Source organism: Mesorhizobium sp. M0062 (assembly GCF_040323125.1).
Classification (GTDB): domain Bacteria; phylum Pseudomonadota; class Alphaproteobacteria; order Rhizobiales; family Rhizobiaceae; genus Mesorhizobium.
In genome coordinates this window covers 1-54,482 of the sequence record NZ_JAMYUO010000010.1, presented here as the reverse complement: position 1 = coordinate 54,482, position 54,482 = coordinate 1, and the positions used below count along the sequence as shown (strand labels likewise).

At 63.3% G+C, this 54,482-nt stretch carries 57 protein-coding genes, 1 tRNA gene and 2 pseudogenes (1 of these 60 running past the window's edge); 36 read left to right on the top strand and 24 right to left on the bottom strand.

Translation table 11 applies throughout. From position 1 onward, the window contains the following. From queG to NKJ64_RS14260, 8 genes are all read left to right on the top strand, one after another. Positions 1–670, top strand: the 3' portion of a protein-coding gene (queG, locus tag NKJ64_RS14295) for a tRNA epoxyqueuosine(34) reductase QueG (protein WP_352462807.1). 485 nt of this gene lie to the left of the window's left edge; only the last 670 of its 1,155 coding nucleotides appear in the window; the start codon falls outside the window, past its left edge; its stop codon occupies positions 668–670. Beyond that, positions 667–1,767, top strand: a complete 1,101-nt coding sequence (locus NKJ64_RS14290; protein WP_352462806.1) for an SDR family oxidoreductase — start codon at positions 667–669, stop codon at positions 1,765–1,767. Before queG ends, NKJ64_RS14290 begins: the two co-directional genes overlap by 4 nt. Positions 1,768–1,813: 46 nt before the next feature. Then, complete coding sequence (gene mepA / locus NKJ64_RS14285; RefSeq protein ID WP_373432844.1) at positions 1,814–2,896, top strand: penicillin-insensitive murein endopeptidase; 1,083 nt, start codon at positions 1,814–1,816, stop codon at positions 2,894–2,896. Positions 2,897–3,047: 151 nt separating this feature from the next. Continuing rightward, a complete protein-coding gene (locus tag NKJ64_RS14280) occupies positions 3,048–4,067 on the top strand; it encodes a glucokinase (protein ID WP_023726739.1) in 1,020 nt (339 codons plus the stop codon). A 278-nt stretch (positions 4,068–4,345) separates the two neighbouring features. Further along, entirely contained in the window at positions 4,346–6,205 is a 1,860-nt protein-coding gene (locus tag NKJ64_RS14275) for an ABC transporter ATP-binding protein (RefSeq protein WP_023681221.1), read from the top strand. Further along, on the top strand, positions 6,202–7,023 hold the full coding sequence (gene dapB / locus NKJ64_RS14270; protein ID WP_023726737.1) for a 4-hydroxy-tetrahydrodipicolinate reductase: 822 nt from the start codon (positions 6,202–6,204) through the stop codon (positions 7,021–7,023). The genes NKJ64_RS14275 and dapB overlap by 4 nt, the downstream gene beginning before the upstream one ends. Positions 7,024–7,050: 27 nt before the next feature. Continuing rightward, positions 7,051–7,671: a 2,3-bisphosphoglycerate-dependent phosphoglycerate mutase gene (locus tag NKJ64_RS14265; RefSeq protein WP_023755928.1), complete on the top strand. Its 621-nt coding sequence runs from the start codon at positions 7,051–7,053 to the stop codon at positions 7,669–7,671. Positions 7,672–7,970: 299 nt separating this feature from the next. Beyond that, positions 7,971–8,055, top strand: a tRNA-Leu gene (locus NKJ64_RS14260). Positions 8,056–8,156: 101 nt separating this feature from the next. On the opposite strand, the gene NKJ64_RS14255 is transcribed toward NKJ64_RS14260, so the two are convergent. The 3 genes from NKJ64_RS14255 to NKJ64_RS14245 form a co-directional block, all read right to left on the bottom strand. After that, positions 8,157–8,501, bottom strand: coding sequence for a low affinity iron permease family protein (locus NKJ64_RS14255; protein WP_023672069.1), 345 nt, complete (start codon positions 8,499–8,501; stop codon positions 8,157–8,159). Between the two features lie 198 nt (positions 8,502–8,699). Further along, on the bottom strand, positions 8,700–9,008 hold the full coding sequence (locus NKJ64_RS14250) for a DUF1236 domain-containing protein (RefSeq protein WP_023755927.1): 309 nt from the start codon (positions 9,006–9,008) through the stop codon (positions 8,700–8,702). A gap of 48 nt (positions 9,009–9,056) precedes the next feature. Further along, positions 9,057–9,287, bottom strand: a complete 231-nt coding sequence (locus NKJ64_RS14245; protein ID WP_032903368.1) for a hypothetical protein — start codon at positions 9,285–9,287, stop codon at positions 9,057–9,059. 206 nt (positions 9,288–9,493) lie between these two features. On the opposite strand from NKJ64_RS14245, the gene NKJ64_RS14240 reads away from it, so the two are divergent. After that, positions 9,494–9,793, top strand: coding sequence for a DUF1236 domain-containing protein (locus NKJ64_RS14240; protein WP_023681215.1), 300 nt, complete (start codon positions 9,494–9,496; stop codon positions 9,791–9,793). 74 nt (positions 9,794–9,867) lie between these two features. Beyond that, positions 9,868–10,074, top strand: a complete 207-nt coding sequence (locus NKJ64_RS14235) for a hypothetical protein (protein WP_352462805.1) — start codon at positions 9,868–9,870, stop codon at positions 10,072–10,074. Between the two features lie 170 nt (positions 10,075–10,244). Here NKJ64_RS14235 and NKJ64_RS14230 read toward each other — a convergent pair whose 3' ends face one another. Further along, a complete protein-coding gene (locus NKJ64_RS14230; protein WP_198022224.1) occupies positions 10,245–10,505 on the bottom strand; it encodes a hypothetical protein in 261 nt (86 codons plus the stop codon). A gap of 454 nt (positions 10,506–10,959) precedes the next feature. Here NKJ64_RS14230 and NKJ64_RS14225 point away from each other — a divergent pair, with 454 nt between their 5' ends. The 3 genes from NKJ64_RS14225 (at position 10,960) to NKJ64_RS14215 (ending at position 16,358) form a co-directional block, all read left to right on the top strand. After that, positions 10,960–14,151 carry an amino acid permease gene (locus NKJ64_RS14225; RefSeq protein WP_081731076.1) on the top strand — a complete coding sequence of 1,064 codons (3,192 nt, stop codon included), beginning with the start codon at positions 10,960–10,962 and terminating at the stop codon, positions 14,149–14,151. A gap of 234 nt (positions 14,152–14,385) precedes the next feature. Continuing rightward, positions 14,386–16,053: an FAD-dependent oxidoreductase gene (locus NKJ64_RS14220; RefSeq protein WP_023755924.1), complete on the top strand. Its 1,668-nt coding sequence runs from the start codon at positions 14,386–14,388 to the stop codon at positions 16,051–16,053. Then, on the top strand, positions 16,053–16,358 hold the full coding sequence (locus NKJ64_RS14215; RefSeq protein ID WP_023698083.1) for a UBP-type zinc finger domain-containing protein: 306 nt from the start codon (positions 16,053–16,055) through the stop codon (positions 16,356–16,358). Before NKJ64_RS14220 ends, NKJ64_RS14215 begins: the two co-directional genes overlap by 1 nt. Positions 16,359–16,397: 39 nt before the next feature. Here the strand turns inward: NKJ64_RS14215 and NKJ64_RS14210 are convergent, their stop codons facing one another. The 7 genes from NKJ64_RS14210 to NKJ64_RS14180 form a co-directional block, all read right to left on the bottom strand. Further along, entirely contained in the window at positions 16,398–16,589 is a 192-nt protein-coding gene (locus NKJ64_RS14210) for a hypothetical protein (protein WP_196814852.1), read from the bottom strand. 132 nt (positions 16,590–16,721) lie between these two features. Beyond that, a complete protein-coding gene (locus NKJ64_RS14205) occupies positions 16,722–17,903 on the bottom strand; it encodes a trans-sulfuration enzyme family protein (RefSeq protein ID WP_352462804.1) in 1,182 nt (393 codons plus the stop codon). Beyond that, positions 17,900–19,333, bottom strand: coding sequence for a pyridoxal-phosphate dependent enzyme (locus tag NKJ64_RS14200; protein WP_023755923.1), 1,434 nt, complete (start codon positions 19,331–19,333; stop codon positions 17,900–17,902). Before NKJ64_RS14200 ends, NKJ64_RS14205 begins: the two co-directional genes overlap by 4 nt. A gap of 227 nt (positions 19,334–19,560) precedes the next feature. Continuing rightward, the gene (locus NKJ64_RS14195) at positions 19,561–20,928 is read right to left on the bottom strand and encodes an FAD/NAD(P)-binding protein (protein WP_352462803.1); all 1,368 of its coding nucleotides are present in this window, start codon (positions 20,926–20,928) and stop codon (positions 19,561–19,563) included. A 16-nt stretch (positions 20,929–20,944) separates the two neighbouring features. After that, positions 20,945–21,421, bottom strand: a complete 477-nt coding sequence (locus NKJ64_RS14190) for an RrF2 family transcriptional regulator (protein WP_023692934.1) — start codon at positions 21,419–21,421, stop codon at positions 20,945–20,947. 415 nt (positions 21,422–21,836) lie between these two features. Continuing rightward, entirely contained in the window at positions 21,837–21,998 is a 162-nt protein-coding gene (locus NKJ64_RS14185; RefSeq protein ID WP_023702431.1) for a hypothetical protein, read from the bottom strand. A gap of 1 nt (position 21,999) precedes the next feature. Next, positions 22,000–22,239, bottom strand: a complete 240-nt coding sequence (locus NKJ64_RS14180; RefSeq protein WP_156951508.1) for a hypothetical protein — start codon at positions 22,237–22,239, stop codon at positions 22,000–22,002. Here NKJ64_RS14180 and tauA point away from each other — a divergent pair. From tauA to NKJ64_RS14160, 4 genes are all read left to right on the top strand, one after another. Continuing rightward, positions 22,229–23,242 (top strand): taurine ABC transporter substrate-binding protein, encoded by a 1,014-nt coding sequence (tauA, locus tag NKJ64_RS14175; RefSeq protein WP_352462802.1) that lies wholly within the window; start codon positions 22,229–22,231, stop codon positions 23,240–23,242. The genes NKJ64_RS14180 and tauA overlap by 11 nt on opposite strands. Positions 23,243–23,394: 152 nt before the next feature. Continuing rightward, positions 23,395–24,186 (top strand): taurine ABC transporter ATP-binding protein, encoded by a 792-nt coding sequence (locus NKJ64_RS14170; protein WP_352462801.1) that lies wholly within the window; start codon positions 23,395–23,397, stop codon positions 24,184–24,186. Beyond that, the gene (locus NKJ64_RS14165) at positions 24,183–25,043 is read left to right on the top strand and encodes an ABC transporter permease subunit (RefSeq protein ID WP_352462800.1); all 861 of its coding nucleotides are present in this window, start codon (positions 24,183–24,185) and stop codon (positions 25,041–25,043) included. Before NKJ64_RS14170 ends, NKJ64_RS14165 begins: the two co-directional genes overlap by 4 nt. Before the next feature lie 81 nt (positions 25,044–25,124). After that, the gene (locus NKJ64_RS14160; protein ID WP_023672089.1) at positions 25,125–25,307 is read left to right on the top strand and encodes a hypothetical protein; all 183 of its coding nucleotides are present in this window, start codon (positions 25,125–25,127) and stop codon (positions 25,305–25,307) included. 136 nt (positions 25,308–25,443) lie between these two features. Here the strand turns inward: NKJ64_RS14160 and NKJ64_RS14155 are convergent, their stop codons facing one another. Continuing rightward, entirely contained in the window at positions 25,444–25,731 is a 288-nt protein-coding gene (locus tag NKJ64_RS14155; RefSeq protein WP_023710330.1) for a GIY-YIG nuclease family protein, read from the bottom strand. 283 nt (positions 25,732–26,014) lie between these two features. Here NKJ64_RS14155 and NKJ64_RS14150 point away from each other — a divergent pair, with 283 nt between their 5' ends. From NKJ64_RS14150 to NKJ64_RS14135, 4 genes are all read left to right on the top strand, one after another. Further along, positions 26,015–26,968 carry a sulfonate ABC transporter substrate-binding protein gene (locus NKJ64_RS14150; protein ID WP_352462799.1) on the top strand — a complete coding sequence of 318 codons (954 nt, stop codon included), beginning with the start codon at positions 26,015–26,017 and terminating at the stop codon, positions 26,966–26,968. Between the two features lie 69 nt (positions 26,969–27,037). Then, positions 27,038–28,207 (top strand): FMNH2-dependent alkanesulfonate monooxygenase, encoded by a 1,170-nt coding sequence (gene ssuD, locus NKJ64_RS14145; RefSeq protein ID WP_352462798.1) that lies wholly within the window; start codon positions 27,038–27,040, stop codon positions 28,205–28,207. After that, a complete protein-coding gene (locus NKJ64_RS14140) occupies positions 28,204–28,980 on the top strand; it encodes an ABC transporter permease subunit (RefSeq protein ID WP_352462797.1) in 777 nt (258 codons plus the stop codon). The genes ssuD and NKJ64_RS14140 overlap by 4 nt, the downstream gene beginning before the upstream one ends. Before the next feature lie 7 nt (positions 28,981–28,987). Then, complete coding sequence (locus NKJ64_RS14135; protein WP_352462796.1) at positions 28,988–29,791, top strand: ATP-binding cassette domain-containing protein; 804 nt, start codon at positions 28,988–28,990, stop codon at positions 29,789–29,791. 321 nt (positions 29,792–30,112) lie between these two features. On the opposite strand, the gene NKJ64_RS14130 is transcribed toward NKJ64_RS14135, so the two are convergent. Further along, positions 30,113–30,298: a hypothetical protein gene (locus tag NKJ64_RS14130; RefSeq protein ID WP_023672095.1), complete on the bottom strand. Its 186-nt coding sequence runs from the start codon at positions 30,296–30,298 to the stop codon at positions 30,113–30,115. 310 nt (positions 30,299–30,608) lie between these two features. On the opposite strand from NKJ64_RS14130, the gene NKJ64_RS14125 reads away from it, so the two are divergent. The 4 genes from NKJ64_RS14125 to NKJ64_RS14110 all read left to right on the top strand — a co-directional run bounded on the left by NKJ64_RS14125 (position 30,609) and on the right by NKJ64_RS14110 (position 33,851). Beyond that, complete coding sequence (locus tag NKJ64_RS14125) at positions 30,609–30,968, top strand: septal ring lytic transglycosylase RlpA family protein (RefSeq protein WP_023672096.1); 360 nt, start codon at positions 30,609–30,611, stop codon at positions 30,966–30,968. 252 nt (positions 30,969–31,220) lie between these two features. Further along, the gene (locus NKJ64_RS14120; RefSeq protein WP_023672097.1) at positions 31,221–32,498 is read left to right on the top strand and encodes a polyhydroxyalkanoate depolymerase; all 1,278 of its coding nucleotides are present in this window, start codon (positions 31,221–31,223) and stop codon (positions 32,496–32,498) included. 192 nt (positions 32,499–32,690) lie between these two features. After that, the gene (locus NKJ64_RS14115; protein WP_023672098.1) at positions 32,691–33,308 is read left to right on the top strand and encodes a transglutaminase-like cysteine peptidase; all 618 of its coding nucleotides are present in this window, start codon (positions 32,691–32,693) and stop codon (positions 33,306–33,308) included. Between the two features lie 336 nt (positions 33,309–33,644). Continuing rightward, entirely contained in the window at positions 33,645–33,851 is a 207-nt protein-coding gene (locus NKJ64_RS14110; protein ID WP_023672099.1) for a hypothetical protein, read from the top strand. 95 nt (positions 33,852–33,946) lie between these two features. On the opposite strand, the gene NKJ64_RS14105 is transcribed toward NKJ64_RS14110, so the two are convergent. From NKJ64_RS14105 to NKJ64_RS14090, 4 genes and pseudogenes are all read right to left on the bottom strand, one after another. Beyond that, positions 33,947–34,315: a helix-turn-helix domain-containing protein gene (locus NKJ64_RS14105; RefSeq protein ID WP_023672100.1), complete on the bottom strand. Its 369-nt coding sequence runs from the start codon at positions 34,313–34,315 to the stop codon at positions 33,947–33,949. Further along, positions 34,315–34,833, bottom strand: coding sequence for a Smr/MutS family protein (locus NKJ64_RS14100; RefSeq protein ID WP_023672101.1), 519 nt, complete (start codon positions 34,831–34,833; stop codon positions 34,315–34,317). Before NKJ64_RS14100 ends, NKJ64_RS14105 begins: the two co-directional genes overlap by 1 nt. Next, positions 34,830–35,927 carry a murein transglycosylase A gene (mltA, locus tag NKJ64_RS14095; protein ID WP_023829878.1) on the bottom strand — a complete coding sequence of 366 codons (1,098 nt, stop codon included), beginning with the start codon at positions 35,925–35,927 and terminating at the stop codon, positions 34,830–34,832. Before mltA ends, NKJ64_RS14100 begins: the two co-directional genes overlap by 4 nt. 79 nt (positions 35,928–36,006) lie before the next feature. Next, a pseudogene (locus NKJ64_RS14090) lies at positions 36,007–36,711 on the bottom strand (Tim44/TimA family putative adaptor protein). Between the two features lie 196 nt (positions 36,712–36,907). On the opposite strand from NKJ64_RS14090, the gene NKJ64_RS14085 reads away from it, so the two are divergent. Both NKJ64_RS14085 and secB read left to right on the top strand, forming a co-directional pair. After that, a complete protein-coding gene (locus NKJ64_RS14085) occupies positions 36,908–37,408 on the top strand; it encodes an FxsA family protein (RefSeq protein ID WP_023687591.1) in 501 nt (166 codons plus the stop codon). A 139-nt stretch (positions 37,409–37,547) separates the two neighbouring features. Then, on the top strand, positions 37,548–38,048 hold the full coding sequence (secB, locus tag NKJ64_RS14080) for a protein-export chaperone SecB (RefSeq protein ID WP_023672105.1): 501 nt from the start codon (positions 37,548–37,550) through the stop codon (positions 38,046–38,048). Between the two features lie 242 nt (positions 38,049–38,290). Here the strand turns inward: secB and dnaQ are convergent, their stop codons facing one another. The 5 genes from dnaQ to NKJ64_RS14055 all read right to left on the bottom strand — a co-directional run bounded on the left by dnaQ (position 38,291) and on the right by NKJ64_RS14055 (position 42,149). Continuing rightward, positions 38,291–38,995, bottom strand: coding sequence for a DNA polymerase III subunit epsilon (gene dnaQ, locus NKJ64_RS14075; protein WP_023672106.1), 705 nt, complete (start codon positions 38,993–38,995; stop codon positions 38,291–38,293). Between the two features lie 125 nt (positions 38,996–39,120). Beyond that, positions 39,121–39,705 carry a dephospho-CoA kinase gene (coaE, locus tag NKJ64_RS14070; RefSeq protein WP_023687592.1) on the bottom strand — a complete coding sequence of 195 codons (585 nt, stop codon included), beginning with the start codon at positions 39,703–39,705 and terminating at the stop codon, positions 39,121–39,123. 27 nt (positions 39,706–39,732) lie between these two features. After that, positions 39,733–40,560, bottom strand: a complete 828-nt coding sequence (locus tag NKJ64_RS14065) for a shikimate dehydrogenase (RefSeq protein ID WP_023685038.1) — start codon at positions 40,558–40,560, stop codon at positions 39,733–39,735. Beyond that, a complete protein-coding gene (locus NKJ64_RS14060) occupies positions 40,553–41,152 on the bottom strand; it encodes a Maf-like protein (RefSeq protein WP_352462795.1) in 600 nt (199 codons plus the stop codon). The genes NKJ64_RS14065 and NKJ64_RS14060 overlap by 8 nt, the downstream gene beginning before the upstream one ends. Positions 41,153–41,210: 58 nt before the next feature. After that, positions 41,211–42,149, bottom strand: a complete 939-nt coding sequence (locus tag NKJ64_RS14055; protein ID WP_460222828.1) for a pyruvate, water dikinase regulatory protein — start codon at positions 42,147–42,149, stop codon at positions 41,211–41,213. Positions 42,150–42,432: 283 nt separating this feature from the next. Between NKJ64_RS14055 and hemE the strand changes: the two genes are divergently transcribed. The 4 genes from hemE (at position 42,433) to yddG (ending at position 46,529) form a co-directional block, all read left to right on the top strand. Further along, complete coding sequence (gene hemE / locus NKJ64_RS14050) at positions 42,433–43,464, top strand: uroporphyrinogen decarboxylase (RefSeq protein WP_023726726.1); 1,032 nt, start codon at positions 42,433–42,435, stop codon at positions 43,462–43,464. Next, positions 43,464–44,006: a protoporphyrinogen oxidase HemJ gene (gene hemJ, locus NKJ64_RS14045; RefSeq protein ID WP_023742021.1), complete on the top strand. Its 543-nt coding sequence runs from the start codon at positions 43,464–43,466 to the stop codon at positions 44,004–44,006. The genes hemE and hemJ overlap by 1 nt, the downstream gene beginning before the upstream one ends. A gap of 163 nt (positions 44,007–44,169) precedes the next feature. Beyond that, entirely contained in the window at positions 44,170–45,435 is a 1,266-nt protein-coding gene (gene rho / locus NKJ64_RS14040; RefSeq protein ID WP_023672113.1) for a transcription termination factor Rho, read from the top strand. A gap of 167 nt (positions 45,436–45,602) precedes the next feature. Then, a complete protein-coding gene (yddG, locus tag NKJ64_RS14035) occupies positions 45,603–46,529 on the top strand; it encodes an aromatic amino acid exporter YddG (protein WP_023829877.1) in 927 nt (308 codons plus the stop codon). 277 nt (positions 46,530–46,806) lie between these two features. Here the strand turns inward: yddG and NKJ64_RS30505 are convergent. Next, positions 46,807–46,949 (bottom strand): annotated as a pseudogene (locus tag NKJ64_RS30505) (DUF255 domain-containing protein); the annotation flags it as partial. Between the two features lie 51 nt (positions 46,950–47,000). Here NKJ64_RS30505 and mnmE point away from each other — a divergent pair. The 5 genes from mnmE (at position 47,001) to NKJ64_RS14005 (ending at position 52,967) form a co-directional block, all read left to right on the top strand. Beyond that, the gene (gene mnmE / locus NKJ64_RS14025) at positions 47,001–48,323 is read left to right on the top strand and encodes a tRNA uridine-5-carboxymethylaminomethyl(34) synthesis GTPase MnmE (RefSeq protein ID WP_023829876.1); all 1,323 of its coding nucleotides are present in this window, start codon (positions 47,001–47,003) and stop codon (positions 48,321–48,323) included. A gap of 329 nt (positions 48,324–48,652) precedes the next feature. Next, positions 48,653–50,527, top strand: coding sequence for a tRNA uridine-5-carboxymethylaminomethyl(34) synthesis enzyme MnmG (gene mnmG / locus NKJ64_RS14020; RefSeq protein WP_352462794.1), 1,875 nt, complete (start codon positions 48,653–48,655; stop codon positions 50,525–50,527). Continuing rightward, positions 50,524–51,156 (top strand): 16S rRNA (guanine(527)-N(7))-methyltransferase RsmG, encoded by a 633-nt coding sequence (rsmG, locus tag NKJ64_RS14015; protein WP_023715714.1) that lies wholly within the window; start codon positions 50,524–50,526, stop codon positions 51,154–51,156. Before mnmG ends, rsmG begins: the two co-directional genes overlap by 4 nt. 60 nt (positions 51,157–51,216) lie before the next feature. After that, entirely contained in the window at positions 51,217–52,014 is a 798-nt protein-coding gene (locus NKJ64_RS14010) for a ParA family protein (RefSeq protein ID WP_023672118.1), read from the top strand. 62 nt (positions 52,015–52,076) lie between these two features. Further along, complete coding sequence (locus NKJ64_RS14005; protein ID WP_023715715.1) at positions 52,077–52,967, top strand: ParB/RepB/Spo0J family partition protein; 891 nt, start codon at positions 52,077–52,079, stop codon at positions 52,965–52,967. A 272-nt stretch (positions 52,968–53,239) separates the two neighbouring features. Here NKJ64_RS14005 and holA read toward each other — a convergent pair whose 3' ends face one another. Then, positions 53,240–54,283 (bottom strand): DNA polymerase III subunit delta, encoded by a 1,044-nt coding sequence (gene holA / locus NKJ64_RS14000; protein ID WP_023829873.1) that lies wholly within the window; start codon positions 54,281–54,283, stop codon positions 53,240–53,242. Positions 54,284–54,482: the final 199 nt, after the last annotated feature.

Below are 54,482 nucleotides of genomic sequence, written 5' to 3'. Positions count from 1 at the left end.
TCTGGTCAGCCGCGAGCACGGCTCCTGGCTGTTTCTCGGCACCATCTTCACCACGGCTGAGCTCACGCCCGATGCGACCGAGGTAGACCATTGCGGTTCCTGCCGCGCCTGTCTCGACGCCTGCCCGACCGATGCCTTTCCGGCGCCCTATCGGCTCGATGCCAGGCGCTGCATCTCCTACCTGACCATCGAGAACAAGGGGCCGATCCCGCAAGAATTCCGCGAAAAGATCGGCAACCGCATCTATGGCTGCGACGATTGTCTCGCCGCCTGCCCGTGGAACAAGTTTGCCCGCGCCGCTTCGGAAGCCAAGCTTGCTGCCCGCGACGAACTGCGCGAGCCGCCGCTGGGCGAGCTGTTGCAGCTGGACGACACGGCGTTCCGGTCTTTCTTCTCGGGCTCGCCGATCAAACGCATCGGCCGCGACCGCTTTGTCCGCAACGTGCTGACCGCCGCCGGCAATTCCGGCGATGTTTCGCTGGCCGGCCCGGTGCGCGCCCTCCTTGGCGACGCCTCGCCGCTGGTGCGCGGCGCGGCGATCTGGGCGCTGGCGCGGCTGGTGCCGGCCGCCGAATTCAACAGGCAGGCGGCGATCTACTCGAACACTGAAACCGACACGACAGTGCGGGGCGAATGGCTGTCCGTATTGCCAATTGAGGCGCACGCATGAGCGAAAAACAGGTTTTTATCTTCGGCGCCGGCTATTCGGGCAAAGCCTTTGCACGGGCCAATGCGGGCTGGCACGGTTTGCGCACTACGAATACCCCCACCCCTAACCCCTCCCCACAAGGGGGAGGGGAACTCGCGGAAGCGCCTACCTTCGCAGACCCAGCGACTGGGATCGGTAAGAGCGCGCGGCAGCGTTCCCTCCCCCTTGTGGGGAGGGGTAGTGTGGGCGCCCCTCTTCACAAGAATCTCATTTTTGGCACCACGCGCTCATTGGAAAAATTCGACGCGCTGCGGCAGGTCGGCATCGCGCCGCTGCTGTTCGACGGCGCCCTGACCCCTGAAATCGGCGATGCGCTGGAAAAGACCACCCATCTCGTCGTCTCGGTGGCACCGGAGGAGGCCGGCGACCCTGTGCTTCTCGCCGCGCGCAAGGCGATCGAGGCGATGCCGGCGCTTCGCTGGATCGGCTATCTCTCGACCGTCGGCGTCTATGGCAATTATGACGGTGCCTGGGTCGATGAAACGGCCGAATGCCGGCCGGTGTCGAAACGCTCGTCGATGCGAGTGGCGGCCGAGCGGGGCTGGCTGCAGCTTGGACTCGGGACCGGCAAGCCGGTGGCCATCCTGCGGCTTTCCGGCATTTACGGGCCGGGTCGCAACGCGCTGGTCAATCTGGAAAACGGCACGGCCAGGCGGCTGGTCAAGCCCGACCAGGTGTTCAACCGCATCCATTGCGACGACATCGCCGGCGCGCTCTGGCACCTCATCGGTGGCAATAGAGGCGGCATTTTCAACATCACCGATGACGAGCCGGCGCCGCCGCAGGATGTCGTCACCTATGCCGCTTCGCTGATGGGCGTCGAGCCGCCGCCGGAGATTCCTTTCGAGACCGCCCAACTTTCGCCCATGGCGCGGTCCTTCTATGGCGAGAACAAGCGCGTCGCCAACGCCGCGATCAAGGCAGCGGGCTACCGGTTCCGCTATCCGGACTACCGCCAGGCGTTCGATCGGATGTGGGCCGACGGCAGCTGGCGCGACGGCGAGCCGCGCAGCCCGATGAAGGTAGATAATCGAAACGCGAGCCCGAGGGTGATATGATTCGATTGTGTTGCGGACTTTTGCAGTGGGGTTCATGACGATTTCGATGCGATCCTTGACCGGCAGACGGCCGTTCCTGACGGCGGCGCTGGCGATCGTGGCGCTGGCCGGGCTGGTGGCGGGCGCAATCACGGCCGAGCCACGGGCAAAAGACCTGTTCGGCGCCAAGAAGCTGCCGGCGGTGGCTGCGGCGCAATCCTTCGGCTTCTATTCAAAGGGCTGCTTCACTGGCGGCGTCGCCATTCCGATGGACGGCCAGAACTGGGAGGTGATGCGTCCCTCGCGCAACCGGCGCTGGGGTCATCCAACGATGATTGCGCTGATCGAGAAACTGTCGCGCGATGCCGCCGCCGACGGCTGGCCGGGGCTTCTGATCGGCGACATTTCGCAGCCGCGCGGCGGGCCGATGCTGACCGGGCACGCCTCGCACCAGATCGGCCTCGACGCCGACATCTGGCTGACGCCAATGCCCGACCGCAAGCTCACCACCCAGGAGCGCGAAAACATCAGCGCCACGCTGATGGTCGACGACAAGACGCATCTGGTGAAGGACAGGCTGTGGAAGCCGATGCATACCAAGCTGTTGAAGCGCGCGGCGAGCTATCCGGAAGTCGAGCGCATCCTGGTCAATCCTGGGATCAAGAAGAAGCTGTGCGACACCGTCACCGGCGACCGTACCTGGCTGAGAAAAATCCGGCCGTTCTGGGGCCATGACTATCATTTCCACATCCGCATCGGCTGCCAGCGGGGTTCGCCCAACTGCAAGGGACAGGAAGCGACGCCCGACGATGACGGCTGCGGCAAGCCGCTGGCCTGGTGGTTTACCGAGGAGCCGTGGCGCCCCAACAAGAACCCGGATGCGCCCAAGGCGCGCGACCTGATGACGATGGCGAACCTGCCGAAACAATGCCAGTTCGTGCTTGACCAGCCCGACGCGGACTCGGCCGAAGCCGTCACCTATCGCGGCGGCGGCGTGCCGATCGCCGCCAGGGCGCCGGAACCCGACGCGCCTCCGCCTATTGCGGGCAATGCGGGCGGCTTGCCAAACGCAGCCAACGCCTTCACCGCCACGCCGGAGATCGGCATTCCCCTGCCAAGGCGACGGCCGCCGGCAAACGTCGGACAGTGATGGCGAACTGACGCTTTCCCTTTCCGGGGCCATGCGCTAGTCAATCGATTGAACACCGGGCGATTGAACACCGGGCGATTGAAAACCGGGCGATTGAAAACCGGGCGATTGAAACGGTCGCAACGGCGCCGCAAAGGGGACGAGCAAGAGCATGTCAGGCGACGACGACACCGCGTTGCGGTTTCCAGTGCTGATCGGCGACATCGGCGGCACCAATGCGCGCTTTTCGATCGTGCTCGACGCAAATTCGGAAGCCGGTGAGCCGCATATCGTGCAAACCGCCAATTTCGCCACCATAGACGAGGCGATCCAGGCGGCGGTGCTCGACCGGTCGTCCATCCGGCCGAATTCGGCAGTGCTGGCCATCGCCGGACCGGTCGATGGCGACGAGATCCCGCTTACCAACTGTCCCTGGGTGGTGAAGCCGAAGCAGATGTTTGCCAATCTGGGCCTGGGCGACATCGTCGTGCTCAACGATTTCGAGGCGCAGGCGCTGGCCGTCGTGGCGCTCGGCGAAGAGCACATGGAAAAGATCGGCGGCGGCGCGCCGGAGGAGAATGCCGGGCGTGTCGTGCTCGGTCCCGGCACCGGCCTCGGCGTCGCCGGGTTGGTTCATGCCCTCCACCACTGGATACCGGTGCCTGGCGAAGGCGGCCACATGGATATCGGTCCGCGGACGCCGCGCGATTTCGAGGTGTTCCCGCATATCGAAAAGCTGGACGGCCGCATTTCGGGCGAGCAGATCCTGTGCGGGCGCGGTCTGGTCAATGTCTACCGGGCGGTCGCCAAGGCCGACGGCAAGCCGGCGCCGTTCACCACGCCGGCCGAAATTACCGGGGCGGCGCTGGCCAAGACCGACCCGGTTGCCGAGGAAGCGCTGGCGCTGTTCGTCACCTGCCTCGGCCGAACCGCCGGCGACCTCGCGCTGGTGTTCATGAGCCGCGGCGGCGTGTTTTTGACCGGCGGCATCGCGCAAAAGATCGTTCCGGCACTGAAGGAAGGCAGTTTCCGTGCCGCCTTCGAGGACAAAGCGCCGCACAGCGCGCTGATGGCCTCGATGCCGGTCTATGTCATCACCCACCCGCTGGCAGCGCTTCTGGGCCTTGCCGCCTATGCCCGCAACCCGTCGCTGTTCGGCGTCCAGACCGCGGGGCGGCGCTGGCGGGCATGATCCATTTCGTCCCGAACATGGGTCTGTTCCTGGAAATGGCTGCCGCTTTCGTGACCCTGACCTCGAGCCCCGACGAAGTTTCGCCATAGGCAAGCCGTAGCCGGGGCGCTAAGAGGGGGCCGAATTCCAGCCTGGCATCCCTAGATGCCGGTTGATTTCAGATCGAATCGACCTGAAATCATCCGGCTCTAAATCAAAGAGATAGAGCATGATGTCGTCCGAAAACCGCTTCACACTTTTCGGCATCATGCTCTAGCAAACCACGAAGCGCCCGCGATTTGACCGCTCAAAGTCCACTCAAACTGAAAGTCCAGCCAGCTGAGGTCACTGCGGTGCTGCGCCGCATCCTGGCCGAAAACGGTAGTGAATATCGCTGGACCTATGTCGTTGCCGTCGGCTGCCTGCTGATTGTTTCCGCCACCACCGCCTTCACGGCGTGGATCATGGCCCCGATGATCAACGAGATCTTCTACGAACGACGCGGCGACATGATCGTCTGGATCTGCGCCGGGTTCATGGCCGCCTCCGTGCTGCGCGGCTTCGCCGGTTACGGCCAGGCGGTCGCGTTGGCCAAGATCGGCAACAATCTGGTCGCCCGCTACCAGAAGCGCAGCTTCGACCATCTGATGAAGCTCGGCGTCGACTTCTTCAACGATACGCGTTCCGGTCGGCTGGCGGCACAGGTCAACGAGAATGTCGGCGGCGTTCGCGATCTGCTGTCGCTGACGCTGACCTCCATCAGCCGCGACGCGGTCTCGCTGATCGCCCTCGTTGGCGTCATGATCTACCAGGATCCGGTGTTGTCGCTCAGCTCGCTGCTGATCGGGCCGCCGCTGATCTGGGCCGTCGTCTACATCACCCGCCGATTGCGGCGCATCAACCGGGAATCGGTGCTGATCAACTCGCGGCTGAACGGGTCGGTACAGGAGGCCACGCAAGGCATCGCCATCGTCAAGGCCTTCACCCTGGAAGCCGAGCTGGCGCGCCGGATCGGCATCATGGCCGATACGGCCGAGCAGCGTAACAACAAGATCGCCCGGGTCGCGGAGCGGCTGTCGCCGATTTCCGAGATTTTGGGCGGTCTCGCCATTACCTCCGTCCTTGCCTATTCCGGCTACCGGGCGCTGGTGCTCGGACAACCACCAGGCGCTGTGTTTTCCTTCATCACCGCGCTGATCATGGCCTACGATCCGGCACGGCGCCTGGCTCGTACGCAGGTCGGTATGGAACGTGCCCTGGTCAACGCCCGGATGATTTACGAGCTGCTCGACCTGGAGCCTAAACAGGGCGATGCGCCCGACGCGGTCGAAGCCAGGATCACCACCGGCGAGGTTCGCTTCGACAATGTGACGTTCGGCTACAGCGCCGACATGCCGGTGATCAGGAACCTGAGTTTCACCGCCGCGGCCGGCAAGGTTACGGCGGTGGTCGGGGCCTCGGGTGCCGGCAAGACGACGCTCGTGGCGCTGCTGCAGCGCTTCTACGATGTCGACAAGGGTTCGATCGAGATCGATGGCCAGGACATTTCCAAAGTCACCAAGCACTCGCTGCGCGGCTCGATCGCCTATGTCTCGCAGGCGCCCTATCTGTTCGAAGGCAGCATACGCGACAACATCCGTTTTGGCCGACTTTCGGCGACCGACGCCGAGATCGAGCGGGCGGCGGTGCTGGCGGCGGCCGACGAGTTCATCCGTCAGCAGCCGCAGGGCTACGACACGCCCGTCGGCGAGGGCGGCTCGACACTTTCCGGCGGCCAGCGCCAGCGCGTCTCGATTGCCCGGGCGATCGTGCGCAACGCGCCGATCCTTTTGCTCGACGAAGCGACCTCGGCGCTCGACAACGAGGCCGAGGCGCGCGTCCAGGAGGCCCTGACCCACGTGATGGAAGGGCGCACCACCATCGTGATAGCGCATCGCCTGTCGACGGTCGTCAACGCCGACCACATTATCGTGCTTGAAGAGGGGCGCCTGGTCGAGGAAGGCACCCATGCCGCACTGATGGCCGATCCAAACAGTGTCTACGCCCGCTTCCACCGCATTCAAGGCAAGAACGGACTGGGGCTTGTCGACGACTCGAAGCCCGTCCAAACTCCGGTCCGGCGCAGCCGCGCCAAGAAGGCGGTGGGGAGAACAGCATGAGCGAATCCAGCGAAATGGGCCTGGTGGTGGTGGGGGCGGCCGGCCGCATGGGCCAGACGCTGATCCGCGCCATCCATTCGATCCCCGGCGCCCGCGTCGTCGGCGCGGTCGAACGAACCGGATCGCCCTATCTCGGCAGGGATGCGGGCGAGCTTGCCGGCATCGGCATCATCAATGTGACGATCGGCGACGATCCGCTGCCGGTGTTCGCCAAGGCCGACGGCGTGCTCGATTTCACCATGCCGGCAGCCACCGTCGAATTCGCAGGCTATGCCGCGCAGGCACGCATTGCCCATGTCATCGGCACCACCGGCTGCTCGGCGGAAGACGACGCCAGGATCGAGGCCGCGGCGCGCCACGCGACGATCGTCAAATCCGGCAATATGAGCCTCGGCGTCAATCTTCTGGCGGTGCTGGTCGAGCAGGCCGCGCGCGCGCTCGGTCCAGAGGATTTCGACATCGAGATCCTCGAAATGCATCACAAGCACAAGGTCGACGCGCCCTCGGGCACCGCCTTGCTGCTCGGCGAAGCGGCGGCGGCGGGACGCGGCATTTCCCTTGCCGGCAACGATGTGCGGTCACGCGACGGCCATACCGGCGTGCGCAAGCCAGGAACGATCGGCTTTGCCAGCTTGCGCGGTGGCTCGGTGGTCGGCGACCACAGCGTCATCCTGGCCGGGACCGGCGAGCGCATCACGCTGTCGCACCATGCCGAGGACCGCGCCATCTTTGCCCGCGGCGCGGTCAAGGCCGCGCTCTGGGCGCGCGGTAAAAAGCCCGGACTTTATTCCATGCGGGACGTGCTCGGCTTGAGCTAAACTATCCATAATTTTGAAGGAGCAAACATGTCGGGAACTCTCGTGCTCGTGCGCCACGGCCAGAGCGAATGGAACCTGAAGAACCTGTTCACCGGCTGGCGCGATGCCGACCTTACCGAGCAGGGCCACAAGGAGGCCAAGGAAGCCGGCCAGAAGCTCAAGGCACGCGGCTTGAAATTCGACATTGCCTTCACCTCGGCGCTGATCCGGGCGCAGAAGACCTGCCAGCACATTCTCGACGCGGTCGGCCAGAGCGATTTGAAGACGATCCGCGACCAGGCGCTGAACGAGCGCGACTATGGCGATCTCTCCGGCCTCAACAAGGACGACGCGCGCCAGAAGTGGGGCGAGGAGCAGGTGCACATCTGGCGCCGCTCCTACGACGTGCCGCCGCCCGGCGGCGAAAGCCTGAAGGACACCGGCGCCCGCGTCTGGCCCTATTACCTGCACGACATGCAGTCGCATGTTCTGAAAGGCGGCACCGTGCTGGTCGCCGCGCATGGCAATTCGCTGCGCGCGCTGATCATGGCGCTGGACGGCAAGAGCGGCGAGGAGATCGTCAAGCTCGAGCTCGGCACCGGCGTGCCGGTGATCTACAAGCTCAACGCCGATTCCACTGTGGCGTCGAAGGACGTGCTGGAGGGGTGAGGTTTTCGGCCAGCGCATTCGCCAAGTCGGCGCTGCCCCTCATTGCCCTGCCGGGCAGTTCTCCCGGTATAGTGACGGGGAGAAAGGGCTGGCCGCAGCCTCGGCGCTCTTCTTGTGACGCAGGTGACCGGCGAAAATCATCGATGAGAGCGCCCCTCTCCCCGTCACTGTACGGGGAGAGGATGCCGGCAGGCAGGTGAGGGGCGGCGCTGACCCCCGGGAAACTAAGCCGGCAGGCAGCGGCCCTCGAAAAAGCGCGTTGACACATATCGTTTGCCCGCTTACATGAGCCCGCACCAGCCCAGATGGCGGAATTGGTAGACGCGCACGGTTCAGGTCCGTGTTCCGCAAGGAGTGGAGGTTCGAGTCCTCTTCTGGGCACCAAATTCCCGTTTCGGATAAGTCTGAAATGATTTAGACGCGAAGCAAAAAAGCCCGGTTCCCGGGCTTTTTTGCTGATGGATAACAGATAGTCCAGCGGAGGGTCAATGCGGCGGGCGAACCGCTTTCATTGCTTCTTCTTCGAGTGTCTGGAGCTTCTCCCGAATCTCCTCCGGCTCGGCATGCTCCAGGCCGACGACATCGTTTCTGGTCTCATTCAGCGAAACGATAATCTCATCAAGCTTGGCGTGAATGGCGGCCGTGTCGCGGTAACCCTGGATCAGCACAACGCCCGTGATCACGATGGCCGCTACCGACAATGCGTAGGTGACCACATTGGTCAGGCCGAATGGCACCAACGCAGTACAGAGCAGCATGGCTACAAGAAGGACATAGAAGCCCGGTGGCCGGGATAGAAAGTCGCCCATCACAAACAGGAAGCGATTCATATCCAGGCCGCGGTCAAAAATGCCACGAGTGCGGTGACGGCTACGCAAATTGGAATTGCCGCGAGTAAGGCAGCTTCCAGGACCCAAGTTTCCTTGTCGCTAAACATCAGACATCCTCCCGTTGAGAAAAGGCTGCCCGTAGACTTTCACAGGGCAGCCACAGCTCGCCGCTCCAGACCGGAGCGGCGGGCTCGCGCGTTATTCGATGATCTGCACGACCTTGCGCGTGTCGGGATCGACGAGAACCGCATGATCTCCGACAACCGTATACTTGTAGCGGACATCCGGAACGTCGATTGCGTGGAGCTCGACAGTGTCTGGAAGTGCCGTGCCGACATTGAGTTCGACGCCGAGCAAACTGACTGAGGCCAGCTTCTGCTTATGGATATATTCGCGAATGACCGTCTGTTGTTCGGGCTTGAGAACAATAACATCCTCGGCAAACGAGGTGCCGATGCCCGCCATAAGGAGGAGGGCGCCAGTGGCGCTGACGAAATATTTAGTCATGGGAATTTCCTTTTCATAGGTCAGTTCGGAAGCGTGGATACGAGCAGATCAGCCGCCACTCGCAGGGGCTGGGGCAGGTGCCGCAGGCTTTGCGGGTACAGCCGGAGCTTCCACCTTTGGCGCTTCAACCTTGACGTTGATATCCTTGCCGCCGTCGCCGCGGATATTGATGACGCCGGTAAAAATAAGCAATACTACGACTGCAATAAGTGCAAGAACAACGGCAATCGCAGTGCCGCCGCCACCCCCAGAATTAACAACAGTTGGGCCGTCTGCCATGTGTTCCTCTCCTGTTTTATTTAGTTGCATTTGGGAAACGCCTGCCCCGCTTGAACGTTCCGCCTCGGGACTTGGGTCTTAGCCGATGTCCGACTTTGGTCTGGTTCGCCGCGGACTGAAGTCACAGGAACAATCTGGCTGATCTCAAGTTCGGTCCCTCGGCGAACAGGCGTGGTGCCGTCGCCGGATTACGCGAGGAGAAAACCATGAAAATCCACTTTGCAAGTGCCGCTGCAGGCTTGTTGCTTTTGGCTGGGGTCGGCGCCGCCGCAGCTCAGGATGTTGTCATCACACCGGAGCAGGATACGGTCGTCCGCGAATACGTAAAAAAGCAGCCGCTGGCTTCGGTGAAGATCCCGGGCGTGGAGCTGAACGTCGGCAGTGCCTTGCCTGATACGGTCGAGCTGCACGAAGTTCCCAACGTCAAATACCGCTACGTCGTGGTCGACAACCGCACCGTCCTGGTCGATCCCAGCACCCGGAAAATTGTGAAGGTCTACGACTGATCGAATAGCTGCCGCCCGCCGCCGGCCATGGCGGCGGGCAGCGGATTTCACATTGCGCTCCAGGATGATCGAAGATGATCGATGACGTCGAGACATCGCCAGCCCTTGATACCCGCTTGGGTTCTCTCAGGGCGAGAATGCGCGATGCGCGCATAACAGAGGCCGACATGAAGACCTTTCAGAAAGTCGCATCCATCATGGTTGGCGGCAGTGGCCGCATCAGTGGCGATGACCTGATTGCAGCGTCGTTCGTCCTCGAGGGCCAGCCGGAAGGCTTGTGAGGCGGAGTACTCACGTGTGCAGGCTCCCGCAACGCTGATCCCAAGTGTTCTGGTGCTGAACACATTCCTGCTACGGGCCGGCGTCGAAGGCGTGCCCGCTGGCGAGGTCGCGTCGCGCTCAAGCATCGTCCAGAACACCATGTCGCCGCATGTGAAGATACCCGGCCGTGCTAGCCGAAGCCGGCGCCGTAGAAAATCAGCGCGGCCGGCAGAACCGGCAGGCCGGTCCAGAGCGTCGCCACGCCTATGGTCACAAATGTCAGCGAGGCCAGTTTGGTCCAGATCCGATGATGGCAGCGAGCGATCGCCATATCGACCGTACGGGCGCCGGCCTGGGAAGGACCCACCAGCGCGCCAAGGCCGACCGCCGCGCCAGCGTGGTCGGCGCGCTGTTTGCCCTGCAACGCGGGGCTATGGGCATGCTCGCACAAGTTAGCTCCAATTTGAGGCACGGCGTGAAGTCTCGGTCCTTGCCCCGCGATGGCGAGGTACGAAGTCAAAAGCGGTCAATGTGATTAGCGATCTACAGTCGATTTCAGCCGCCTTCGGATGATAGCGCCGCAATCACGAGATTTGTCGATAATAATCGATATTAGGCTGTATTCGCGACTATTCGATCGCTCTTCCATAGTGGGCGATAGATAAAATTGGAAATGACATCCCAGATCTGAGGAGGTCAAGGCCTTGGGGCCGGCATCAGCATGATTGAACCGCAGCCACCGCAAGTTAACAGCGATCATCGGGCGGATCTGGTTTGGTACGAAGTCTTAATATGTCTCGCCTAAGGTCCAACTTTGACTTGGGAGCGTGACGTTCGACAGACATATCTCCGCAGGTTACATTTCCCAGTCAGACAGCGCTCCGCACTCGAATGGATGTCTCTGAATGCCGGGCCTCACGCCTTCACGACCGCACCCGAGAACCTTGGGATGGATGGGCACGACAGCGCTCGCCATGGGTGGCAGCAATCAAAGCCTGTTTCTGATTGCCGCCCTTTTTGTCGGCCAGGGGAATATTCCCGGTCAAGGAAGCGCTGCGGTTCCTTTGCTCGTTGTTGGTCTGCTTCTAAGCTGGGCCGCCGCGCCTGCGTGGACCGAATTGGTTCTCATGTGGCCAAACCGCGTCGGCGGTATCTCTGCAGCGTGCGCCGAAGCCTTCCGACCTTACAGTCCCGTTCTCTCGGCTCTGACGGGCACCTGCTATTGGTGGGGTTGGGTGCCGACCTGCGGACTGACAGCGGTTCTTTCAGCGTCTGCAATACAGCAATGGTACCTGCCGGGCCTCCCCGTGGAGGCGGTCGCCTGCGGGCTCATCGCATTCTTTACGGCGGTCAACCTGTGTGGAATCAAGTGGGTGGTCCAACTGGCGATCCCGATCGCCACTGCCTCCGCGACGCTTGCGTTTCTCTCATCCCTCGTCCCGGTCATCAGTGGCTCGGTCGACTGGCGGCAGGCGACGGATTTTGCCCTGACCAGCCCGTTTACCGGCCTGTTCGGCGATATCACGTCGGTGATGGCGGGACTGTACCTGATCGGGTTTGCCGCACCGGCATTTGAGGCTGCAGCCTGCCATGTTGGCGAAACCATCGATCCCAACCGCAACATTCCTCTGGCGATGTGGGCCAGCGCCGCAATGGCCGGCGTCTATTTCCTGGTCCTGCCGGTTGTCTGGCTGGGTGTGCTCGGGCCGGAGCCGCTCGGCACCGACCTCGCCATAGCTCTCGGGCCCACCTTTGCGCCCTTGTTGGGGAGTTTCGGCAAGGCGGCCGCCATCTGGCTCATCATGCTGAACATGTTCCATGGAACGTTGCAGCCATTGGCAGGCGCCGCGCGGACCCTTGCGCAGCTGAGCGAAGACGGCCTGCTGCCGAGCTTCCTGGCCAGGCGCACCTCAACAGATTGTCCCTGGGCGGCAACGCTGCTCACAGCTGCCGCGGCAATCGGCTTCATGCTGTGCGGGTATCCGCTCTGGATGATCGCCGCGGCCAATTTTACGTACCTGATCAGCATCTGCATGCCAAACATCGCAGTCTGGCTATTGCGCCGTGACAGTCCCGAAGCCGAGCGACCCTTCCGGGCTCCCAGGGGAACCATCATCCTTGGCGTAGGCGCGGCTGCAATATGGCTGTTGACCGCCATACTGGGATTTCAGCAATTTGGCCTTCCTACCGTCCTGTTCGGTCTGGCTTTGGCATATTCGGGTGCTGCGCTCTACGCCTGGCGCACGATGGAGGATCGATACGCACTCGGTCTACCCTTGCTGCCACATACGCTTCACCTGAAGCTTACCGGAGCCATGCTTTTTGTGCTCGTGCTTGACGGTGCCGGCTATTTCCTGGCGATCGGCAGCGTTCCCCAAGGCGACACTTCATTGGTCGCCGCGCTGGAGGACATTTTTGTCGTTGTCGCGCTGCTGACCATCAGCGTTGGCCTGATTTTGCCGGGCATGATCACCCACTCGGCGACCGAGGTGAGCAACGCGGCAAAGCGTCTGACATCCGGAACGCTGAAGGACTTCTCGCTCGCCATGGTCGCCTTGGGGCGGGGAGACCTCGCGGCGGCGCACGCCTCCGTGAACATCATGCCGGTTACCGTAAACTCTCGTGACGAACTTGGAGAGATGGCCGAAAGCTTCAATCTGCTCCAGGACAAGGTGAGGGAAGCCGCCCACGGCCTGGACGACGCGCGCGAGAACATGAACGTAGCGCGCACCGAACTGATGGCACGGCACGAGGAAATCGCGCATCTCGCGCACCACGATCCGCTTACCGGCCTGGCGAACCGAGCCGCGCTTGCAGCACACCTGGCCACGACGCTCGAGCGCGCAAAAGCAACGCACGCCAGCTTTGCCGTCTTCAGCATCGACCTTGACCATTTTAAAGAGGCGAACGACGTTTTCGGGCACGCCGCCGGCGACGATCTGCTTTGCACCATTTCCCGGCGTCTCCAAACCGCGGCGCCTGAGGCCTTTATCGCGCGCATGGGCGGCGACGAATTCACGGTTGTCCTGGCCATGGATGACCGGTCCGCGAGTGCCAAGGATGTTGCGGACCGTCTGTTCGAATCGGCGGCAGGCAAATTCGAAATCCGGGGCCAGCACATTTCGATCGGGGTGAGCATCGGGGCGGCGATCTATCCGAAAGACGGAGAGAATGCAGCGGCGCTGATGGCAAATGCCGACGCAGCGCTCTACCGGGCCAAGGCGGACGGTCGTCGGATGGTGCAATTCTTCGATCCTGAGATGGATAAGCGGCTAAGAGAGCGCTACGCCTTGCAGCGAGATTTGCGCTCTGCGGTCGCCCATGGCGAACTTGTGCTTCATTATCAGCCGCAAGCCAGGATGGACGGCGAAATCTTCGGCTTCGAGGCACTCGCCCGATGGCACCATCCAAAGCATGGGCTCATCTCCCCAAACGCGTTTGTCTCGCTTGCCGAACAGGATGGCACGATCGTTGAGATAGGTGAATGGACGCTCAGGCAGGCGTGCAGAGACGCGGCCTCCTGGCCCTCACCGCTGCAGATCGCCGTCAACCTCTCTCCCGTGCAGTTCCGTTTCGGGGATCTGGTAGGCCTCGTTCATTCTATCCTCTACGAGACCGGCCTTGCTCCGGGGCGGCTGGAACTGGAAATCACGGAAGGGGTTCTCATCCGCGACCGGGCAACTGCCTTGTCGGTTTTGCGGAGGTTGAAGGCGTTGGGCGTCAGGGTCTCGATGGATGATTTTGGCACCGGGTATGCCTCGCTGTCCTCGCTGCAGGCGTTTCCATTCGACAAGATCAAGATCGATCGCAGTTTTGTTTCGGGTGTCGGCTCGAATGTCCAATCGGCGGCCATCGTGCGCACGATACTCAGCCTGGGGAATGCGCTGGCCTTGCCTGTCATCGCGGAGGGTGTCGAAACAGAGGACGAGCGTGCCTTCCTGATGAAGGAAGGATGCCCCGAAATCCAAGGATATCTGGTAGGGCGCCCGCATCCGATAGCGCTCTACAAAAATGTGACGAATGGGATTTCGCCAGGATCTGCCTTCGCGGAGCCCAAGGATACCACCGCACCCCAGGCGCTTGGCGTAACGCGATAGCCCGGCGCCGACCGTCGGCGCGCTGCTCTTGCAGCATACTGGTGAGCGAGGACTGCTGGCGGTACTGCTCGGGCTCGCCCTTATAAAGGTCGCACTGGTCGGCGCGCTGTTTGCCTTGCAGCGCGGGGCCATGCGAAGCATCCGAACCAGCTGGCGCGGGAGCCACCTCCCCTTCCGGCCAGTCCCCCAACAAACCACTTCAAACCCGGCGGCCGTGGCGCTACGCTCGCACCTATGGCCCCACCCACCCAGCCGATCACCGTCACCCGCCGCGACCAGATGTTTCCCATCCTGGGCGACGCCGATATCGAGCGCATGCGCCGGTTCGGCGAGGCGAGTTCCTATGCCGCCGGCGAGCACATCGTCACCGCCGGCACCGTGGCGCCGGGGCTGATCGTCATCCTGTCGGGCACGGTCGATATCACCCAGGATGTCAGGCCCGGCCGGCGCGAGACCATCGTCACTCATGGTCCCGGCAATTTCATCGGCGAGCTGGCGCAGCTTTCCAGCCGGCCGTCGCTGGTCAATGCGGAGGCGGCCGAGCCGGTCGAGGCCTTCGTCATCCCCTCGCAGCGGCTGCGCGACCTGATGGTGCAGGAGGCAAGCCTTGGCGAGCGGATCATGCGGGCGCTGATCCTGCGCCGCGTCGGGCTCCTGGAAAGCGGCAGCAGCGGACCGATCGTCGTAGGCCCGGCCGGCAATGGCGACACGCTGCGGCTGCAGGGGTTTCTGCGCCGCAGCGGCCAGCCGCACCGCGCGCTCGATTCCGACAGCGACCCGTGCGCCAAGACGCTGATTGAGCATTTTCATGTCGACCCGCACCATCTGCCGATCGTGCTCTGCCCCAACGGCAAGCTGATGCACAATCCCGGCGAAACCGAACTTGCCCGCTGCATCGGCCTGCTGCGGCCGATCGATCCCGATGTGGTCTATGACGTCGCCATTGTCGGGGCCGGGCCGGCGGGGCTGGCCGCCGCAGTCTATGCGGCATCCGAAGGGCTGTCGACCATCGTGCTCGATTGCCGCGCCTTCGGCGGCCAGGCCGGCGCCTCCGCGCGCATCGAGAACTATCTGGGTTTCCCCACCGGCATTTCCGGCATGGCGCTGATGGCGCGCGCCTATAACCAGGCGCAGAAATTCGGCGTCGAAATAGTCATCCCGGACGAGGCCAAGCTGCTCGGTGCAGCAGGCGAGGGCTACACGCTCACCGTCGGCGACGGTGAAAGCCTGCGCGCGCGCACGGTGGTGATCGCCAGCGGCGCGCGCTACCGCCGCCTCGGCTTCGCCAAGCTGGCCGAGTTCGAGGGCACGTCGGTGCATTACTGGGCCTCGCCGATCGAGGCGCGGCTATGCACAGGGCAAGAAGTGGCGCTGGTCGGCGCCGGCAATTCGGCGGGGCAGGCGGCGGTCTATCTCGCTAGCCAGGTGCGCAAGGTGACGATGCTGGCGCGCCGCGGCGGCCTCAGGGAAACCATGTCGCGCTATCTGGTCGAGCGTATCGAGGCGCAACCCAACATCGAGGTGCTTGGCGAGACCGAGATCGAGGCGCTGGAAGGCGAAGGCGGCAATCTCACCCAGTTGCGCTGGCGCAACCCCGGCGGCGTCGAGACGCGGCCGATCCAGCATCTCTTCCTGTTCATCGGCGCCGACCCCAACACCGATTGGCTGGCTGGGTGCGATATCGCGCTCGACGCCAGGGGTTTCGTGCGCACCGGCGCCGACATAGGGGCGGGCCAGATGGAGACCAGCCGCAGCGGCGTGTTCGCCATCGGCGACGTGCGCGCAGGCTCGGTCAAGCGGGTCGCCGCCGCCGTCGGCGAAGGCGCCCAGGTGGTGGCTGCCTTGCACGCCTATCTCGCGCGACCCGACGCAGCAGCGCCCGAACTGGCCAGGAGAGCATAATGGATGAATGCAAACACACGCGCGACATCAAGACTGTGACGCCGAGCGCGCTCGGTTGCGAGGAGTGCCTGAAGAGCGGCTCGATGTGGGTGCATCTCAGGCTCTGCCGTACCTGCGGCCATGTCGGCTGCTGCGACGACTCGCCCAACCGCCACGCCACCAAGCATTTCCACGCCACCAAGCATCCGGTCATCGAAGGCTACGACCCGCCGGAAGGCTGGGCCTGGTGCTTTGTCGACGAGGCGTTCATCGACCTGGAAGGCGACGTGACGCCGCAGAACGGCCCGATCCCGAAGTTTTTCTGAGGCGGCCGTTCCCGGGCAGGCAAGCCGACGGCCGTGCCGCTATTTCACCGAGCCCGTAACCGTGCGGTCGAGGGCGTCGGAACTGTGGTCGTTGCCGGCAAGAGCGGCAATGATCAGAAGGCTGGCGACGACCGGGACAAACAGGATGGCCACGCGGGCCTGCACATAAAAAATGGCGCGCCATTCGCTGCGCTTTTCCGGGTTGTTGTCCATCACACTCACTCTCGCCATGCCTCCCCGGGGCGGGACATAGCGGCGAAGAGTTAAGCAAAAGCTGCTGAATGTGTTAACGCGCGGCGGATTGGGATTTAATCTCGACGGTCAGCGCCGCCCCTCATTGTCATCGGTACGCATCCGGTACGCCTACCCCCGCAGCGCCTGGTCCAGGTCGGCGATCAGATCATCGCCATCCTCTATCCCCGCCGACAACCGCACCAGCGAATCCGAAATGCCGATTTCCGCGCGCTTTTCCGCCGGGATCGAGCCGTGCGTCATCAGCGCCGGGTGTTCGATCAGGCTTTCGACGCCGCCGAGGCTTTCAGCCAGTGTGAACAGTTGCGTCCGTTCGAGGAAGCGTTTGGTGCCGGCGAGGTCGCGGTCGAGGTCGACCGAGATCATGCCGCCGAAGGCATGCATCTGTTGGACGGCGATGGCGTGCTGCGGATGGCTGGCCAGGCCGGGATAGACGACGCGGCGCACATCTTTTCGCGCCTCCAGCCACTGCGCAATCTTCAGGCCGTTCGTGGAATGCCGCTCCATCCTGAGCGCCAGTGTCTTGATGCCGCGCAGCGCGAGAAAACTGTCGAAGGGACCGGAGATGGCGCCGATGGCGTTCTGCAGGAATTTCAGCTGGGCCGCCAAATCCTTGTTGTCGCCGACGATGGCGACGCCGCCGACCATGTCGGAATGGCCGTTGAGATATTTCGTCGTCGAGTGGACGACGATGTCGATGCCGAGTTCAAGCGGCCGCTGGATGTAGGGGCTGCAGAACGTGTTGTCGGCGACCGTCAAAACCCCTTTGCGCCTGGCGAGTGCCGCAACGCCTTCGAGGTCGACGATACGCAGCAGCGGATTGGTCGGACTTTCGACCCAGAGCAGTTTTGTCTCCGGGCGAATCGCTGCTTCCACCGCCGCCAGATCGGTGAAGTCCACAAAACTCACCTGCAGATTGGCCGAGCGCTTGCGCACCCGCTCCATCAGCCGGAACGTGCCGCCATAGATGTCGTCGGTTGCAACGATATGGGCGCCGCTGTCGAGCAGCTCGAGCACGGTCGAGATCGCCGCCAGGCCGGAAGCAAAGGCAAAGGCGGCCGAGCCGCTCTCGAGATCGGCCACCGCGCGCTCGAAGGCGAAGCGGGTCGGGTTCTGGCTGCGGGCGTACTCAAACCCCTTGTGCACGCCGGGCGACTGCTGGCCATAGGTCGAGGTCGCGTAGATCGGCACCATCACCGCGCCGGTCAGCGGGTCATGGCTCTGGCCGCCATGGATGGTGCGCGTGGAAAAAGCCAGGCGGTTCTTGCCCGATGGGGGTGTTTCAGCAGTCATCGTGCGCGCCTCAAATGGTTGATCAGGTCGATACGGGTTATCAGGCCGACGAACTCGTCGCCATCGAAGATGATGGCGACCTCGTTGCGGTCGAACACCGGCAGCAGCGCATCCAGCGTCTGGCTGGCCTGCAGCGTGTGCAGATTGGAGGTCATGGCGGTGCGCACCGGAGCGTTGAAGCGGTCCCAGCGGCCTTCATAGGGGCCGTCGACCTTGGCCAATATATCGCCCTCATCGATAATGCCGACCAGCTTGCCATTGTCCAGCACCGGCAGCTGCGAGACATCGGAGCGGCGCATGCGGCCATAGGCGTTGAGCAGGCTTTCGTCGGGGCCGACATAAACGGTGTCGCCGGTGCGGTGCGAGCGCATGACGAGGTCGCGCAGATCGCCATGCTGTTCCTGTTCGGCCAGCCCCTGCTCGGCCAGCCAGAAATCGTCGAACACCTTGGACAGATATTTGTTGCCGCTGTCGCAGACGAAGGTGACGACGCGTTTTGCTGTCGTCTGCTCGCGGCAATAGCGAAGCGCGGCCGACAGCAGCGTGCCGGAAGACGAGCCGGCGAGAATGCCTTCCTTCGAAAGCAGGTCCCGCACGGCCAGCATGCTCTGCTTGTCTGGGATGGAATAGGCTTTCCTGACCAGCGACAGATCGGCATTGGGCGGCACAAAATCCTCGCCGATGCCTTCGACGGTCCAGCTGCCGGCCTCTTCCATCTTGCCGGTCTTGATCAGCGGCGCCAGCACCGATCCGACGGGATCGGCCAGCACCATTTCGGTCTTCGGCGATGTTCTGGCGAAGTAGCGGCCAAGCCCGGTCAGCGTACCGCCGGAGCCGACGCCGACGACCACGGCGTCGAGGTCGCCATCGAGCTGGGCAAGGATTTCCGGTCCGGTGGTGGTCTCATGCGCCTCGGGGTTGGCCGGGTTGGCGAACTGGTTGGCGTAGAAGGCGCCGGGCGTTTCCGATGCGATCTTCTCGGCCATGTCCTGGTAATATTCGGCATGGCCCTTGCCGACATCGGAGCGGGTCATGCGCACTTCGGCGCCGAGCGCGCGCAGATGCTGGATCTTTTCGCGCGACATCTTGTCGGGCACGACGAGGATGATGCGGTAGCCCTTGGGGATGCCGACCTGGGCGAGGCCGAGGCCGGTATTCCCGGCGGTCGCCTCGACGATGGTGCCGCCGCGCTTGAGCTTGCCTTCCTTCTCGGCCGCGGCAATCATTGACAGCGCAATGCGGTCCTTGATCGAGCCGCCTGGATTCTGGCTTTCGAGCTTTATGAACAGCCGGCACTTGCCGGTGTCGAATTTGGTCAGTTCGACCACCGGCGTCTGGCCGATGAGGTCGAGCACCGAGGCGTAGGGCGGACGCAGGCGGGATAACGCGCCGTCCGAACTGCCTGGCGCAGCTTTTCCGTGCTCGCTCATATCGATGTGCTCCCTTGAACAAGCGACCGCCTCGGGGGCAGAGCGGCAGCGTAGCTTCTTTTCCGGCCGTTTGCAGTCGGAAAGAAGGTAGATCGTGCCAATCAACCGGCGAGAGGGGGAATGGAATTCCAGTTTGACGCCGGCTTTGGACTCAAGCCAAACACCCTGCGTAGCCATCCTTCCCACCCCCCTCTGAGGGGCGTGCTATCCCGCCGACGTCAACAGCTTTACCCTAGCAGCTGCTTGCTCAGCCTAGCGCATTGCACGCGGATGTCGGGGATGGCGTCGATCTCGAAGAAGGTGCCGCGGGTCAGCGGCCCGACGGCGAGGATCTTGGCCGATGCGGTGCCGTCGCCGGCGACGATTTCGCATTTGGCTGTGACATCGAGACCAAGCCGCAGCGGGTCGGGCCGCGCCAGGCCGCGGTCGACCAGCGAGCGCACGACGCTGTTCGACGTCGTCGAGATATCGCGGGCGATGCCGGTGCAATCATAGATGCGCGCGACCTGCAGCATTTCCAGCGCCTTTGTGTGGCGGGACTGGATGCCGACGGTGAATCCATCGCCGGCCTCGATGCCGACGACACGGCCGGCGACCGGGCGGATGCGGCCGGTGCGCACCGCCTCGGTGACGCGGGCATGCACCTCGGGCGCCAGCCGATGGCGATGGATGTCCCACCAGGCCTTGGTGTGCTCGACGAAGCGGCGCTTGGCCGAGGACGGCCAGTTCTGCCAGATCTTCTGGTTGAAGGGTCGCAGCCCATCGACGACGTCGCGCCAGTCGATGCCGGCCTTCTGGTTTTCTCGGATCAGGTCGCGGAACCAGCCGACGAAATAGGAGAGCTGCGTGCCGAGCGGAATGTCGGCGACGTCGAGCTTGATCGGGTTGCCCTTGCGGTGCGGCGACGGCAGCAGGCCGCGCCGCGACACGGCGACGATCTCGCCGCGATGGCCGCGCTGCTCGAGCGACAGAAAGGCATCGACCATGCTGAGCCCGGTGCCCAGCACCAGCACGCGGGCTTCAGGATCGAGCGCGGTGTCGGCCTCGGCGCCCATGCGGATGGCGTGGCCCTGGCCGGCGCCGGGCTGCTCGTCATGGCCGGTGGCAAGCACCGCCAGATGCGCGACGACGCTGGTGCCGTTGGCCAGCACCACTTCGACGCCGGACGATGTCGGCGAGATCGACAGGCTTTCCTCGCGAATCAGCCTGAGACGGCCGGTTTCCTTTTCGCGCGCTTCGAGCTCGTCGAGCACTTCCTTGAGGTAGCGGGCATAGACGCTGCGCGGTGCATAGAAGGGTGTCTGCGGCGTCTGTTCCTGGCTTATCAGGCCGCGCCCCTGCAACCAGCGCCAGAAATTCAGGGGATCGTCGGCATAGGCGCTCATCCCCGCAGCGCTGACATTCAGCACGTGCGCCGACAAAAGCGTCGAATAGGCGATGCCCTGGCCGAAATGCGGACGCTTTTCGATCAGCGTGACGCGAAGGTCCGGGTTGGGCGACTTCAGCAGATGAGCGGCCAACACGACGCCGCTGGCGCCGCCGCCGACGATGATGATCGAGCTGGGGATGATCGAATTGGCGCGCGCGACGCTCATGCGAGCACGCTCAGGATCAGGCGGGGACCTTTTGCGCCGGCGCAAGCTCGTCGATGTCCCTCGCGACCGGAAGGTCGTCGAGGACGATGTCGCGCATCTCGGCCAGCGTGCGCTGGTCGAGCACCTCGGCGATCGCCTGCCGGACCTCGAGCATCAGATGTCGGACTTGGCATGTCGCCTCATTGCAGTCTTCACAGCGCTGATACTGGGTGCGGCTGGCGCAGGGGATGGGCGCCAGCGGTCCGTCGAGGACGCGCACGACATGGCCCACCTTGATCTCGTCGGCGGGGCGCGCCAAGCGATAGCCGCCATCCTTGCCCTTGCGGCTCTGGACGAAACCGGCATTGCGCAATTCGCCCAGAATGGCGTCGAGGAATTTCTTCGGAATGTTGTTGCCGCTGGCGATGTCGCCGACAAAGGCGAGCTGTCCCGTCGGCAGTTGCGCCAGATGGACCAGCGCCTTGAGGCCGTACTTGCCTTTTTTGGTGAGCATAGACCGAATGTTTCTCTGTCAGGCGATGGCCCAAAACCATCGGTTGCGAAACGCCTGACGTGCCTCCCCGCCGCGTGCAAGCTGCTTCGACACATAAATTCTACTGACATGATATACAAGCCGAGAAACCTTGATTTTGCTTCGTTTTCACGCCGCAGGGGCCACTTTAGCAAGCTTTGTGCCGTTAAGGTCACAGCCAGCCGCGAGCGATTGCGGCGATGAGCGGCGGCTCCTGCTCCCAATGTCGACAAGATTACTATACTTACCCTCGAACACGCGGAACGTGTTTTCAAATCAACCGTCTTTTACAGCATGGATTTGCGCTATTTGGGGCTTTGCCAGGAATTTTGGGTCGCAGCCCGCGGATCGGCGAAACATGACTCCCGACAACTCGGGCGCCGCCCTGCGCCCGATATCAGGACGCCGCGTTGTCGCTCTGAGACCGGGCGGCCTTGGCGGCCACGGGCACGCCGCTTGAGCGCAGCATCCAGCGGTGGCCGTCGCTGCCGAAGTCGGTGAGGCTCAACGGCTCGACATCGATCCTGCGGCAGGCCGCAAGCGGCGCGCCGAGCACCAAATCAGGCCTCTTCCGTAGGGAGGATTGGCAGAACCACCAACTCTTCAGCGCCTTTCGGGCGCCGTTTGCGTTTGTGCACGGTTCGACACGGGCCGGTCACCGCGCCCGCATCAGCCGGTGGTTTTTTTCTAACAAGTGCTTCTTGCTTGGAAGGATTTAACTCTACAAGAATGATAGAATTAGCTGAGTATGAACAGGCATCCGGTTTTCTCATTTTCATGGAGCCTTTCATGTCCAGCATTTCGCGACGCATTGTCCTCCTGTCGTCGGCAGCTTTGGCGGGTGCGGCCTTCCTCGGCCCGGCCCAGGCGCAGGACCTCAACATCACCATCGGCTACCAGACGGTGGTCGAACCTTCCAAAGTAGCGCAGGCCGACGGCGCCTATGAAAAGGCGACCAAGGCCACGATCGACTGGCGCAAATTCGATTCCGGCGCCGATGTCATCGCCGCCGTCGCATCCGGTTCGGTCGATATCGGCTATGTCGGCTCGAGTCCGCTGGCCGCGGCCGCCAGCCGCGAACTGCCGATCCAGACCATCTTTGTCGTCGGCCTGATCGGCCAGTCCGAGGCGCTGGTCGCGCGCAACGGATCCGGCATCGAGAAGATCGCCGACCTCGCCGGCAAGAAGGTGGCGGTGCCGTTCGTGTCGACCACGCATTACAGCCTGCTTGCCGCGCTGAAGCACGAAAACGTCGACCCGAAGTCGGTCGAAATCCTTAATCTCAGGCCACCGGAAATAGCCGCCGCCTTCGCCCGAGGCGACATAGACGCGGCCTATGTCTGGGATCCGGCGCTCGGCCAGATCAAGACGACAGGCAAGGTGGTGCTGGATTCCTCGCAGGTTGCCGCCTGGGGCGCGCCGACCTTCGACGCCTGGATCGTGCGCACCGACTTCGCCGAAAAGAACCCGGACGCCGTGCGCGATTTCGTCAAGGTGACCGGCGAATCCTATGCCCAGTTCCTGGGCAAGCCCGAGGCATGGTCGGTTTCGTCGCCGGAAGCGGCCAAGATCGCCAAGATCACCGGCGCCAAACTGGAAGAGGTGCCGCAGCTCCTCAAGGGTTACGTCTTCCCGACATTGGAAGAGCAGGCTTCCGGCAAATTCCTCGGCGGCGGCACGGTCAAGGCGATCGAGGCAGCTTCGGCCTTCCTCAAGGAGCAGGGCAAGATCGACGCCGTGCTGCCCGACTATTCGAAATACGTGTCGTCGAAATACGTGACCGAGGCTCTGGCCTCGAACTGACAGCTGAGTTTTAGAGCGTCCTTTTCGTGCCCCAGCGGCACGCGGCGCTCTAGTGCCACGCGCGGTTCTTCTTCCCTGACGCCGCGTGCTGCCTGTCCCGGATCCGCTTAACCGGGCCGGGGCAGGCTGATTTTCTTCCGGAGCCCCTTTTCATGCCGCATCTCGTACTCGACCCGCATCTCGTACTCGACAAGGTCTCGGTTCACTATGACGGCCAAGCAGCGCCGGCGGTCGACCGAGTTTCCATCGATGTCGCCAAGGGTGATTTCGTCGTGCTGGTCGGCCGCTCCGGCTGCGGCAAGACCTCGCTGCTCAATGTCGCCGCCGGCCTGGTCGAACCCGCGCGCGGGGTCGCCACGATCGGCGGCCGGCCGATCACCGGCCCAGGCTCCGACCGGGCGGTCGTGTTCCAGAACGATGCGCTGTTTCCCTGGCTGACGGCTCGTGAAAACGTCGCCTTTGCGCTCAGGCTACGCGGCGTGCCGCAAGCCGAGCGGGCGCGCCGCGCCGACCAGTTGCTGGCGCTGGTCAAGCTCGACGGCGTCGGCGACAAACGCATCTGGGAATTGTCCGGCGGCATGCGCCAGCGCGTCGGCCTCGCCCGTGCGCTTGCCGCCGAACCGGAATTCCTGCTGCTCGACGAACCGCTCGGCGCGCTCGATGCGCTGACGCGCGAGCGCATGCAGACGACGCTGCTCGACCTGTGGACCGCAAGCCGGGTTGGCGTGCTGATGGTCACGCATGGCATCGAGGAGGCGCTGGTGCTGGCCACAAGCATCGTCGTGCTCGCGCCGGGACCTGGCCATGTGGTGCGGACATTCGAAACCGGCTTCAGCCGGCGCTATGCCGCAGGCGAGCCGATCCGCGCCATCAAGGCCGATCCGGCCTTTGCCGCGGCGCGCGGCGAGCTGACCGATGCGATCTTCGAAGGAGAGGCGGCATGACCGTAACCTCCTACAGCGAGCGGCCGGCCACCGGGACCGGCGAGGCCGATGCCATTTCGGTGCCGTGGTCGCGGCCGGTGCGGAAGCGGCGCGGGGTTTCCTCGCGGGCGATCAGCGCCGTCACCATCGTGGCCGCGCTGGCGGCATGGGCGCTGTCTGCGCGCCTGCAACTGGTGTCGCCGGTGTTCCTGCCGTCGCCCGCCGCCGTGTGGACCAAGTTCATCGTGGTGATCAAGGACGGCTTCGTCGACGCGACTTTGCTCCAGCACATCGTCGCCAGCCTCGGCCGCGTGTTCGCGGCGCTGCTCGCGGCCATCGTCATCGGCGTTCCGGTTGGGCTGGCTATCGGCATTTCGACGGTCGGGCGCGGCATCTTCGATCCGTTGCTCGAATTTTTGCGGCCCATCCCGCCGCTCGCCTATCTGCCGCTGGTCATCATCTGGTTCGGCATCGGCGAGCCGTCAAAGATCCTGGTGATTGCCATTGCCATGCTGGCGCCGGTGGCGCTGTCGACGGCCTCGGGCGTGCGCGGTGTCTCAAAGGAGCGCATCGATGCGGCCCGTTCGCTTGGTGCGACGCAGCGCCAAGTGGTGCGCCATGTCATCCTGCCCAGCGCGCTGCCGTCGATCCTCACCGGCCTGCGCATCGCGCTCGGCGCCGGCTGGTCGACGCTGGTTGCAGCCGAGCTGGTGGCGGCAACGCGCGGCCTCGGCTTCATGATCCAGTCGGCCGCCCAGTTCCTGGTCACCGATGTCGTGGTGATGGGAATAGTGGTGATCGCGACAATAGCCTTCGTGCTGGAATTCATCATCCGCCGGATCGAGCGTCAGCTGGTTCCGTGGGCGGGAAAGGAATGACAACAAGTTTCTGCCGGTTTGACCGGCTGCTTCCCTTCGCAGCACGGCGACCGCCGACCCCGGAACAGAAGGAGTGATGTCATGACCCAGTCCACCGCGGTGCTGTTCGCCCATCTCGGCAACTGGCTGCTCGCCTGGCGGGAGAACTCGTCGTCACAGCCGCAACCGAAATCGCCGGCCCCGGTGCAACTCGACGCCGAACGCGACCGCCTGCCGCCACGCGACGAGGGATTTTACTGGGCCTGGCAGTATTGGTCGCAGTGAGGTGATGGTGATTAGCGCCAGCCTTCGCGATTTCGTCATCCTAGGGCGAAGCAAGGAGCGAAGCGACGCGGCGCAGACCCTAGGATCCATGCCGAGACGCTGATGCTACGCTCCAGGGCAGCAACAAACCGGGCGCCTACCACCCGGTTCCGCGAAACAGCTCAAACCACTCCGGATTGGCCTTCTCTATCAGTTCGATCTTCCACTGTCTCGGCCATCGCTTCAGCGACTTCTCGCGTTGAATGGCATCGGTGATGTCGAAGAATTCCTCATACCAGACCAGCCGTTGAACACCGTAGCGGCTGGTGAAGCCTGCGCCCTGGCCGGATTTGTGTTCAGGCATGCGGCGGGCGAGATCGTTGGTGACGCCGATGTAGATCGTGCCGCGTTTTTGGCTTGCAGTCATGTAGACGTAGCCGGTCATGGTTTCAGGGTATCGAGCCTCGGTTCGCGCACAAGCGACATTCTGATCCGTTTCACTCTACGCCAAACGTCACGGCATGGATCCTAGGGTCTGCGCCGCGTCGCTTCGCTCCTTGCTTCGCCCTAGGATGACGAGCGCTGGGTTCTGAAGAAAATATTTCCACGTCAAGCAGCCAACTCGCAAAATCGTTTCTCTACTAAATTTATAGACCTACCTAGCCTTGTCTCTCATCCACGGCAGGCAGCCCTTCCCGGCGCCGGTTCGCAGCGAAGGAAGAGGGATCATGTTCAGCCTGACCAGACGCATCTTCGGCATCGGCCTGTTGGCGGCGGGCATTTCCGCCTCGCTCAGTGCCTCGGGGCAGGAGTTGAAGCAGCTCAACATCGGCTATCAGAAGACCGGCCTGCCGGTCATCGCCCGGCAGCAGCAGGTGATCGAGAAGGCGCTGAGCGACAAGGGTGTCGCGGTGAAATGGGTCGAATTCACCGCCGGCCCGCCGCTGGTCGAGGCGCTCAATGTCGGCGCCATCGATGTCGGCTGGACCGGCGACGCGCCGCCAATCTTCGGCCAGTCGGCCGGCGCCAACATCGTCTATGCGGCGGCACTGCCGGCCAATGGCGACGGCGAAGCGATCTTCGTCAAGCCGGCATCGCCGATCCAGTCGCTCGCCGACCTCAAGGGAAAGCGCATCGGCGTCGGCAAAGGCACCAGCGCGCACAATCTGCTGGTCGCGGCACTCGAAAAAGCAAACATCCCCTTCGACCAGATCACCCCGGTCTATCTCAGCCCGGCCGATGCCGCGGCGGCTTTCGCCAGCGACCAGATCGATGCCTGGGCGGTCTGGGATCCGTTCTACGCCATCGCCGAGACACGCTACCAGCCGCGCGTGCTGGCGCGCTCCAGCGAGGTGCTGAAGGTGAACACCTATTTCCTCGCCAACAAGGATTTCGCCAAGGCGCATCCGGAGACGATCGCCACGACGATATCGGCGCTCGGCGTGGCGGCGAAATGGGCGGACGCGAACCGCGACAAGGTTGCCGCGGCGCTGCATGAGGTGACCGGCGTGCCGCTCGATGCACAGACGATCGCGGCCAACCGCACCAAATTCGGCATCTTCCCGATCACCGACGAGATCATCGCCGGCCAGCAGGCGACAGCCGATCGCTTCTACAAGCTCAAGCTGATCCCGAACGCGGTGCGCATCTCCGACGCCGTGTGGACCGCACCGGGCAATTGAACTTTCACGTGTGGCGCCGGGCGGAAAACGCCCGGCGCCTTTGCCGTTTCAAGCTTCAGGGATTTCGCCATGACCGCTTCATCAAGCCCGCAAGCCGGCCCGCTCGATTTCTTCTGGTTCATCCCGACGCATGGCGACGGCTCCTATCTCGGCTCCGAACAGCTGCAGCGGCCGCCGGAGTTCGCTTACTTCAAGGAGATCGCACAGGCCGTCGACCGGCTCGGCTTTCCCGGCGTGCTTTTGCCGACCGGGCAGAATTGCGAGGATTCCTGGATCACCGCTTCCGGACTAGCGGCGCTGACCGAAAAGCTCAAATTCCTGGTGGCGCTGCGGCCCGGCGTGACGCTGCCGACCTTCGCGGCGCGCCAGACCGCGGCGCTCGACCGGCTGAGCAATGGCCGCCTGCTGCTCAATGTCGTGGTCGGCGGCAACCCGACCGAGCTTGCCGGCGATGGCGTGTTCCTGCCGCATGACGAGCGCTATGCCCAGGCGCAGGAGTTCCTGACCATCTGGCGCGCGCTGGTGTCGGGCCAAAGCGTCAATTTCAACGGCAAATATTACCGCGTCGACAATGGCCGCCTTGATCTTCTGCCGCAACAGGAGCGGCCGCCGCTCTATTTCGGCGGCTCGTCCGATGCCGGCCAGGAGCTCGCCGCCGATCTCGTCGACATGTACCTGACCTGGGGCGAGCCGCCGGCGCAGGTGGCGGAAAAACTCAGCGCGGCGCGCAACAAGGCTGAACGGCGCGGCCGCAAACTGCGTTTCGGCATCAGGCTGCATTTCATCGTGCGCGAGACCGAGGAAGAGGCCTGGCGCGCCGCCGACCGGCTGATCAGCCACGTCACCGATGCCCAGATCGAAAATGCCCAGGCCCGCTTCACCAGGGAGATGGACTCTGTGGGACAGCGGCGCATGGCCGAACTGCATGGCGGCCGCCGCGACCGGCTGGTGGTGTCACCCAATCTGTGGGCCGGCGTCGGCCTGGTGCGCGGCGGCGCCGGCACCGCGCTGGTCGGCTCGCCGGAGCAGATCGTCGAGCGCATCCGCGAGTATCAGGCGATCGGCATCGACACCATCATCGGCTCTGGGTACCCGCATCTCGAGGAAGCCTACCGTGTCGCCGAGCTTCTGTTCCCGCGTCTCGGCCTGGGCACCAGGCGGGCACGGGCGCATGAGAACATCGCCAATGAATTCGCCGTCGGCTTCCACGGCGCCAACCGCCTGCAGGCCTCGTCGTGAGTTTTGCCCGGCGCGTCAAACAGAACGGCATCGGCTGGCTGCTGCCGGCGTTGGTCATAATTGGCTGGGAAGCCGCCAGCCGCGCCGGCGTGATGCCGGCCAATGTGCTGCCGGCGCCGAGCGCGGTGGCCGAGGCCTTCTGGCGGCTGACGCTATCGGGCGAGCTGATACAGAACATCGGCGTCAGCACGCTGCGCGCGCTGGCCGGCTTTGCCATCGGCGGCTCGATCGGCTTTGCACTCGGCCTTGCCAACGGGCTGTCGGCGCTCAGCCGCGGCCTGACCGACACGACGCTACAGATGATCCGCAACATCCCGCATCTGGCGCTGATCCCGCTGGTCATCCTGTGGTTCGGCATCGACGAGGAAGCAAAACTGTTCCTGGTGGCGCTCGGCGTGTTCTTCCCGATCTACGTCAACACGCTGCTCGGCATCCAGAGCGTCGACCCGCATCTGGTCGAGATGGGCCGGGTCTACGGCATGGACCGCCGCGCGTTGTTTTTTCAGGTGATCCTGCCCGGCGCGCTGCCGGCGATCTTCGTCGGCCTGCGCTATGCCTTAGGCATCATGTGGCTGACGCTGATCGTTGCCGAAACCATCTCGGCCAGTTCCGGCCTCGGCTACATGGCCATGCAGGCACGCGAATTCCTGCTGATCGATGTCGTCGTGCTGTCGATCCTGATCTATGCGCTGCTCGGCAAGCTTGCCGACAGCTTCGCCCGCCTGCTCGAGCGGCTGTCGCTCGGCTGGCATCCCGCCTTCCAGAACGCCTGAGGGTTCGATGCCAACCGCCAGCCTGACCGCCATCCGTTCCTTCGTCGCCGCGCCGGAACCGTCACGGCCGCAGGAGGCCGTCGACAGGCAGCGCGCCTTTGCCTTCAAGGGCGTGGAAAAGCGCTTTGGCGACAAGGTCGTGCTCGACGGCATCGATCTCGATGTGCCCGTCGGACAGTTTGTGGCCGTCATCGGCAAGAGCGGCTGCGGCAAGAGTACGCTGTTGCGGCTGCTGGCCGGGCTCGATCGGCCAACCGCTGGATCCCTTACATTCGGGCCGGAGGCGAAGGCCGGCGCCGGGGAAGAGAGCCGCTTCATGTTCCAGGAGCCGCGGCTGTTGCCCTGGGCCAGCGTGGTGAAAAACGTCGAGGTCGGGCTGACCGGGCTTGCCACCGGTGCGGAAGCCAGGCGGCGCGCGCTCGCCATCCTGGGTGAAGTCGGCCTCGCCGACCGCGCCGACGAATGGCCCTCGGTGCTGTCGGGCGGCCAGAAGCAGCGCGTGGCGCTGGCGCGTGCACTGATCGGACAGCCTCGGATCCTGGCGCTCGACGAGCCGCTCGGCGCGCTCGATGCGCTGACCCGCATCGAAATGCAGCAGCTTCTGGAACGTATCTGGCTGGAGCAAAAATTCACCGCCGTGCTGGTGACGCATGACGTCGCCGAGGCGGTTGCGCTCGCCGACCGGGTGGTGGTGATCGACGAGGGCCGCATCGCGCTCGATCTCGACGTGTCGGTGGCGCGGCCGCGCCGGCGTGGTTCGGTCGAGCTTGCCAGGCTGGAGGGCAGGATTCTGGATCAGCTGTTCGGGTAGAGCCTATCGCGGGCAGGGCATTCTATCCGAACCGGATAGATAGGTAACAGAATGGACCGGCAATATGGGGTGGCTGTTTTCTTGCTCGCCGGGTTGGCCCTGTTTGCGACTGCGGGTTTGACCAGCGCCTTCCCCCACTCCGTCACCGCTTCGCGGCGCCACCTCTCCCCCCTCCGGAGGGAGGGGAAGGGAGCCAGGCCGCATAAGTTCGCGCCCCTGCAAGGCTCGCGCCTTTCCTCTCCCCCGTCGATCGGGGGAGAGGTGTCGAGCGAAGCGCGACGGAGTGGGGGTCGATCTGTGGCGGTCGACTTTCGTCGCAACTCACCCCGGCGAACGGCTCGCCCATACCAGCCCGGCGAAACCGACCAGCATGGTCACGATGCCGATATAGAGCCATTGCGACTGGCCGGTCATGAAGCTGCCGCCGACCACGCCAATGCCTTGCAGCGACCACAGCGCGCCGATGGCCAGTACGATCAGAGCCAGCAGATATTTGAGCAGTCTCATCGTTGGAATCCCTTTTCAAAGTCGATGGTCAACTGCGCCATGACCGTGATGACAGAGCGAAAGGACGGCGCCCAATCGCGCTCTCTTCTACTTGTAATATAACGTCCTGCCTTGCTCACGGAATCTGTGAAACAGCTCGCAATATCGCCGGCGATACGGCCGCGCCACACGAAAGATGCCTGACAAACTGTTTCCCAGCGACTCCAAACGTGTGCCGGTGCCACGGAACTGCCCGATGCTTGCCGCATTTCCTGCCTTATTCGACACTTAACGGCTGGGGTCTGTCGAAAACGGAGCCAATCCCCCCAACATGAAGAAAACAAACCAGACCGCGCTTGTCGCGGTAACGATCGCGGCTGGCCTGATGGTCGGTGCATCCGCCTCCTCCGCCGCTGGCCAGTGCGGCCGCGCCTCCTGGTACGCACTGCATTCCAGGACCGCCAATGGCGAACGCATGAACCCGTCGGCGCTGACCGCCGCGCACCGCAGCCTGCCTTTCGGCACCAAGTTGAAAGTGACCAACCAGAATAATGGCCGCAGCGTCATCGTGCGCATCAACGACCGCGGCCCGTTCATCAAAGGGCGCGTGCTCGATCTGTCCAAGGGCGCCGCCGGCCAACTCGGCTTCATCGGCTCCGGCCATACCTCGGTGTGCATGGCGCGCGTCTAGATCTGTCCAAGTCCGGCCCGATCGGGCCGGACACATCCTGCCCCGTCGTCCAACAGCCTTGCATTTTGCAGTGCACATTGAGCCGGCTGCACCCGCCCAACGCGGTTTCTCAAGGCCTTGGACGAAAGATTGGCATATGTCACGCCACGTGACGTATTGCATCGCAGCAATATCTTGTTAACCTCCGCGCGAGACATTCAAGGCTCGGCGCTGTCCGTCGTCCCTTCGGTCACGGCAGCTGCGGAGTACCTGATGTTCTACCAGCTCTATGAAATGAACCATGCCGCCCTGCAGCCCGCGCGGCTTTATGCCGATGCAGTGCGGCTGTTCTACACCAACCCGCTCAATCCGTTTTCGCATACGCCGTGGGGCCGCTCGGTCGCCGCCACCGCCGAACTGTTCGAGCGCACGACGCGCCGCTACAGCAAGCCGCATTTCGGCCTGAGCAAGACCGTGGTCGACTGGAAAAGCGTCGAGGTCAGCGAAAAGACCGTGTGGTCGCGGCCGTTCTGCAATCTCACCCGCTTCGAGCGGTCGGTGCCCGCCGGTCGCAAGGCCGACCCCAAGCTTCTCATTGTGGCGCCGATGTCGGGCCATTATGCGACGCTGCTGCGCGGCACGGTCGAGGCGATGCTGCCCTATGCCGACGTGCACATCACCGACTGGGTCGATGCCCGCATGGTGCCGGTGACCGACGGCCATTTCGACCTCGACGATTATATCGACTACATCATCGACATGCTGCATGCGCTGGGGCCGGACACCCATGTGATGGCGGTGTGCCAGCCTTCGGTGCCGGTGCTGGCGGCGGTGGCGCTGATGGAAAAGCGCGGCGATCCCTTCGTGCCCTCGACCATGACCTTGATGGGCGGGCCGATCGACACCCGCCGCAATCCGACCGCGGTCAATCTGCTGGCCAAGGAAAAGGGCATCGACTGGTTCCGCGACAACGTCATCATGCACGCGCCCTGGCCGGTGCCGGGCTTCGGCCGCGAAGTCTATCCGGGCTTCCTGCAGCTGTCGGGCTTCATGAGCATGAACCTCGACCGCCACATCACCGCCCACAAGGACTTCTTCATGCATCTGGTCAAGCATGACGGCGACAATGCCGAGAAGCACCGCGATTTCTACGACGAATATCTGGCGGTGATGGACCTGACGGCGGAATTCTATCTGCAGACCGTCGACACGGTGTTCGTGCGCCATGCGCTGCCCAAGGGCGAGATGACGCATCGCGGCGAGGTGGTCGACACCAAGGCGATCCGCAATGTCGCGCTGTTCACGGTCGAAGGCGAGAACGACGACATTTCCGGTCTCGGCCAGACCCAGGCCGCCCACGATCTCTGCCCCAACATCCCGGCTGACCGGCATGCGCATTACATGCAGCCGGCCGTCGGCCACTACGGCGTCTTCAACGGGTCGCGATTCCGCTCGGAAATCGTGCCGCGCATCGTCGATTTCATCACCAGCTACGGCCGCCAGAACCGGGTTGCGGTGAAACCAAGGCTGGTCCGCTCCGCCAAAAGCTGAGGCTCGATCCGGCTGCAGCGTGCATTGCCCACAAAAGCGGGGCGATTTTGCGCGCCACAGGCGTTCTGTTGCACAATAGACGCTGTTGGGCGGGCGCGGGTAACCATGCCGAAGAATCTGGCTCCCCTTATAATTGACACGGAGTGTAAATCCCCTTTAACCTTTCGTTAAGAACAAGGGCGAACGGGGACAATGACTTCCTCACCGATGGCACGGACGCTGCGCTTGTGGGCGGCAGCAGGGCTGGCGATCTCTGCGTGCTGGGCAGTGCCGGCACTTGCAGGCGGCGCCATGGCGACGGGCGGCATGACCTCGCAGCCGATCGGCCACTATGATTTCTGTAAAACCCAGCCCGGCGAATGCTCGATCCGGCCGAGCAACCTCAACCCCGCCGCGATGACCGACGCCTTCATGCGCAAGCTGATCAACGTGACGTCAAGGGTCAACGCCGCCGTCAAGCCGATGAGCGACTACGACATCTATGGCAAGGACGAGGTCTGGGCCTATCCCGACAAGGGCGTCGGCGATTGCGAAGACTATGTGCTGGAAAAGCGCCGCCAGCTCTCGCGCTCTGGCGTGTCGCTGGCCGATCTCTTGATCACCGTCGTGCGCAAGCCGGACGGCGAAGGCCATGCCGTGCTGACCGTGCGCACCGACAAGGGCGACTACGTCCTCGACAATCTGACCGACAAGGTGAAGATCTGGGACGCCACCGGCTATCGCTTCCTCAAGCGGCAGGCCATCGACAACACCGGCCGCTGGGTCTCGATCCGCGGCGGCCAGCAGGTACTGGTCGGCGCGGTTCAGTAAATAAGGACGATGCATGTGAGCGCGTCGCTGCGAACAGCTTCGTCGGAAGCCCGCGGCTAATAACTTTCACGAGATAACCGCAAGTTGGCGCTGCCCCTCATTGCCCTGCCGGGCATTTCTCCCCGTATAGTGACGGGGAGAAAGATGCTGCCATCGGTGATTTCGCCAATCGTCAACGTTGCAAAATAGTCGCCGGCAGGCGGATGAGGGCAGCGCTGCCCTCGAAATCTTATCTCTCGAAACGCCTCCTCAAAAAATTTCGCTACCTGCGTGAACCAAACCGTCTCCAGCGGCGACACACAGCCGTAAACAGAAACCCAACCATGGAGACTTCAAATGACTGCTTTCCTGCGTAATGCTTTCCTCGCCGCCATCGCGGTGTCGTCCCTGGCCGGATCCGCTATGGCCGACCAGACCGGCTGCGCCAAGAACAACCAGTGGGGCAATCGCTGTTGCGATCTCACCTCGGACTGCCTGGGTGGCGGTCGCGGCGGCGATCATGACAGCACTGGCGGCCGTGGCGGCCAGGCCGGCGCGAAGTAATCTCGCTATATGCCCGCTGGCTAACGGCCGGCGGGCATCGCCTTCAGGATGAAATGCCGGCGCTATTGATGAGCATTCGTGGCCTTGGCGCCGCCCTACTTACGCCGCTCCAGTGCGGCCCGGATCGAGCCGGTGATGCGGGCAAGCTCGGCTTCGTCCAGCTTCTCGATGTTTTCGGCCAGGAGATTGGCCAACTCGGTGGCGGCAGGACTGAGGCCGGACGTATCGAGTCTCACCCGCGGATGTGAGGCCTCGGCCAGACGCGCCAGCTCTTCGGCATCGTCCCAGATGACGTTGAAATAGCCGATGATCTTCTGGATCAGCGTCCAGGTCGGCGCGCCGCGGCGGCCATGTTCCAGCGCCGACAAATAGGCGGCGCTGACTCCGATCGCCTGCGCCATGTCCTTCTGGCGCAAGCCGCGCTCGGCTCGAAGCGCCCGCAGTTTTTCGCCGAACGGCGTCATCAGCGGGTTCGCCTGAGTCGAACGTAGAGCGCGCCCGAACCGCCGTGGTTGCGGGCGGCGTGATCGTGGCTGGAGACCAGCGGCCGGAAGGCAGGCGTCGACAGCCAGGCAGGCACGGCGCGCCGCAAGACGCCGTCGCCGCCCGACGACGACCCTTTTCCCGTAATGACGAGGACATAGCGGATGCCGCCGGCATGGGCCCGGTGCAGGAACGAAAACAGCAGCGAATAGGCCTCGTCCTGGGTCATGCCATGCAGATCGACGCGGCCTTCGATCGGCAGCCGGCCCTTCTTCAGCTTGTCCAATGTCGGCTCGTCCAGCGCGTGCGATACATGCTGCGCCTTCGGCTTGGCGGCGAGGACCGGACCGACAGCGACCGGCGTCTGTGCCGGCTTGGGGTCGACGACGATGTCGGGAATCTCGACCGCGGTCCGGCCCTTCAGCGGTCGGGCGGTGCGCGCCACCAGGTTCCACAGCACCCGGTCGTCTTCGTTGAGTTTATCGGGGCGCTTGCTCATCGATTCGATTCCGAAACGAGAGCGCGTGGAACCAAGGCATAGAAATCGGCCGCATTGCGAACGACGCCGGCGATCTCGCCGGCCGCATCGCCGGAGCCGGCGAACAGATCGCCCCGCGCCGGTCCGGTGATGGCCGAGCCGGTGTCCTGCGCAATCATCAGCCGCCGGAACGGTTTTCCGTCGAAGGCGGTCAGCGACGGAGCGTCGATGTAGAAGGGGGTACCGAATGTGTGCCGCAGCCGGTCGACCGCGAGCGAACGGCCCGGCGTCAACGGCACCTTGGCGGCGGCGATAGGACCGAGTGCGGCATCGTCGACATCGGCTTCGCGAAAGAAGATGTAGGAGCGGTTCTGCCAGAGGATCTCGTCGATGCGATCCGGATGCGCCCTGAACCAGGCGCGGATAGACTGCATCGTCACTTTTTCCAGTGGGATTTCGCCGAGTTCGGCGAGAATCTTCCCCGGACCGCTGAAACGTTGGCCGGATTTGGCGGCGTAGGTGACGCGGCAAAGCCGGCCGTCGGTCATCTTCAGCCTGGCCGAACCTTGCACATGGATGAAGAAGACGTCGACCTTGTCGGCAAGCCAGGCGATTTCCAGGCCTTGGCCGGCCAGCGCGCCTCTCTCGATCTCACTGCGGTCGAAATACTCCACCAGGCCCTGCGTATCGCGGGCGAAGGCGAGATAGTCGTCCATCCCTCGAGGACGGTTGGCGTCATCGATGTCGACGAGGTCGGCCGGCCGCTCCAGTAGCGGCACCGTGAATTCATCCGTGCGCACTGGTGAGGCCTCGGCCTCGGGCTCGTAGAAGCCGGTGACCAGGCCGGGGTTTTCGGATCGAATCTGGACTGGGGCGAAATGGCGCTCGAAAAAAGCCTTGGCCGCCGACCGATTCGCCGGCGAAACGGTGCGCGCCTCGTCATAAGCGCCGGCAAACGCGTCGAACCGGACGCCCAACGAACCGGTGCGGTAGGGCTTGTTCAGGACATGAAACGCCGAACGGCGGAAGGCTTCGAAAGGGGGCAGATGGTCATCGGAATTCCAACCGGGAAGATCATCGAAGGACTTTTCCACGAAACGCGGCGAGAGCGACACCTCAGCCTCGCCACTGCCGATGTTTGCCTGCATGTCGCTATCCCAAAAAAGCTGCCCGCACCGGGCGACATGCATAGGCTCAGTCTTCTTCCTCGGTGGCGACCAGCTTCCAGTTCGGATCGCGCGAGCGTGTGTCGCGGGCGAAGGTCCAGACATCCTTGACCTCGGCCACCGTCTCGGGATCGCCATCGATGACGGCACCCGCCTTGTCGCGGGTCGCCGAAATCAGTTCGCTCACGATGCGCAGCGTGATGTGGGCCTCGCCGCCCTTCATCTCGGCCGAGACGATGTCGGCCTTGTCGATGCCGACGAAGGAGGACTGGATCTTTTCGGCTTTCGCCTCGCGGTCGCCAATCGCGGCAACGAAGCCGTCAAAAACCTCGCGCGACAACAGGTTCTTCAGCGTTTTTCGGTCGCCATCGGCATAGGCCATGAGGATCATCTAGTAGGCCATCTTGGCGCCGTCGACGAAGACTTTAGGGTCGAAGGAGGGATCATTATCCTTGATCGCGCGCAGGCCCTTGTTGAGGTCGGTGTCGGGCTTGGCGAAGGCATCGATGGCCGCGTAGGTCTCGGCAGCCGTCTCGCCCGGCATGCGCTTGCGTGGCAGCGAAACCACATTTTCGGGCTTCTGGGTCGCGTCCTTCTCGGTGCGGCTGGCCGTGTACGGATCGAAGGGCGGGCGCTCGCTGCCCGTGCGGCGGCCAAGCACGTTGCGCAGCTGGAAAAAGATCACCACCGCCGCAATCAGAAAGAAAATGGTGCCGAAGTCGAAGAATCCCATATCTTTCGCCAATCAATCCCTGACCTGGCCGGGACCGCCAGCCAATCGGGCGGCGGTCGCATGGCGTTAAACATGCAAAGCATATAGAACGCATGGCGCAATCATTCAAATCAAAGGCAGGCATACCTATCTAACGGCCTCAGTGCCAGCGGCGATTATGCGCCGCCCGGCAAACATGGAAACGATCGGTCAAGACTTGCGCATTTCCTTCCTTCCTCTGTTCCTGCTTGCGCTGCCGCTGCTGGAAATCGCCGGTTTCGTCATTGTCGGCCGCGAGGTCGGGGCGCTGGCGACGGTCGGTCTGGTGCTGGCTTCAAGCATTGCCGGCGTGCTTCTGCTCCGGCACCAGGGTTTTGGCGTCATGGCGCGGGTCCGCGCCGAGATGGCCGGCGGCGGCGACCCCAGCCGCCAGCTCGCGCATGGCGCCATGATCGTGGTCGCCGCGATCCTGTTGATCATCCCCGGCTTCATCACCGATATTGTCGGCCTGCTGCTGTTCCTGCCGCCGGTGCGCGACCTTGCCTGGCGCAGGCTCAAGGGCCGCATCGTCGTCGCGACCGATTTCACCGCCGGCGGTTTTCGCGGCAGGTCGCGTGACAAGGTCATCGACCTCGACGACCGCGACTATTCGCGCGAGGACGATTTCAAGCGCGGTCCCGACCATAACTCGCCGTGGCGCCGCCTGAAGGACGACTGAACGTCACCTTGCCAACGACTGACTATTGACCCCTTTCGGCCTGAAGGCGGCAAACCTTGTCTTGTCTTGCCGACCATGCTAGCCAACGCCCGATTTCAATTCGGTCAGCGCTGCTGTCCAGGCAAAAGGAACAAGGCTCATGGCCAGCAAAGATGACGCGCCGGTCGGCGCCGCCAACGGCAACGGCGAAACGGCGCAGCCCTCGCTCAACGTGCTTGCCCAGTATGTGAAGGACCTGTCCTTCGAAAGCCCCGGCGCGCCGAACTCGCTGCGCGGCCGCGACAAGGCCCCAGGCATTGCGATCAACGTCAATGTCAATGCCAACCCGCTCTCCGACAAGCAGTTCGACGTCAATCTGACCTTGAACGCCAAGGCGTCCTTCGACCAGGAAGTGCTGTTCAATGTCGAACTGGTCTATGGCGGCGTCTTCGCCATCGCCGGCTTCCCGCAGGAGCACATGCTGCCGATCCTGTTCATCGAATGCCCGCGGCTTTTGTTCCCGTTCGCCCGCCAGATCATCGCCGAAGCCACCCGCAATGGCGGCTTCCCGCCGTTGATGCTCGACCCGATCGATTTTGCCCAGATGTTCCAGCAGAAGCTGGCCGAGGACCAGGCGGCATCGAAGGTCAAGGTGAGCTGAAGGCAAGCGTCACGCGCATGAGTTGAAAGCCCGGCTTCGTGCCGGGCTTTTTGTATACTGAGATGCTGGCGGGACAGCACCCCCTCTGCCTTGCCAGGCATCTCCCCCTCATCGCGACCTTCGCCAACTTTAGACGTTGCAGGAATGGGCTGGAGCGGCGAAGCTGCTGATCTCCCCCCTTGAGGGGGAGATGGCCGGCAGGCCAGAGAGGGGTGTGACGGAACGCTACCTCCGCGATCCGTTCACCCCGCCGCCACCTTCAGCCACAGCGCCTTTTCACCCAGCGTCGCCACCAGCCCCGCATGCGCCGCTCGCTCGCCCTCAGTCAGGCGCGGCGGCAGGGCGATTGGCCTGGCGGCGATCGAGATGTCGATGTCGGCAACGTCGCCATTGCTGTTGAGCTGCACCACGACCGCGTCGAGGACAAGTGCGGCCTGCTTGCCGCCGATGAGTTCGATGTAGACCTCGGCCAGGAGCTCGGAATCGAGCAGCGCGCCGTGCTTGGTGCGGTGGCCGTTGTCGATGCCGTAGCGGCGGCAGAGCGCGTCGAGCGAATTGGGGCCCATCGGATGCTTGCGCCGCGCCAGCGCCAGCGTGTCGACGACGCGCCCGGTGTCTATGGCCGGCTGGCCGAGCCGCCCGAATTCCGTGTTGAGGAAGCCGATGTCGAAATTGGCGTTGTGGGCGACGAGCTTGGCGCCGTCGGTGAAGGCGAGCCATTCCTCGGCGATTTCGGCAAAGGTCGGCTTGCCGACGAGGTCGGCGGCGCTGATGCCGTGCACGGCTTGCGCCTCGACATGGACGGCGCGCCCCTGCGGATTGATGAATTTGTGGAAGGTGCGGCCGGTCGGGAAGCGGTTGACCAGCTCGACGCCGCCAAGCTCGATGATGCGGTCGTCGCGCATGTCGAGTCCGGTGGTTTCGGTATCGAAAATGATCTCACGCATAGAATCAACTCACTCCTGGAGGAGTAGAATCATGGAGCGCAACAAAATGGCAATGGGCAATGCCGACAGCCTGCCGTCAGGAGCCTTATGGGCGCGACTTATCCCCCAGGAGTTAGCAGGCGAGCTCAGCGCCCTGAGAGCTCGGCAATGATCGCGCCGACCGCGCTGCGGGCGGCGTCCATGCCTTCACCGGTGTCGATGACGAAATCGGCCTGCCGGCGTTTTTCGGCATCGGGCACCTGCTTGGCCAGGATGGCCGCCAGCTTTTCCTCGCTCATATCAGGACGCGCCAGCACGCGGGCGCGCTGGATATTGGCCGGCGCGGTGACGACGACGACCTTGTCGACACGGTTGCGGCCGCCGGTTTCGAACAGCAGCGGAATGTCGAGCACGACGAGCGGCGCGGCGGCGGCGCGGTGCCTTGCCAGAAAGGCATCGGCATCGGCCCGCACCAGCGGATGGACGATCGCCTCCAATGTCTTCAGCGCAGCAGCGTTGCCGAGCACGCGGCGCGCCAACTCGGTGCGGTCGACCGAACCGGCAATCACGGTGCCGGGAAAGGCCGCCTCGACGAGAGGTGCTGCCTTGCCGGCATAGAGGCGATGCACGGTCTCGTCGGAGTCATGCACCGGCACGCCGGCGTCGACGAACATTTTCGCCGTCGTCGACTTACCCATGCCGATCGACCCGGTGAGGCCAAGCACGATCATCATTTTGCGCCCATCATTTGCGACCCATCATTTGGCGACGATGTCGGCGACGATCATCTGTCGCAACTCAGGCGTGACCTGCGGCTTCTTGCCGAACCAGCGTTCGAAACCGGGCACAGCCTGGTGCAACAGCATGCCGAGCCCGTCGACCGTCTTCAAGTTTCTCGCGCGGGCAGCGGCAAGCAGCGGTGTTTCCAGCGGCACATAGACGATGTCTGCGACAATGGCGTGAGCTGGCAGGCCGGCCGGATCGGCGGCCAGCGTCGCATCGCCATGCATGCCAAGTGCCGTCGTGTTGATCAGCAAGCCGGCATCGCCAAGCAAGTCGCCGACCGCGCCATGCGCCGAGACGCCGGCCCCGAAGCGGTCGGCGAGTTCCTGCGCCCGCGCCAATGTGCGGTTGACGATGCGGATATCTTTGATGCCGCGCGATTTAAGCGCGTGGATGACCGCGCGCGACGCGCCACCGGCGCCGAGCACCACGGCCGGAGCGTTTCTCTCCCAGCCCCGGGCATGCTCGTCGAGATTGCCGGCAAAGCCGATCCAGTCCGAATTGCCGCCCCACAGCACGCCGTCGTCCAGCCACAGCATGTTGACCGCGCCGATCATCTCCGCCGCCTCGTCGCGGCGCTCGACCCGGGCGAAGGCGACTTCCTTGTGTGGAATGGTGACGTTGCCGCCCTGATAGCCATTGGCCTGGAGGGAAGAGAGGAACTCGGGAAAATCGGCCGGCGCGACATCGATCGCATGATAGCTGCCGTCGATGCCGTATGTGTTCAGCCAATAGCCGTGGATCTTCGGCGAGCGCGAATGCGCGATCGGATGGCCGGTGACGAAAGCTTTTTTCTCAACCATCGATGGCTCCGAGCGCACGCAATTCCGCCAGCACCGGTAACAGCGGCAGGCCGACAATGGTGAAATAATCGCCTTCGATCTTTTCGAACAGCTGGATGCCTTCGCCCTCGATCTGGTAGGCGCCGACGCTCGACAACGCCTTGGCGCCGACGCGGGCCAGGTGCCGGCCGACGAAGGCCGGATCGAGCTTGCGCATGGTAAGGCTGGCGATGCCGACATGGCGCCACAGCACCTTGCCGTTGCGGCAGAGCACGGCGGCGCTGTTCAGCTGATGCGTCTTGCCTGACAGCGCCAACAGATGGCGGCGGGCGCCTTCCATGTCGGCCGGCTTGTGGAACACTTCATCTCCCAGTGACAAAGTCTGGTCGCAGCCGAGCACCAAGGCGCCCGATCTGCGTTCGCTGACCTCGGTCGCCTTGGCTTCGGCGAGTATCAGGGCGGCATCTTCCGGCGACACACCGCTGTCCTGCAACGGCGCCTCGAGCGCACGCTCGTCGACATCGGCAGGCACCGCTTCGATGCCGAGCCCGGCATTGATGAGCATTGCTTTGCGGAACGGGCTGCCGGAGGCGAGGATGATTTTTTCGGTCATGGGTTCTGGGCCTGGTCGATAGTGGTTGATTGGGGCAGGAGGTCGCGTTGCCATCCCATCATCTATTCTTCCCCCGCAGGGCAACAATGGCTGCCGCGGTCTCTTCGATCGAGCGGCGGCTGACGTCTATCATCGGCCAATTGTGGCGGGTGCAGATCTGGCGGGCATAGGCGAGCTCTTCGGCGATCGAGGCACGGTCGACATAATCGGTCGCTTCGTAGGTGCTGCTGTTGCCGAGCACGCGGTTCTGCCGGACATGCGAGATGCGTTCGGCGGTGGCGATCAGCCCGACGATCAGCGGCTTGGTGGCAGCGACCAGGCTTTCGGGCACCGGCACGCCGAGCACGATCGGGATGTTGGCGGTCTTGATGCCGCGGTTGGCGAGATAGATGCTGGTCGGCGTCTTCGATGTCCTGGAAATGCCGATCAGCACCACATCCGCGTCGTCCATATTGAGCGGCAGCTGGCCGTCATCATGCTCCATGGTGAAATTGAGTGCGTCGATACGGTGGAAATAATCGGCGTCGAGCACATGCTGGGCGCCGACGCGGCGGCCGGCCGGCGTGCCAAGATAGGACTGGAAGACGGTGAGGACCGGCTCCAGCACCGAAACACAGGGCAGCCCCATGGTGGCGCAGCGCTCGTCAATGCCGCGCGCCAGCTTCTGGTCGACGACGGTGTAGAGGATGATGCCCGGTTCCTCCTCTATGTCCTCGAAGACTTTCGCCACCTGCTTTTCGGTGCGGATGAGCGGATAGATATGCTCGATGGCGCGCGCATCCTTGTATTGCGCCGAGGCGGCTCGGCCGGCCGCCAGCAGCGTCTCGCCGGTGGCGTCGGAAATCAGGTGCAGGTGAAAGAAGCTCTGGGGTTTGTTCACAGGGGGCGCCTCAGGCTGTGGGCTTGTGTGGATAAACCGGGGCCGCAAAGGCGACCGGCTGGAGGCGACTGTATCAGAAGGCCAGTTGTCCACAATTCGATGCGCTGTCAGCTTCACTGTGCGGTTGGGGACAAATCTGGGGACGGGCGTTTTTGCCAGCGCTTCATCCACAGAGGCGGTTTTTCAGCGGCTACGCCAAACCATTGACTCCAGTGATGGAATCCTGGTCATCCACACTCTTTGACAATCCCGCGGAAGAAACACGCGACAAAATGCTGGCTGGCCTTTTCCAGGGCAAAGCGGGACAGGTGACAACCACCGATACCAACAGACTCTTAGAATCAGAAAATTCTAGAAATAGACTATTTAATTATAGAGAAGGCAGGGAAGAGAGCGCTCAATGCCCGAGAACCGCATCGTGCTGGACGTGCTGAGAGGCGAGGCAGTGTTTCCGCCGCCGCTCTGGATGATGCGCCAGGCCGGGCGCTATTTGCCGGAGTACCGCGAGACCAGAAAGCGCGCCGGGTCCTTTCTCGATCTTTGCTACAATCCTGATCTGGCTGTCGAAGTGACGCTGCAGCCGATCGAGCGCTTCGGCTTCGATGCCTCGATCCTGTTCTCTGACATTCTGGTCGTGCCGCATGCGCTGGGACGCGATGTCCGCTTCGAGGAGGGCCGCGGGCCGCTGCTGACGCCAATCACTGCAGCTGAGATTTCGGCTCTCAACAGTGAAACGTTTCACGTGAATCTCGAACCGGTCTACGAAACGGTTCGCCGGCTGCGGGCAAGATTGCCTGACGAGACCACGCTGATCGGCTTCTGCGGCGCGCCGTGGACGGTGGCGACCTACATGATCGCTGGCCACGGCACACCCGACCAGGCGCCGGCGCGGCTGTTTGCCTATCGCGAACCGACGGCCTTCAAGCATCTCCTGAAAGTGCTCGCCGATCACTCCGCGGCCTATTTGATCCGCCAGATCGAAGCCGGTGCCGACGTGGTGCAGATTTTCGATTCCTGGTCCGGCGTGCTTGATGATGCGTCTTTCGAGCAGTTCTGCGTGCAACCGGTGGCGGAGATCGTCAGGCAAGTTCGTGCGGTTCATCGCGATGTTCCGATCATCGGCTTTCCCAAGGGCGCCGGCGCCCGCTACGAGACCTATCGTGAGAAGACCGGGGTCACGGGGCTGGGGATCGACTGGACCGTGCCCCTGTCGGCTGCGAACGAACTGCAGCATTCAGGGGCGGTCCAGGGCAATCTCGATCCCTTGCGGCTCGTGGCTGGCGGCAAAGCCCTGTCGGACGGCGTCGATGCGATCCTCAAGGCGCTGGGAGACGGACCGCTGATCTTCAATCTCGGCCATGGCATCACGCCGGAGACGCCGGTGGCACATGTCGAGGCGATGGTGAAGCAGGTGCGGAGCGCGACACGCTGATGGCTCAATCAGATAATACGGGCGGCAACAGCACTCGTGGGGCGATGATGCGGATGACCATCGGCATCGGAGTGCTGGTTGTTCTCACCGCACTTTTGTTTTTCTTTGCGCCTGAGGGTTTCTATCCCTGGGCGAAGGCAATCCATATCCTGGCCGTCATCTCCTGGATGGCCGGCATGCTCTATCTGCCGCGATTGCTGGTCTACCACGCCGACACAGAGAAGGGGTCCGTCCAATCGGAGACCTTCAAGGTGATGGAGCGGCGTCTGCTGCGCGGCATCATCAATCCGGCGATGATCGTCACCTGGGTGTTCGGGCTTTGGCTTGCCTGGAAAGTGTTTGGCTTTCACGGCGGCTGGCTGCACGCCAAGATAGGCTTGGTGCTGTTGCTGTCGGGCGTGCATGGCTATCTGGCCGGTGCTGTCAGGAAATTCGCCGAGGACCGCAATGAAAAACCGGCGCGGCACTGGCGAATCGTCAACGAGATCCCCACATTGCTGATGATCGCCATCGTCATCCTGGTTGTCGTCAAGCCGTTCTAGGCCCATTTCGGTCGACAAAACGCAGCTTGCTCTTTCCCCCGACCGACGATAAAAGACGGGTCTTCCTTCCCGTCATGCGCCGCCCTTGATTGCTTTCGGCCGCGCCCGGCATTTATCGCATCCAGCCGATATATTTTCCCCAAAGCAGATTCAGAGTCCGTCTATGCAAGAAATGAAACTCGCAGAGTTCAAGAACAAGAAGCCGCCAGAGCTGATCGCCTATGCCGAATCGCTCGAAGTAGAAAACGCCAGCGTCATGCGCAAGCAGGAACTGATGTTTGCCATCCTGAAGAAACTGGCCGCCCAGGACGTCGAGATCATCGGCGATGGTGTGGTCGAGTTGTTGCAGGACGGTTTCGGCTTCCTGCGCTCGGCCAACGCCAATTATCTGCCGGGTCCCGACGATATCTACATCTCGCCCTCGCAGATCCGCCGCTTCTCCTTGAAGACCGGCGATACCGTCGAAGGGCCGATCCGCAGCCCAAAAGAGGGCGAGCGCTATTTCGCCCTTCTCAAGGTCAACACGATCAATTTCGACGATCCCGAAAAAATTCGTCACAAGATCCATTTCGACAATCTGACGCCGCTCTATCCGACCAAGCGGCTGAAGATGGAGATCGACAATCCGACCGGCAAGGACATCTCGTCGCGCGTGATCGACCTGGTGGCGCCGATCGGCAAGGGACAGCGCGCGCTCATCAACGCGCAGCCGCGTACCGGCAAAACGGTGCTGATGCAGAATATTGCCCACTCGATCACGGCCAATCATCCGGAATGCTATCTGATCGTACTTCTGATCGACGAACGGCCAGAAGAAGTGACCGACATGCAGCGTTCGGTGAAGGGCGAGGTCGTGTCCTCGACCTTTGACGAACCGGCGGTGCGCCACGTCCAGGTCGCCGAAATGGTCATCGAAAAGGCCAAGCGCCTGGTCGAGCATGGCCGCGACGTCGTTATTCTGCTCGATTCGATCACCCGCCTCGGCCGTGCCTACAACACCGTCGTGCCGTCCTCCGGCAAGGTGCTGACCGGCGGTGTCGACGCCAACGCGCTGCAGCGGCCAAAGCGCTTCTTCGGCGCGGCCCGCAACATCGAGGAAGGCGGCTCGCTGACCATCATCGCCACCGCGCTGATCGACACCGGCAGCCGCATGGACGAAGTGATCTTCGAAGAGTTCAAGGGCACCGGCAACTGCGAAATCCAGCTCGACCGCAAGGTCGCCGACAAGCGCATCTACCCGGCCATGGACATTTTGAAGTCCGGCACCCGCAAGGAAGACCTGCTGGTCTCCAAGCAGGATCTGCAGAAGATCTTCGTCCTGCGCCGCATCCTGGCGCCGATGGGAACCACCGACGCGATCGAGTTCCTGATCGACAAGCTGAAGCAGACCAAGACCAACGCCGATTTCTTCGACTCGATGAACACGTAAGCTTCTCGTCGGCCATCGTTTCGCATTGAAGCCCCGTTCCGGGAACTGGGACGGGGTTTTTCATTGCGGGGGCAAACAGGTCGCATTTCCGACAGGGCGTGGCCTTGGGCGGCAATTTCCATCGCTGTCGTCATGCGAGTAATCGCGTCTCGAAGATCGGAAGCCGCATGGAGAAAACAATCCCGACCCTGATCGGCTTCTCGGCCATCCTGACATGGTCCTTCCTGGCGCTGCTTTCGACGGCGGCGGGACCGATTCCGCCCTTTCAGCTGGCGGCGATGACGTTTCTGCTTGGCGGGTTGGTCGGCGTGTCGAGCTGGCTTGTCCGTCCGGCGGCGATCAAGTCGCTGCGCCAGCCGTGGCAGGTCTGGGCGCTCGGCACAGCGGGGCTGTGCATCTATCACTGCGCCTATTTCTTCGCCATCCAGTCGGCGCCGCCGGTCGAGGTCAGCCTGATCGCCTATCTCTGGCCGTTGCTGATCGTCGTCTTTGCCGCCTTCCTGCCTGGAGAAAAGCTTAGGGCCCATCACATCGCCGGCGTCATGCTCGGCCTTGCCGGCGCCATTGTGGTGATCACCAAGGGCGGCACGATCGGACTGGCCAATGGTGTGATGAAGGGGCATGTCATCGCGCTGTTCTGCGCTTTCATCTGGGCCGGCTATTCGGTTTTATCGCGCCGCTTCGGCAAGGTGCCGACCGATGTCGTCGTCGGTTACTGCTTCATCACGGCTGCGGTCGCCTTGGTGCTGCACCTCACCCTTGAGACCACCGTCTGGCCACAGACGGCGACGCAGTGGAGCGCCATCGTCATCTTGGGCGTAATACCGCTAGGCGCGGGCTTTTACGCCTGGGACTATGGCTGCAAGCACGGCGACATCATGATCCTCGGCGCCCTCTCCTATGCCGCGCCCCTCTTCTCGGTCCTCGTGCTTCTGCTGGCAGGCTTTGGTGTGTTTCACTGGTCGGTGGCTGTTGCTTGCATCCTGATCACGGTCGGAGCGGTGGTCGCAGCCAAGGATTTGCTGTTCGGGCCGCGGTCGCCATCCATTGATGCGACGCCGCTTCCTTCGGCGTTGGACGGAAACACCGGTTGACCTGCCGTCGCAACAGCGGCTCGGTTCCTACGGATCCGGCGCCACGGGCAGGATAGCCGGTGCATAGCTCCGGTCTGCCGGTTGGCGGCCGGATGCCACTGGCCAATGTTCGATCGATTCGCATGCGTTCCGATCGGGGCGACAATATCGGCGTGACGCGGGTCGGGATTCTGATTCGCAGCCGGAACGAAGCTTGCTTGTCGGGGGCGAAGGATCCAGCTTCACGGCTCCGGGCCAGGCACAAGCGTTAACGATGCGGCCTGCGTAGGGCTTGCTGGCCCGCCCAGAACTGCTCGGCGTCGGAATTAGGACCCGCCTGCTCGCACATGGATGACAAGGCGGCTATACAGATTTGGTAATGTCCGGCCGCTCCTCGCGATCGACCTTGATATTGACGAACAGCCGGTTCATGACGGCCGCATACTGTGGGATTGTTGACCGGACAGCTAGGCGACCGGTGAGAACGGGCAAATGATTTCAGGCGATTCGATTGTTGCGCTGTCCAGCGGCCGCCTGCCTGCCGGCATCGCTGTCATCCGCATCTCCGGACCAAGAACTCGATTCGCTGTCGAAACGGTTGCCGACGGCATGATCAAGGACCGGGTTGCGACCCTGCGCAAGCTCCGAACAGTGGACGGGTCGCTTATCGACAACGGCCTGGTGCTGTTTTTTCCGGGGCCGAACAGTTTTACCGGCGAGGATGTCGCCGAGTTCCACGTCCATGGCGGCCGCGCCGTCGCCAGCAAGATGCTGGAGATCATTGCCGGGTTTGACGGCGTGCGTCATGCGGAACCTGGTGAATTTACGCGCCGGGCTCTTCTCAACGGCAAGCTGGATCTGGTCGAGACGGAGGCGTTGGCCGATCTGGTCAACGCCGAAACCGAAGCGCAGCGGCGCTTTGCCGTGCAGAATGCCGAAAGAGTGCAAAGCGAACTCTATCTTGGCTGGCGCCGTCGGCTGATCCATGCACGGGCGATGATCGAGGCGGAAATCGACTTCGCCGACGAAGACGACGTGCCCGGTTCGGTTTCGGACACGGTTTGGTCCGATGTGCGCGCAATGGTGGGCGAGATCGGCCGGCATGTCGATGGCTTCCATGCCGCCGAGATCATCCGTGACGGGTTTGAGGTTGTCATCCTCGGTGCACCGAACGCCGGAAAATCCAGCCTTTTCAATGCGCTGGCCAGGCGTGAGGCGGCGATTGTTACCGACGAGCCCGGCACGACGCGGGATTTGCTCGAAGTGGTGCTGGATCTCCACGGAGTGCGGGTCAGGGTAACCGACACCGCGGGCCTGCGCGAGGCGCCCGGCAAGATCGAAGCGATCGGTATCGAAAAGGCGCGGGCCAAGGCGCACACGGCTGACCTGGTGCTGTTGCTGGAAGATCTGGCGGACCCGACTGCGATCGGCAACATGCCTGTCGACGCCCCGGCTTTGAGAATCGGCACCAAGGTCGATCTCTTGAAAGGTTCGCCGCGATTGGAGGCGTATGATGCGTTGATCTCGACGGTGGACGGCACTGGGTTGGCTGAACTCCTGGCCGAGATCGGCAGGCGCGCCGCAGCTGCTATCGGCGATGCCGGTGACATCCTGCCGTCTCGGTTGCGGCATGTGGAGCTGCTCAATGAGACCAGGCACTTTCTGATCTCGGCTTTGTCCGGGCAAGAGCGCGGCCAGGAGCTGCGGGCGGAGGAGCTGCGTCTTGCGGCGGACCGGCTTGGCCGGATTGTCGGCGCGGTGGATGTCGAGGACCTGCTGGACGTGATCTTTTCGCAGTTTTGCATTGGCAAGTGACTCACGTGAAACATGACGGGGCGCTGGTATGAGTGACTCACGTGAAACATAGGGGCCGCCCAAGTGCGTTTCACGTGAAACGAGACGGTTGGCAAAAGGGCAAGTGGCCGAAAGCCTGCACCGCCCCTCATTGTCCCCGTTCATGGGAGAAGATGCCGGAAGATAGATAAGGGGCAGCGCCAAACGAGGCTTCGCCGCTTCCATGACTCACGTGAAACACCTCTGCGGCTTTCAGCACTCCGGTCCACGTGAACGAATCAACCTGCAATCCTTGACAGCGTCCTCTCGTGGGGACATGTGTCGGGAAATCTCTGAATCTGGAAGGGACAATGATCGATCACTATGACGTGGTTGTGGTAGGCGGTGGCCATGCCGGGTGCGAGGCTGCGAGCGCTGCCGCGCGCGCCGGCGCCAGGACCGCGCTGGTGACGCTGCGCTTCGACACGATCGGTGTCATGTCCTGCAATCCAGCGATCGGCGGCCTCGGGAAGGGCCATCTGGTGCGTGAGATCGACGCCATGGACGGGCTGATGGGCCGCATCGCCGATGCTGCCGGCATCCAATTCCGCCTGCTCAATCGCCGCAAAGGCCCTGCCGTGCGCGGGCCGCGCACGCAGGCCGACCGCAAGCTGTATCGGCTGGCCATGCAGGAAGCGATTCGGCAACAGAACGGACTCGACGTCGTCGAAGGCGAGGTTCTGGACTTCGACATCGTGGATGGACGCATCGCCGCTGTGCTCCTGGCCGACGGGCGCCGGTTGGCGTGCGGCGCCGTGGTGCTGACCACCGGCACTTTTCTGCGCGGTCTTATTCACATTGGCGACAAGAAGATTGTCGCGGGGCGGATGAACGAGCAAGCGAGCCTTGGCCTGTCGGCGACGATGAGCCGCGCCGGTTTCGCGCTTGGACGGCTGAAGACCGGGACGCCGCCGCGGCTCGATGGCCGCACCATCGACTGGGCGTCGCTGGAAAGCCAGGCGGCCGACGAACATCCAGTGCCGTTCTCGCTGCTCACCGACACAATCAAGAATCCGCAAATCCATTGCGGCATCACGCGTACGACGCCGGCGACGCACGCGCTGATCCGCGCCAATCTCGACCGCTCCGCCATGTATTCCGGCTCGATCGAAGGCGTAGGTCCACGTTACTGCCCGTCGATCGAAGACAAGATCGTCAAGTTCGGCGATCGAGAAGGTCATCAGATATTCCTGGAGCCGGAAGGGCTGGACGATGACACCGTCTACCCCAATGGCATCTCGACCTCCCTGCCCGAAGACGTCCAACTCGACATTCTGAAGACGATCCCGGGCCTGGAACGCGCGACCATGCTGCAGCCCGGCTACGCCATCGAATACGACCACGTCGATCCGCGCGAGCTCGAGCCGACGCTTGAGACCAAACGTATTGCGGGGCTTTTCCTGGCCGGGCAGATCAACGGCACCACCGGCTATGAAGAAGCCGGAGCGCAGGGCCTGCTCGCCGGGCTCAACGCCGCGCGCAAGGCGGCGGCCGACGACCAAATCGTGCTCAGCCGCACCGAAGCCTACATCGGAGTGATGGTCGACGACCTCACCAGCCGCGGCATTGCCGAGCCCTACCGCATGTTTACTTCGCGGGCGGAGTTTCGCCTATCGCTGCGCGCCGACAATGCCGATGAAAGGCTTACGCCTCTGGCAAATCGGCTTGGTATCGTGTCGCCGGAGCGAACGCGGCGGTTCAATGAAGTCACACAGGATCTTGATAGGGCGCGCGCACTCGCAGTTGCGACGACGATGACGCCCAACGAAGCGGCGCGGCATGGGCTGGAGATCAACAGGGACGGCGTGCGCCGTTCCGCCTATGAATTGCTTGCTTATCCCGGCGTCGATATCGCTTGGCTGGCCCATGTTGTGCCGGCCTTTGGCGCAATCGACGTCAAAACCTCTGAGCGGCTCGAAACGGAAGCGAAATATTCGGTTTACCTCGATCGCCAGCAGGCAGATGTCGCACAAATCCGCCACGAGGAAAGCCGGCTGATCCCGGCGTCGGTGGATTTCGCCGATGTTCCTGGCCTGTCCAATGAGCTGAAGCAGAAGATGCTAACGCGTCAGCCCCGGTCGATCGCTGACGCGCTGCGTATGGAAGGCATGACGCCGGCGGCGCTGGCCATCATCGTCGCGCACGTCCGCAACGCCGAGTCGGCCGCCCAAAGGGCCGTTGCGTGAGCGCTGCCTCATGGGCGACCCTGCAAGAGGCTGCGGGACCGGTTTCACGTGAAACATTCGAACGCCTGGTGGCGTTCGAACAGCTGTTCCTGAAATGGAACCGAAGCATCAATCTGGCCGCGCCGTCGACGCTGGACGACGTCTGGGGCCGCCACATTCTGGATAGCGCGCAACTGGCGCGAATCGCACCGCAGGCCAAACGCTGGGCCGATCTCGGTTCGGGCGGCGGTTTTCCGGGCCTGGTAATGGCCTTCCTGCTGGTCGAACGCGATGGCGCGTCGATCGATCTGGTCGAGAGCAACCGCAAGAAAGCATCGTTTTTACAGGCGGTCATTGGCCAGTTCGGTTTGCCGGCACGGGTCGTCGCCCGGCGCATCGACGACAGCTATGCGCTTGTTTCCGAACCGGAAATCATCACGGCGCGGGCGCTGGCCGCGCTGCCGGCGCTGCTCGATCTGTCGGCGCCGTGGCTGACCAAGGGATCGCGGGCGCTGTTCCACAAAGGCCGGGATTACCGCTCCGAGGTGGAAGAAAGCACTCACCGCTGGGCTTTCGATCTGGTAGAACATCCGAGCATGACCGACGCCCATGGCGTCATCCTCGAAGTGACCGATCTGCGGACTGCGTAAGCTCTCCAACCTTGGCGACGCAATGAATACCTGGCCCACATGAATACCTGGCACAGACCCATGAAAACCGGACCTCGCATCATCACCGTCGCCAACCAGAAGGGCGGCGTCGGCAAGACCACCACCGCCATCAATCTGGCCACGGCGCTGGCCGCGATCGGCGAAAAGGTGCTGATCGTCGATCTCGACCCGCAAGGCAATGCCTCGACGGGTCTCGGTATCGACCGCAAGGACCGCACCGTCTCCTCCTACGATGTGCTGACCGGCGAACTGGGCCTGGAAGAGGCCGCCATTCCAACGGCGGTGCCCGGCCTGTCGATCGTGCCGTCGACGCTCGATCTGCTCGGCATCGAGATGGAAATCGCCTCGGCGCCGGATCGCGTGCTTAAGCTGCGCAACGCGCTGCGCGCCGCCACCGAGCGCGGTGCGCCGTTCGGCTATGTGCTGATCGACTGCCCGCCCTCGCTCAACCTTTTGACTTTGAATTCAATGGCGGCAGCCGATTCTGTTCTTGTGCCGCTGCAGTGCGAGTTCTTCGCGCTGGAAGGGCTAAGCCAACTCCTGGAAACGGTGGAGCAGGTGCGCCGTTCGATCAATCCGGACTTGATCATCCAGGGCATCGTGCTGACCATGTATGACGGCCGCAACAACCTCGCCAACCAGGTGGTGCAGGACGTGCGGGCACACATGGGCGACAAGGTCTACGAGACCATCATTCCTAGGAATGTGCGGGTGTCCGAGGCGCCGTCCTATGGCAAGCCGGCGATCCTCTACGACCTAAAATGCTCCGGCAGCCAAGCCTATCTGCAATTGGCATCCGAAGTGATCCGCCGCGAGCGAAAATTGCGCGCTGCATGATTAGGCAGGGTCGATAAACAAAGCCGATCCGGCACCGAAACGATCAAGAATCTGGAATTGAGATGAGCGAAGACCTTTCGAGAAAGAGACTGGGGCGTGGACTGGCGGCGCTGATCGGCGAGATCGACCGCCCAGTGGCAGCGGCCGAAAAGCCAGGCCTGAATGCCGACGGCAAGGTGCCGATAGAATTCGTGAGCCCGAACCCGAAAAACCCGCGCCGGCACTTTGGCGACGCCGACCTCACCGATCTAGCGCAGTCGATCCGCGAGCATGGCGTGGTGCAGCCGGTGGTGGCGCGGCCTTCGCCGACGCAGGCCGGGCGCTATGAGATCATCGCCGGCGAGCGACGCTGGCGCGCCGCGCAGCGCGCCGGGCTGACCGAGATTCCGATCATCGTGCGCGACGTCAACGACCGCACGGCGCTGGAACTGGCGATCATCGAGAACGTCCAGCGCACCGACCTCAATCCGGTCGAGGAGGCGCTCGGCTACCAGCAGTTGATCGACGATCACGGCTACACCCAGGCCGATCTCGGCAATGTCATCGGCAAGAGCCGCAGCCACGTCGCCAACACGCTGCGGCTGCTGAAGCTGCCCGACGTCATCCGCGACATGCTGGTCGACGGCGCGCTGTCAGCCGGTCACGCCCGCACGCTGGTGACGGCGCAGGATCCAGCCGGGCTCGCCAAGCAGATTGTCGAGGAGGGGCTTTCGGTGCGCCGGGCGGAAGCGCTGGCGCAGATGCCGGCGGGCGGCACGCCGCCCAAGGCAAAACCATCACACGGCGTATCGGGCAAGGATGCCGACACGCTGGCGCTGGAAAAGCTGATGACCAACACGATCGGCATGATCGTGACCATCGAGCACAAGGGCAAGGGCGGCGCTATCCGCGTGGACTACCGCAGCCTGGAGCAGCTTGACGAGCTATGCCGGCGGTTGAAGGATGAGCGGTAGAGGGTTGGGGTTGCGCCATATTTAGCCGGCGAATGAAGTTCTGGCTTAGGATGAAGAAAGGGCTTGGCGGTTGCCGGCCCTTCTTTTTATTGGCGATTGCCGAAGGGATCGAACTGCTGATCTCCCCCCTTGAGGGGGAGATGGCCGGCAGGCCAGAAGGGTCGTCTCCCATCAAGCGCCGACCTCGTTTGTCGTTGCGAAAGGCGCCAGCGCTCCACGCGCCGCGACCCCCCTCTGTCGCCTTTGGCACATCTCCCCCTCAAGGGGGGAGATCACCGCTGCGCCAGCCTCGCGCTCTCCACCGCAATGCCGAGCAGCGCCTGCCGCGCCAGCGCTTCCGACAAATCCGGCCTGCGCCTGGTCTGCAGCACGGCCGATTGCAGCCGGTTCAGCGCGCGGCTGAGCGCCTCGACGTTCCAGCGCTCCAGCGCCTTCTCCACCAGCTTGCGCCGCGAGAAAAACACCGGCGGACGGGCGCCGGCCACTGCCGAGGCGGCGTTGCGGCCGGCGGTGTCCATCTGGCCGCGCATGACCTGAAGCTGCTGCAGCTGCCGCATCGCCGAGGACAGTACCAGGAAAGGATGGCCGCCGGACAGGCAGTGGCGGGTGAAGGCGGTGTCGAAGTCACCGATCCTGCCCTCCAGCACAGCATCGACCGCGTCGTCGAAGGAGGCGCCGGAGACGTCGCCGGACATCGCCCTTACGTCGTCGAGGCTGATGTCCTTCTGGCTGTGGGCATAAAGCACCAGTTTTTCGATCTCACCGCGTGAGGCCAACCGGTCGCCGCCGAGATTGCGGCGCAGCGCCTGGCGTGCGTCGAGCGCCATCGACATGCCGGCCTTGCGCAACTCGTCGTCAATGACGCTGTCGATGTCGCGCGCTTCATCGGCATAGCATGGCAGCGCCATGGCGTTGTCGGCCGCCTCGACCACGGCGCGCAGCCCGACGCCTTTTTTCAGGTCGCCGGCCTCGATGAGAATGATGGCGTCGCGCGCGGGCTCCGCGGTCAGCGCCTTCACGTCGTCGGCCAGCGCCTTCTGGCCGCTCGCGTTGCGCACCCACAGAAGCCGCCGGTCGGAGAACATCGGCACGGTGCGGGCTTCGTCCAGCAGCCGGCCCTGGTCGCGATCGACCTCCGCGCCATCGAGCCGGACGACTGAGAACGGATCGTCGAGCGACAGGCCGGTTTTCGCGGCAAAGGCTTTGGCCCGCTCGGCGACCAAGCCGCGGTCGGGTCCGTAAAGCAGGACGATCGATATGCGCGCGTCAGGCTTCGCCAGCCACGAATCGACCTCATATCCTTTTTTCTGCGCCATGGAGGGTGGTTAGCATGATGCGGCCGCTGAGTGAACGTTCTCCAGAGAGTTCGAGACCCTAGCGCCCTTCCTCTCCCTCCGGAGGGGGGAGAGGTGGCTCGGCGAAGCCGAGACGGAGTGGGGGAGCCACCTGGCAATCGCCGCGAACGGACAAAGGAAGGGCACTATCTCAAGCATTGCCTAGCGCCCAAGGGTCTGT

Coding starts and splice junctions, on each gene's coding strand:
- NKJ64_RS14290 (WP_352462806.1), top strand. CDS start 667: ATGAGCGAAAAACAGGTTTTTATCTTCGGCGCCGGCTATTCGGGCAAA.
- mepA (WP_373432844.1), top strand. CDS start 1,814: ATGCGATCCTTGACCGGCAGACGGCCGTTCCTGACGGCGGCGCTGGCG.
- NKJ64_RS14280 (WP_023726739.1), top strand. CDS start 3,048: ATGTCAGGCGACGACGACACCGCGTTGCGGTTTCCAGTGCTGATCGGC.
- dapB (WP_023726737.1), top strand. CDS start 6,202: ATGAGCGAATCCAGCGAAATGGGCCTGGTGGTGGTGGGGGCGGCCGGC.
- NKJ64_RS14265 (WP_023755928.1), top strand. CDS start 7,051: ATGTCGGGAACTCTCGTGCTCGTGCGCCACGGCCAGAGCGAATGGAAC.
- NKJ64_RS14255 (WP_023672069.1), bottom strand. CDS start 8,501: ATGAATCGCTTCCTGTTTGTGATGGGCGACTTTCTATCCCGGCCACCG.
- NKJ64_RS14250 (WP_023755927.1), bottom strand. CDS start 9,008: ATGACTAAATATTTCGTCAGCGCCACTGGCGCCCTCCTCCTTATGGCG.
- NKJ64_RS14245 (WP_032903368.1), bottom strand. CDS start 9,287: ATGGCAGACGGCCCAACTGTTGTTAATTCTGGGGGTGGCGGCGGCACT.
- NKJ64_RS14240 (WP_023681215.1), top strand. CDS start 9,494: ATGAAAATCCACTTTGCAAGTGCCGCTGCAGGCTTGTTGCTTTTGGCT.
- NKJ64_RS14235 (WP_352462805.1), top strand. CDS start 9,868: ATGATCGATGACGTCGAGACATCGCCAGCCCTTGATACCCGCTTGGGT.
- NKJ64_RS14225 (WP_081731076.1), top strand. CDS start 10,960: ATGCCGGGCCTCACGCCTTCACGACCGCACCCGAGAACCTTGGGATGG.
- NKJ64_RS14220 (WP_023755924.1), top strand. CDS start 14,386: ATGGCCCCACCCACCCAGCCGATCACCGTCACCCGCCGCGACCAGATG.
- NKJ64_RS14215 (WP_023698083.1), top strand. CDS start 16,053: ATGGATGAATGCAAACACACGCGCGACATCAAGACTGTGACGCCGAGC.
- NKJ64_RS14210 (WP_196814852.1), bottom strand. CDS start 16,589: ATGGCGAGAGTGAGTGTGATGGACAACAACCCGGAAAAGCGCAGCGAA.
- NKJ64_RS14205 (WP_352462804.1), bottom strand. CDS start 17,903: ATGACTGCTGAAACACCCCCATCGGGCAAGAACCGCCTGGCTTTTTCC.
- NKJ64_RS14200 (WP_023755923.1), bottom strand. CDS start 19,333: ATGAGCGAGCACGGAAAAGCTGCGCCAGGCAGTTCGGACGGCGCGTTA.
- NKJ64_RS14195 (WP_352462803.1), bottom strand. CDS start 20,928: ATGAGCGTCGCGCGCGCCAATTCGATCATCCCCAGCTCGATCATCATC.
- NKJ64_RS14190 (WP_023692934.1), bottom strand. CDS start 21,421: ATGCTCACCAAAAAAGGCAAGTACGGCCTCAAGGCGCTGGTCCATCTG.
- tauA (WP_352462802.1), top strand. CDS start 22,229: ATGTCCAGCATTTCGCGACGCATTGTCCTCCTGTCGTCGGCAGCTTTG.
- NKJ64_RS14180 (WP_156951508.1), bottom strand. CDS start 22,239: ATGCTGGACATGAAAGGCTCCATGAAAATGAGAAAACCGGATGCCTGT.
- NKJ64_RS14170 (WP_352462801.1), top strand. CDS start 23,395: ATGCCGCATCTCGTACTCGACCCGCATCTCGTACTCGACAAGGTCTCG.
- NKJ64_RS14165 (WP_352462800.1), top strand. CDS start 24,183: ATGACCGTAACCTCCTACAGCGAGCGGCCGGCCACCGGGACCGGCGAG.
- NKJ64_RS14160 (WP_023672089.1), top strand. CDS start 25,125: ATGACCCAGTCCACCGCGGTGCTGTTCGCCCATCTCGGCAACTGGCTG.
- NKJ64_RS14155 (WP_023710330.1), bottom strand. CDS start 25,731: ATGACCGGCTACGTCTACATGACTGCAAGCCAAAAACGCGGCACGATC.
- NKJ64_RS14150 (WP_352462799.1), top strand. CDS start 26,015: ATGTTCAGCCTGACCAGACGCATCTTCGGCATCGGCCTGTTGGCGGCG.
- ssuD (WP_352462798.1), top strand. CDS start 27,038: ATGACCGCTTCATCAAGCCCGCAAGCCGGCCCGCTCGATTTCTTCTGG.
- NKJ64_RS14135 (WP_352462796.1), top strand. CDS start 28,988: ATGCCAACCGCCAGCCTGACCGCCATCCGTTCCTTCGTCGCCGCGCCG.
- NKJ64_RS14130 (WP_023672095.1), bottom strand. CDS start 30,298: ATGAGACTGCTCAAATATCTGCTGGCTCTGATCGTACTGGCCATCGGC.
- NKJ64_RS14125 (WP_023672096.1), top strand. CDS start 30,609: ATGAAGAAAACAAACCAGACCGCGCTTGTCGCGGTAACGATCGCGGCT.
- NKJ64_RS14120 (WP_023672097.1), top strand. CDS start 31,221: ATGTTCTACCAGCTCTATGAAATGAACCATGCCGCCCTGCAGCCCGCG.
- NKJ64_RS14115 (WP_023672098.1), top strand. CDS start 32,691: ATGACTTCCTCACCGATGGCACGGACGCTGCGCTTGTGGGCGGCAGCA.
- NKJ64_RS14110 (WP_023672099.1), top strand. CDS start 33,645: ATGACTGCTTTCCTGCGTAATGCTTTCCTCGCCGCCATCGCGGTGTCG.
- NKJ64_RS14105 (WP_023672100.1), bottom strand. CDS start 34,315: ATGACGCCGTTCGGCGAAAAACTGCGGGCGCTTCGAGCCGAGCGCGGC.
- NKJ64_RS14100 (WP_023672101.1), bottom strand. CDS start 34,833: ATGAGCAAGCGCCCCGATAAACTCAACGAAGACGACCGGGTGCTGTGG.
- secB (WP_023672105.1), top strand. CDS start 37,548: ATGGCCAGCAAAGATGACGCGCCGGTCGGCGCCGCCAACGGCAACGGC.
- dnaQ (WP_023672106.1), bottom strand. CDS start 38,995: ATGCGTGAGATCATTTTCGATACCGAAACCACCGGACTCGACATGCGC.
- coaE (WP_023687592.1), bottom strand. CDS start 39,705: ATGATCGTGCTTGGCCTCACCGGGTCGATCGGCATGGGTAAGTCGACG.
- NKJ64_RS14065 (WP_023685038.1), bottom strand. CDS start 40,560: ATGGTTGAGAAAAAAGCTTTCGTCACCGGCCATCCGATCGCGCATTCG.
- NKJ64_RS14060 (WP_352462795.1), bottom strand. CDS start 41,152: ATGACCGAAAAAATCATCCTCGCCTCCGGCAGCCCGTTCCGCAAAGCA.
- hemE (WP_023726726.1), top strand. CDS start 42,433: ATGCCCGAGAACCGCATCGTGCTGGACGTGCTGAGAGGCGAGGCAGTG.
- hemJ (WP_023742021.1), top strand. CDS start 43,464: ATGGCTCAATCAGATAATACGGGCGGCAACAGCACTCGTGGGGCGATG.
- rho (WP_023672113.1), top strand. CDS start 44,170: ATGCAAGAAATGAAACTCGCAGAGTTCAAGAACAAGAAGCCGCCAGAG.
- yddG (WP_023829877.1), top strand. CDS start 45,603: ATGGAGAAAACAATCCCGACCCTGATCGGCTTCTCGGCCATCCTGACA.
- mnmE (WP_023829876.1), top strand. CDS start 47,001: ATGATTTCAGGCGATTCGATTGTTGCGCTGTCCAGCGGCCGCCTGCCT.
- mnmG (WP_352462794.1), top strand. CDS start 48,653: ATGATCGATCACTATGACGTGGTTGTGGTAGGCGGTGGCCATGCCGGG.
- NKJ64_RS14010 (WP_023672118.1), top strand. CDS start 51,217: ATGAAAACCGGACCTCGCATCATCACCGTCGCCAACCAGAAGGGCGGC.
- NKJ64_RS14005 (WP_023715715.1), top strand. CDS start 52,077: ATGAGCGAAGACCTTTCGAGAAAGAGACTGGGGCGTGGACTGGCGGCG.
- holA (WP_023829873.1), bottom strand. CDS start 54,283: ATGGCGCAGAAAAAAGGATATGAGGTCGATTCGTGGCTGGCGAAGCCT.